The organism is Oceanobacillus jeddahensis, from assembly GCF_000750635.1.
Classification (GTDB): Bacteria; Bacillota; Bacilli; order Bacillales; family Amphibacillaceae; genus Oceanobacillus; species Oceanobacillus jeddahense.
In genome coordinates, this window is record NZ_CCDM010000003.1 from 610494 (window position 1) to 668164 (window position 57671).

Consider the following 57671-nt stretch of genomic DNA (forward strand, 5'->3'; position numbering starts at 1 on the left):
TTTCTTTTTCTACCATAAAACGAAACTTCATTCAGTGGGAGTTTTACGGGCGGTTCTCCGTGATAAAGAATCCATTTAGCATCAAAATCATAGTTTTTTATGTTAATTCAAAAACGGCAGCTTCCGTTAAGAAGATACCGTCTTTGTATTTATTTATTAATCCATATGGGATCCGCCGTTAATATCAATATCCTCACCGGTAATATAAGATGCTTCTTCAGATGCCAGAAAAGCAATGGTTGATGCAATTTCATTAGTTTCTCCCGGGCGTCCAAGAGGAATGCCATCGATTACTTTTGCTGCATCGGTTTCAGGAAGTGATTTCCAAATCTCTGTATTAACCAGGCCAGGTGCAACACAGTTCACTGTAATACCATCTGTTGCAACTTCTCTCGCAAGGTTTTTCGCAAAGCCTAACACTGCTGCTTTAGAAGCTGAGTAGTGTGCGCCTCCAAATACACCTCCTCCTCTTTTGGCAGATACGGAGGAGAGGTTTATAATACGGCCAAATTTTTGTTCTTTCATTGGCTTCAGAACTGCTTGAGAGCATAGGAATAGACCAAACATATTCACACTGAAAATTCGCTGCATATCTTCTAAAGTCATGTCTTCTACTGTAACTTTTTGAGAGATACCTGCATTATTAACTAAAATGTCGATGCGGCCAAATTCTGCTAACACTTTTTCGATCATCGCATCTACAGATTCTTTGTTTGTTACGTTTAGTTCCACTCCTAATGCTTTTGCTCCTGCGTTTTCTACAGCTTTTACTGTATCTTCAATACCTTCTACATTTAAATCTGCAACAACAATCGATGCACCTTGTTCTGCTAATTTTAAAGCGATATCTCTACCTATTCCTTTTAATGATCCGCTTCCTGTTACAATTGCTACTTTATCATTTAGTTCAAACATGTTTTTTCCTCCTGGTTTAACGCTTAATACGTTATAAAATAAATTCTATGTTTACAAGTTATAATAATATTAATGTCAGCTGAGGTATTACAGCAATCAGAGCAAGACCGACCAGAATGACAAAAAAGAATGGCACAACTGCTCTTGCCAAGACTGGCATACTCAAGCCCGACAGTCCTGATCCTACAAATAAGTTTACACCTAATGGCGGCGTAATAAATCCGATTGCCAGTGTAACAATCATAACAATACCAAAGTGAATTGGGTTCATTCCAATTTCAAGTGCAACTGGATATAAAATTGGAGTAAATATAATAACTGCTGCTGAAGTATCAATAAAACAGCCAATAATTAATAGCATAATAATAATCATAATGATGATAACAATACTATTTTGCGAAATAGATAAGAAGCCTTCTGCAAATGCTTGCGGGATCCTTTCCATGGATAGAATTGTTCCAAATGCATTTGCCGTTCCAATAATAATTAATATTGCCACTGAACTTAATGCTGCATTTTTAAAGATAGAATGTAAATCTTTAAACTTAATAGACTTATGCAGGAACATACTTACAAATAAAGCATAGACCACAGCTATAACAGCGGCCTCGGTCGGAGTGAATATCCCTCCATAAATACCGCCTAAAATAATAATTGGTACAAGTAAAGACCATTTCGCCTTGTTAAGGGCCTGGAATAATTTTTTAAAACTGAATGCTTCTCCAGTTCCCACATAGCCTTTCTTTTTCGAATAAATATATGCCCAAAATAAAATTAATCCACCAATCACTAATCCTGGAATAACCCCGCCGAGGAATAAATCTCCAATGGATTCATTCGCTGATATACCATAGAGAACCATTGGTATACTGGGAGGAATGATAATTCCTAAGGAACCAGCAGCTGCAATTAATGCAGTAGCAAATTTTTTATCATATCCCTCTGCAACCATTGCCGGAATCATAATACCACCAATTGCTGCTACTGTAGCAGGGCCAGAACCGGAAATAGCTGCAAAAAACATCGACGTTATAACAGCAGCCATAGCAAATCCGCCGGTAAATCGTCCGACAAAGACATTCGCTAAATCAAATAAACGATTAGATATGCCTCCTTTTCCCATTATTTCCCCAGCAAGTATAAAGAACGGAATTGCCATTAAAGCAAAATTATCAGTAGATGTAATTAAGCCCTGCGATAGAAAAGTAATCGATATGTTTGCTGAATACATCGCTGTAACAAGACCCGCAATCCCCAATGCAATCCCGATTGGTACAGTAAGCGCCATAAATAAAAAGAAAGTACCAAATAAAATGAACGGTGTCATACTGTTTTCTCCTCCTGACCTGCCAAGGATTCTTTTCTATCTAAATTCTTATAATCTTCATCCTTCTTAACCGAACGATAATCTCTCACGTCATAAGCCATGTTTTGCAATAAACGGATGGAGGTCAAAATCATACCTGCAACGGGAGCTAAGTAGACCCAAAACAGTGGAATCTGTAAAGCTGCCGATGTTCTTGTTATTCTAGCAACAATATCAATCCCGTAGTAGGTCATAACTAATGCAAAGGTTAAAAAAGAAATATTAGCAATCATAGCAATAATTAATTTTCCTTTTCGCTGGAACAGCATTGATAAAGCATCTACCCCTAAATGCTTATTCCGCTTCACGCCATAGCTTACCCCGATATAAATCAGCCAAATAAATGCATACCTCGCTATTTCTTCAGACCAGGCCAGCGAGTTTCCGAAAACATATCTCATGACCACCTGCATAAAAATAACAACAACTGTAAAAGCACTTAAAAAGACAAGAATATATTCTTCAAAATGCTCATCTAACCAATTTAATATTTTCATGATTTCCCCCTCATCCTATTCCGTTGCCTCTAAAATCCGGTCTAAGAGTTCACTGCCATAATTATTTCTGAACTGCTCGTAAACAGGTTCACCTGCTTCTTTAAAAGCTTCTATATCTGGATCCTCAATTACTGTCATTCCTTGATCTTTAAGGTCTTCAATCATTTTTGCCTCACTATCCTGTAATAAATCCCGATGGAATTGAGCTGTTTCCAATGCACTCTCTTCAACAATTTTCTGTTCCTCTGGTGTTAACGACTGCCAAAACTCTTCCCCTATTGCAACCGGAAGAGGCGAATATTGATGTCCGGTGAGAATAAGATAATCCTGAACCTCGTTTAATTTATTAGCATACGTATTCGCAACAGGATTTTCCTGCGCATCAATTGTCCCTTGCTGTAACCCCATATAAACTTCTCCAAAGGCCATTGGCGTCGGGTTGCCTCCAAAAGCAGTAAATGTTCTTAAAGATATCGGAAATTCCGGTGTTCTAATTTTTACTCCTCTTAAATCACTTGGTTCTTCAATCGGCTGATTTGCCGTGATATGCCGGAAACCGTTTTCAAAGTAAGCTATAATTCTCAAATTATCTTCTAACAGAGGCTCAGCAGCTAATTCTCCTACTTCCCCATCCATAGCATCCCAAGCTTGTTGATGATCTTCAAATAAATACGGAAGTTCCAGCACACTAATTTGCGGATTATACTGACTGTAAGCACTTGCTGCAACCATCTGCAAATCATTTAGCGCCACGCTTTCAACCATCTCTGATTCAGAGCCTAATTGATTATTCGGATAAACCAACACTTCTATTTGCCCACCAGATTTTTCCTCTACTAACTCTTTAAAGTGTAAAACGGCAATATGTCTTTCATTCGTTTCCGCTGCATCATGTCCAAAACGAATTGTAATTGTATCGTCTGTTAATGCATTACTTGTTGTGAAAAACGCAAAAGTAATCCCTATAGCTAAAGCAGCAATTACAAAAACAGTTATATTTCGAACTATTTTCAAATCTTTACCTCCTAAATTTACATAACAATATAGTAGTCTTTTTCAAGATTTATATGATTAAACATTTAAAAGAGCTAAAATAAATTGTTTGTCAAAACGCGTTATTTAATTTTACCTTTCGCAACTTCTGTGTATTCAAGCTCTGATATACCTTACTTTTTAACTGCTACCATAAAACGAAACTTCATTCAGTGGGAGTTAGCGCCCGTTTTCTCCCGCCTAAATTAATTTATTTTCGCTCTTTATTTTGTGGCGGGAGTTTTACAGGCGGTTCTCCGTGATAAAATTTTTATGTCCATTTTTAAGTAATTCCAACGTATTCCTAAATGATGACCAACTCTATATTTGACTATTCCTGCTAACGCAGTGTTCCTTCCTAAGTCGATTTCAGCACGTGGTAATACAGCCGTTTTTTCTCAATTTCTGACCCTATTATTCAATATTTTATATAAAAAACTGAGAGTACCCGCTTCCATTCCTTTAGAAATAATAGATAATGGAAGCGAGTATTGACTGTAATAAATGCAATCATTTTTTATTCACTACTGTCTTTACAATGCCCACATATACCATATTGGGTAACAACTTTTTCAGAGCGAAAAGTATCTACCTCTTTCTCACATTCTTTACAAATAAGGATTCCGAACTTTTGAGATTCTGTATTTTCTTTATGGTTATACATATTGCACCCTTTCCCTAATCTATAAAAAGTTAGTTAAAGTAGTCCCTCTGCTGTGTTTACAATATTTTCAACAGTAATTCCGTTAATCTCCAGTAATTTTTCATAAGGAGCTGATTCACCAAATCGATCTTGGACACCAATTCTTCTTACTTTCGCATTTCCTTCTTCAGCTACGACGTCACTGACAGCACTACCTAATCCATTAAGAATATTATGGTCCTCTACCGTCACAATCCTGCCAATCTCTGTACATTCTAAAATAGTTTCACGGTCAATCGGCTTAATCGTATGCATATCTAATAGTTTTACAGATACACCCTTGCTTTCAAGAATTTCTGCCGCCTCTAACGCTAAACAAACGGTGTCTCCATTTGCAATAATAGCAACATCATTTCCACCTTTTAATTGTTTCGCTTTACCAATCTCAAACTCTTCATTTTCATCATAGATAACAGGAACCTTGTCTCTAGTGAAACGAAGATAAACCGGACCATAGATTTCAGATGCTTGTTTCACCAGTTTACGAGTAGCATGGTAATCTGCTCCCATGATAACCCTCATATTAGGAATTGTCCGATATACCCCCATATCTTCAATTGCCTGGTGACTTCCACCGTCATTCGCCGGTGTTAAACCGCCATGAGAGCAAGCAATTTTCACATTTAAGTTCGGATAGCAAACCTCTTGACGGATTTGCTCTGCCATACGCAAAGATCCAAATACTGCATACGTGCTTACAAACGGAATTTTACCCGTTGTCGAAAGCCCAGCAGCTAATCCTGCTGCATTTTGTTCTGCGATTCCAACATTGATATGCTGTTTTGGAACAGCGTTCATAAATTTCGTAGTTTTACAAGAGCCACCAATATCAGCATCCACAATCATAATATTTTTATTTTCTTTTCCCAGCTCTGCAATTTCATCTCCAAAAGCTTCTCTTGTTGCCTTTTGTTCATAAGGTGCTTTATTTAAAACGGTCATGCATTTAACCCCCTTGCTAATTCTTCCATTGCTTTGTTGTACTCTTCTTCATTTGGCGCTTTTCCGTGCCAGCCAACAACATCTTCCATGAAGGAAACACCTTTTCCTTTGACAGTATTACAAACAATACATTTAGGTTTGCCATCTTTTGCATTCTTCACTTCATCTAATGTTTCAATAATTTCTTCCATAGAATGACCATTAATGCGCTTTGTAGTAAATCCAAATGCCTCAAATTTCTTTTCTAAGTCTAAATTCGGCATAATCTCATTTGTCGGGCCATCAATTTGTAATCCGTTATCATCTAGAAAAACGATTAAATTATCAAGTTTATATTTCACCGCTGATTGCGTCGCTTCCCAAATCTGCCCTTCTTGAGCTTCCCCGTCACCAATAACTGCAAAAACGCGGTAATCTTTTTCATCTAGCTTCCCTGCCAGCGCCATACCTACAGCACAGGATAAGCCCTGTCCTAAAGAACCTGTGGAAATATCTATTCCGGGACATTTTTTAGAATCCGGATGCCCTTGAAATGGAGATTTATATTCCCGTAGCGTTTTAACTGTTTCCATTGGTACAAACCCGCGATGTGCTAATGCAGAATATTGAATTGGTGCAACATGTCCTTTGGATAAAACAAAACGGTCACGATCAGACCATTCCGGATCTTCCGGATTCAGATTCATCTCTTTAAAATATAAAGCGGTTACGAAATCTGCCGCAGAAAGAGAGCCTCCCGGATGTCCAGACTGCGCATGATATACCATCGTTACAGCTGTCTGCCTTAATTGAATTGCTTTTTCTTTAAGCTCTTCCACTGTGATATTACTCACTGCCATCACCTCAAAAATTTATTTTCAAACTTATTCTTTTGTATATTCATTCCAAGAAAAAATATTTTTCCAAAAGGTTAATCGTTTAACTCTTTACTGAATTATATATTGTAAGCGGAACCATGTCAACTGCAAATTTGCATTTTTATTCGTTGCTTGAATCTCATGATTATATGGGGTAATATGAAATCGTTAAAGAACGGAGGATAAAAGAGATACTATGAAAAAAGAAGGAATCACCATGAAGGATATTGCCAGAGAAGCAAATGTTTCTGTAGCAACGGTTTCCCATGTTATTAATAATACAAAAAATATTTCTCAAGCAACGCGCAAGAAGGTAATGTCCATTACTGAAAAATATAATTATACGCCCAATTATTCTGCTAAAAACTTAAGGCAGCAATCTACTAAAACAGTTGCTCTTGTTATTTCAAGCCATCCGGACGCTTTTGTAACCGAAATGATTTTCGCTATTGAAGAGCGGGCTGCGGAAATGGATTATAATCTATTGTTAGTGAATACAAAAGAGCATAGTGAATATGAAGAAAAAACGATTAACTTGCTTCATTCCAATTTAGTGGATGGTATTATATTATCGCCGACTTCGGGAGACATTCAATACTTGCAAAACTACACAAAGGATAAATTTCCAATTGTCATGGTGAACCGTTATGATGACTCCATTGAAAGTATCTCAAGGGTAACGGGAGACAACTTTCAACTAGGTTATGATGCGACCATGCATCTACTCGACCATGGACATGAAAAAATAGGATTTATTTATACATACCCTGATGTTTCTACAACGGAAGATCGGATCAAAGGACACCATGAGGCTTTAAAACAGGCAAATATCCCTTTTGATCAGGAATTAATCATTCAAGGTTTTGCCCATATTGATGGAGGAGCTGCTGCTACGAAAGAATTATTAATGAAAAATAACAGAATTACTGCACTATTTATTCAAAATGATTTAATGACAATCGGAGCTTTAGACGCAATAAAGGAAATGTATTTAAGGATTCCTGATGATATTGCTATTATTGGCTTTGGAGAATTTTCAGCTTCGCATATTATTGATCCATCCATAACAACTATTGTTTTACCACCAGAAACAATCGGAAAAACAGCGTTCGATATATTATTAAATAAAATGAATAATCCTGATTATATGAATCATGTTGAATTACCACCTTTTATGAACATTAGAAAATCCTGTGGCTGTCAATAAAACGAAACTTCATTTAGTGGGAGTTTTACGGGCGCTTCTCCGTGATAAGCTCTTTTTCATTTCCCATTAGAAAAACTCCCCTTCAACCGTTTTTCTTAACTCCTTTCCTAAAGTGTAAAAAAGCACTATATTATCCATTTACACCATGGATAATATAGTGCTTCTCTTATTGTTCTCTTCTTTTCATCCGCTCTTTTTGAATACGTTCCATGTATATTTTACCTTCACGTTCAATAAACTGCCTATCCAGCTTTCTCTCAGCTAAAAAAGCACGTATTGCCATATATCCACTAAATAAAATTAACAGAATCACTGCAAAGACCCAAATTGGAATTGAGCTCATCTTATATCCCCCTTGTCCACTCCTTACTAGATATATATGAACAAGTGCATAGAAAATGACATAATCTTCGCTTTGATTTTATGGATTCTTTATTTGATACGATAATATTCTGATGCAGCAAAATACCATAAGGATATGCTCTACTCAAAGGAAGGCTTATAAAAGGAACGATTGTCCATCGCAAAGAGCCGTTCTGTAAATTCTCCCGGCTGAATCTTGTCTAACGCTTTATCCAGCATATTCATTTTTGCATCAATTAAGTCAATAATATGCAACAGCTCCGCTTCTTTAACCATTGGAGGCTTCGGGCTGCCCCATTCTGCTTTTCCATGATGACTTAAAATCAAATGCTGTAAGATAAGTACCTCTTCTTCTCCTTCCACTTGTAGCTCCTTCGCCATTTCCGCTATCTCTTCTACCATAATTGTAATATGACCAAGCAATTTCCCTTCTAGTGTATACGTTGTTGACACAACACCAGATAATTCCTTTATTTTTCCAATATCATGTAAAATAATACCTGCATATAATAAGTCTTTATTGATGGTAGGATACAATTCATGAAGCTGACGTGCAATCCCCAGCATGCTGACTATATGATATGCCAGCCCTGATGCGACATCATGATGATTTTTTGCAGCAGCAGGATAGATAAGCAAATCATGTTGATATTTTTTCACAAACCCACGTACAATCCGCTGTAAAGTTGGATTTTTCATTTCAAAAATGGCTTCTGTCAGCTTTGCTCCAAGCTCTTCTTGACCTAGCGGAGCCTTGCCAACAAAATCACTTACTTGTACCTGGTCTGTCGGTTTAGATAAGCGAATAGAATGAATACGCAATTGATTTTTTCCACGAAATTGATTAATTTCTCCTGTCACATAAATAACCTGCTCCGCAATCAAATTCGCTTCATCCTCTTTCGTCGCATCCCACAACTTTGCTTCTAACTCTCCAGACTCATCTCGCAGCATTAATGTTAAAAATGGTTTTCCATTGCTTGTTGTCCCCTTCGTAGCTTCATTTATTAATAAAAACCCTTCAAATTTATCGCCTACTGTTAAATGAGCAATTCCTTTTTTCATTTTATTATTCCCCCTTCCAAATCAAGCTTTATCATAAATTCAAATGAATCATACCGTCATTTGCAGCTTCGGCCAGATCTCTATGACATGTAAATAATATCACTTGTTGTTGTTCCGTCAATCGCTTCAATACCCGTTGCATTCTTTCTGTACGTTTCCAATCAAAATGCACAAACGCGTCGTCCATAAGAAATGGCAAACCAGATGCTTTTGACATTACTTCATTAATAGCTAATCTCAAGGAAATATAAAGCTGGTCTTTAGTTCCTTGAGAAAGCTCCTCTACACGAAACCGCTGTTTTTTCTTACTGTTTTCTACCTTAAAATGCTGTTCCGATGCTGGTGAATATATTGTATCATATTGATCTGCAGTGATCTCTTTAAAATAAATTTGTGCGGTTTCAATAACAAGCGTCAAATATTTATCTTTGTATTGATTTTTAGCAGCAGCGAGCATCCGTAAAGCTGTTTTTTGTACAGCCCACGTTTTTACCATACTCTCTAATTCTTCCTTTTCCATTGCAAGTTGGTGCATTTGCAGCGATATATCTTCTGCTGATTCCAACTGTTCGATACGTAATTTTTGCTCTGCCTGCATACTTTTTAATTGTTCTAATTCTTCTTCATAATCCGCTAGTGCTAATTCCAGCTTTTTTTTATTTTTATAATGGTGATCAACTTCTAATGACTCCTCTATCAATTCTTGATGCCATTTTTCCGGGAGCATTATTTGGATTCTTTCTCTTAACTCGTCTTGACGAGCATACAGTTTATTATACTGTTCTTTTCTAGCTTGTTTTTTAAAATAGATTTCTTCTGAATCTACTCCGGCTGCTTTTAACAGTTTATCCTGTTCTTCTCTGTAACGATCTTTTTTTTGTTTTAAAACAAACTGTTTATTTTTTGCTTCTTTTATAAATTGAGCTAATTGCTGAAGCTCATACTGATACTGCTGTTCTTGCTGCTGTGCCTTCTCTAATATGAGCATCATTTCTTCCAGACGAGTTTCACTATCTAGTCCTCTTTCCTCGAACCAATCTTTCACCTGATCATAAAATTGATCTATCCGTTCTTTTACTCTATCTAACTCTAATTTCAAATTCTGCTTTTCCGTGTTTAGCTGAAGTAGCTTTTGCATTAAATGATAGATATCTTGCCAATAAAACACGTCGGTAGAATGTAAAAATGAAAACTGATTTTGTTGATCAATGATCTTTTCCTCTATACTATTTTGCTGCTCTATTAAATCAGCCCTTACGGTGTCATTCACTTCGATTTGGTGCACGGTTTGCTGAAATGCATCATCCAAGGTATAAACTTTGTCGCGCAATGCTTGCTGCCCTGCTAAAATTTCCTGTGCTTCCAGGTATTCCGTTTCTGTCACATCCACTTCCTGTCCGGAATGATTTGCCTGCCAGCCTTCCTGCTCCTGTTTTAATTTTTGAATACGTTTTTGTTGTACATGCCAAAAATAAAAAACACCGATTCCACTTACGAGACTTAATAAAAATAACCAGGGCATGCTTCCAATGTACCCCATCAAGGCTGCCGCTAAAGCGATTGTTACTCCTGCCATGATACCTATTCTCTCTTGCTTTACTTTCTCCTGAATCATTCGACCGAACATCTGATGCATATATTCCCGCTGTCTATTATCCTGATGATTACTCTGTTGGTAAGCTTGTATCCGCTGCTTTAATTCATCTACATGTACATCAGCGAGCAGTTCTTTATTTAATTTCTTCTGTTCTTCCTGAAGTCGTGATTTTTCCTGCATCAGTTGTTCTTTTTTCTGACTATTATCAGAGATACGCTGTTGTATGTGTTCCTGTTCTTTCCGCAAGGTCATCCATTCTTTTTCAAGATAAAAAGGAAGCTCCAATTGTTCCAGGTCCTCTGCGCCTATGCGGATCTGTTTCTCCTGGATCATTCCTGTTATTTCCCTGACCTTATAGGTATAATCTTGCTCTAACGTTTTTTGACGTTCCATCAGTAATGTTATTTCTGCTTTTTGGTTTAAAAGTTGATTTAATTTCTCTCTTTCATCTTCCTGCAAAGAAACCGTTTCAAGATCTTGTTTTTTTTCAGTATAGGTTTCTAGCGTATCCTTGTGAGATCGAAGCTCTCTATCGATATGATCTATATCTGCACGTATAGACTTTATTTGTTCGTGATGATCTAATGGAAAATCACGGACATCTGCAAGTTCCTCCAGCTCCCTGGAAACCCGAAGCATTTCTTTTCGGATGGGAAGTATTTGTTCCATCAGTTTTTCTTTTTCAAGCTGTTCATTGGTCTCTGCAATTTGTTCTTTTTTTAAATGATGTTTATTCTCCAGCGTATGAATTTTTTCTATCTGTGCTTTATATGTTTTTTCCAGCTGCTTATTTTCTCCTACTTGCTTATCCTTCGCACGTAATTCCATTAATTTTTCATTAATTACGGGCTTGGTGCCAGATGGTTTAAATTGTTTTTGTAACGACGCCTGCAGCTTCTTCTCCACTTTATAAACGGCTGCTGAACCTGTTAAACCAACACTTAATAGCAGCTCACTTATGTCCGTCTCATTCATATGCTGCAACTCAGCTAAATCTTGATTAGAAAAGGAATAAATGGATTGAAAGGTTTCTGCATTCATATTTCCTAAAAAATTTTCGAACCAGGATGCATCTCTTTCCGCTCCTTTACTGTCAACGTACCTGACCTTCGTTGTATCCAATCGTTCTACCAAAATGTTTCCTTCAGAAGGATGATCAATGATCATCCTTCCCCCCAGCTTGCTGCTTGTCTTCGGTCGATAAAAATCACTTTTCTTTTTCGTCATTCCGAAAAGCATATATAAAATAAACTGATGTAAAGTTGTTTTCCCAGATTCATTTTCACCGAGAAGGGTTATCAGATTGGAATCGGAGAAAGAGAATGTCTTATCAACCCACCTACCGAACCCATAAATCGTAATTTCCTTTATTTTCACTTTGTTCTCTCCTTTCGTAATAACGAATTTAGCAATTGATAAGCATCTGCTTTAATATCTTGCTCTTCTTCGTTAGATAAGGAAGACAAAAATCTACGTGCGTCTCTGTGGTGATAAATCTCGTGTATTCCTTCTTGTATAAATGCTGTATCCATTTCTTCTAAAATATCTTTTAAAAAGTCATCAGTGAGTTGGGTTGATTCCTCTTCAAAAGCAACCTGATATTGGTAGATATACTGCCATGGAAATGTCTCCACCAGGGATTCATTGATTACTTCCATTAATTCTTGTAAGATCGCCTCATCTGGTGTAAAAGGTTCATTTTCTTTAACTACTAACTTTAAATACAATAAACTGGGTACACTATATGCTGGTAATTGCTTCATAATAGCTTTTTCTGCCTGAGAGGGTGTAAGACAATCCTGGATATCGACCTCAACTTCTTCATAACGGATTGCCTGGAGCGGTAAAAATGTTTGGGTTGCCTGATGTTTATTTAAAGTGACCAGATAACAGCCCTTTTCTCCTGTCTCCTTTCGATGTCTTCCTTGTATATTGCCAGGGTAAACAATTGGCGGATTGGTATAAAGCTGCTGCCGTTTATGTATATGACCTAATGCCCAATAATCCATGCCTTTATTTAATAAATCCTTAATTTGGAATGGCGCATAGGAATCATGCTCTGTATTTGTTGCCACACTGCCATGCAGCATAGCAATATGAAATGGAAATTCTTTATCTGTCAACTCGTATTCTGGAGATTTATTTTCATATACTCCTCTATTTTCATAACTAAATCCATATATAGCTGCCATTGCATCGCCATCTTTATAAAAAGGAATCCACGTTACTGATTCATCCAAAAAAACGTGGACGTTTTCAGGGTATTCCACCTTAAAGGAATCACCTTTCATAAAATCGTGATTTCCATAAGATAAAAATACATCGATATTTTCATTTGCCAACCGTTCGAAGGCTCTTCGCAGTCTTATTTGCGCTTTTAGACTTTGTGATTCATGGTCGTATAAATCGCCTGCTAATAAAACAAAGTCCACTTGATGTTCAATCGCCTGATCAATCAGATGGTCTAAAGCAGTAAACGTACTCTCCTGAATTTCTTTAAATATATTAGCCGGTACTCGTCTTAATCCTTTAAATAGACTATCTAAATGTAAATCAGCTGCATGAATAAAAGTAACTGCAGATTTCACTATCCCCACTCCCAATTTCATGATATCCTTATTTTAACAGACGCAATAACAGAATGCACGTTCTATTCGTTGCTCTTTTTCGGAAAATAAAAAAGCCTACAATGCGTGTAGACTTTTAACATCTTCTTCTATTTTGTAAACTGATGAAGTACATCCATAAGCTCATCAATGGCTTCATCGCCTTCTCCTGACTTCACAGCATCACTGACGCAATGCTTCACGTGGCGTTCAGCTACTTCAAATCCTACACGTTTTAACGCAGAGTTGATAGCGCTGATTTGGACAAGAATATCCACACAATATCTATCTTCGTCAATCATTTTTTGAATGCCACGTACTTGACCTTCAATACGTTTTAATCGATTCGTAACTGCTTTTTTTTCTGCTTCTGTTCTCGGTTTCAATGTGTGTTCATGTAAGGAATCCATCGTATCCCTCCTTTATCTTCACCTTTAAAATACCACCCCTCCGTATATATGTCAATAAAAAAGCTCGAATTTAAAAGGGGTTCGAATTACCATAATAGGTCTTATGATTTAACTATACCACAATCATAATGGTTTTCATTTATAATAGTGCGTGTTCAAAAAGTTACCAATGATTTCAGATAGATAAGTCAGCAGCAATACTTTTCAATTGGAAACTTTTTGAACATCCTCTAATATGGATTATCCACTATTATTTTATACTTGTTACTCAACTTTCTCACTTTAAAAAATTACTTCATATCAGTAGGTACACGTGTTAATTGTTCCTTCAATAAAAAGAATAGCAGGTGAAATGTAAAGCACCGCTTCGGCGGACCGTTTTGCTTTCCGACGTACAACGGTTTTGATGGGGCGAGTAATCGCAGCCCCAACCCCTGGACGTTGCGACTTTAGTCTTCCTAGGGGCACGCTCTTCAGCTAACTTTTGCCAAGAAGAGCACTTGGCAAAAGTAGATCTTCAGATGGTGCTGATCCCTCAGGAGTCAAAACGGTCCGCCTCCGCTAGTAAGGTGTTCTATTCGTGGAATAGTTGAACAAATAAAAGGTAGATCAGACAGAAGAGATTTTTTGTTGTGCATAGTAAAATGATCAGCAATAATTTCTTTCTGTGCAAGAAAGCTATTCCTCATGTTAACTATCCATGCTGTTTTGATTCGAACTGCTAAACCAACCTTTTACAATAATGGAATGATCGTGTCATCAAGCGATAGATATACTATTTCGTCCACCCCAACAGAATGTTATTTCTTTCATTCGCTGTAGAATCCTATCTAAGCGGAGTGGTTGGCCGGAGCGGAAGCTATACACTATCATTAGTTCAAAAAAAGCTGATTTAATCAAAAAATAATGAAGAACTTGATAGGCAAGATATATATGCTTATTCCTTGGTGCAGAAACTGAGCTTATTATAAATTGTTTCTGCTTAATATAAACTAAAGAATTTTTGAAAGCTATTCTTTTTTCGATAAATTTATGGCTCGTTTTAAATCTTTTAGAGAACCTGACTTACCGTACATCAATACGCCGCCTTTATAAACACGTGCTGCCAAAGCTGCAAATAAAGCAATTGTTATAACAAGAATGCCGATGGACAAGGCAATTTCCCAAAACGGAATATTAAGCATGCCGATACGTAAAAACATAATCATCGGCGCAAAGAACGGAATATACGATGTAACTGTAATTAATGTTGTATCCGGCATACTCAACCCCATCATGGCAAGAACAAACGCAACAACAATAACCATAATCATCGGGGTAATTAACTGGTTTACATCTTCAATTCGACTTACTAAGGAACCAAGCATAGCTGCTAAAGTTGCATACAGGAAATACCCTAATAAGAAGAAAATAATCGCATAGATGTAGATAACCGGATCATTATTCGTCAATCCCATGACTTCAAAGAATTCTCCTGCCATCGAATCTGCATTTGCCTGAATCGCAAAATAACCTCCGCCAAGCAGGATAATAATTTGGGTCAACCCTAAAAAGGCAATGCCGATAATTTTAGCGAACATATGCATAATCGGTGGAGCACTAGAGATAAGAAGCTCCATTACCCGGGAGGATTTTTCTGTTGCTACGTCTGTAGCAATCATTTGCCCATAGATCAAAACAGTCATATACAGAATAAATAGCATCACATATACTAAGCCTCTTGATTGATTCATCTCTTCCGCAGTCCGAGCACTGTCATCCAGCTGCTCCGTTTGCAATGTTACTGGAGCATAAATCGTATCTAATGTTTGCTGGTCTATTCCTGCTTCCTGCGTCCCTACAATTACCTTCAACTGTTGCAGGATTTGTTCAATCTCTATCTGTTCCCCAGTGTCCGAAATTCGATTGGCATAATAATCTCCTTCAGGCAAATTATTTTCATCGGTTGTTATGACAAGCAACCCATCAAATTTTTCGTCTGTTACAGACTGTTTTGCCTCTTCCTCGGTTCCTTCAAAATGTTCAAAGGCAACTCCAGTTCCTTCACTAATTCCATCTTCTTGCAAATATTCCATATAAATTCCAGATTCATCAATGACAGCTATTTGCTCAGATTCATCTTCGCCTGAAAACATATTAATAATCGAAGGCAGGTTAGCCAATCCAATAATAATTGCCAAGGTAATAGCTGTTGTAATAATAAATGATTTCGATTTCACTCTGGAAAAATAAGTGTGACCAACAATTGTCCAGAACCTATTCATAGGAAGCACCTACCTTTGCAATAAAGATGTCATTTAAAGAAGGTTCTTCTATTTCAAATTTCCGAACAAAACCCTTCCCTTGCAAGCTTGAAAAAATATCCTGTGCTATGTTTTCATCCTCAATTTGTAATGCACATCCATCCGGCATTTCTTTATAAGAGGCTACTCCGCGGTAATCTTTTAAAAATTCCGTTGAAAAATCGCCACGGATATTCAAATTTTTCTTTCCAAACGCTTGTTTTATTTCTCGTAATGAACCATGAACAACAGGCGTTCCTTTTTGCAGAATACATATATGCTCGCACATTTCCTCTACGTGCTCCATCTGGTGGGAAGAGAAAACGATTGAAGTGCCTTGATTTTTTAATTCTTTGACAGCACCTTTCAACATCTCTACATTGACCGGATCTAATCCGGAAAATGGTTCATCTAATATTAACAGCTTAGGCTCATGAATCACAGCAGAAATAAATTGTATTTTCTGCTGATTCCCTTTTGATAATTCCTGAACTTTTTTATCCAAATATTCCGGCACTTTAAATCGTTCTAACCACTCATCCAGTTTGATCAGAATATCCTGTTTTTTCATGCCCCGAAGACGTCCTAAATATATAATTTGCTCTTTAACCGTCAGTTTTGGATACAATCCTCTTTCTTCTGGTAAATAACCAATTAAATGGCTTTCATTGTATGAAATAGCCCCTCCCTGCCATGTAATTTCTCCTGATGTTTTATCAAGCAATCCCAGAATCATTCGAAATGTGGTAGTTTTACCAGCTCCGTTACCACCTAAAAAACCAAACATTTCACTTTCCGGGATTTCCAGAGATAGATTGTCTACCGCAGTATGATTTCCAAATCGCTTGGTTACATTTGTTAATTTCAGCACATACCTCTCTCCCTTCCTTTTGTATTACGTTAAAGAATAGAAAATGTTTCATTTATTATATCAGTTTATTCCTTTTAATTCCTTTATTCACTAACTTATAGTTAAGAATTTAAAAATGAATTAATATTCATTTATATTGCAGCATACCCATCCTTGTTTTACAATAAAGTTATAAAGCGATTTCATTTTATAAGGAGGACGTGAATTGGCTACGTATTATTTAACGGTATTTTCAAAAGATGGCGAAAAGTTACTTGATGAACATTTTGATGCTTCTGCTGATTCAGAAGCGAAAAAAATAGGAACGGATAAACTTTCTAAAAAAGGCTACTTAGAACATACGCATCGTTGTGTCAGTCCCAGTGCTAAGCTAGTACTTTTTCATCGCTAAAAAAACCGCCGCTGCACATTTTTAGCATCGGCGGTTTTAGTATTTTCATTTACTCAGCAGCACCATAAAGTTCTTCTAATGGTTTTGTAATAGTTTGAGAGATCTCATTAATTACATTGTTTAATTTTTGCTCTTCTTCCATCAATTTTGAGATTGCGTCATGCTGTTGGACAGTCTCAACGATTTGTCGTGCTTTTTCAATTTCTTCTTCAGAAATATCTAAGCCTTGCATATGCTTTTCTTGTAAGTTTAATTGTGTTTCACGAAAGTTTTCAAACATTTGCTTTGCAATTTCATCAGACATTACTGCATCATAAGCTTGTTTTAAATCTTGAAATTCCTGACTTTCACGAAGTGCTTGTTCTAATTGATTTGCTTGTTCTTGTAAATTTGCCATTAATTTAATTCCTCCTTCATCGTCTCTTGCTACTATAACAAAGCTATCAACGGATGTATAGCCATATCTATTTGATGGTTGTTAAAAAATTCATATTCGCTTGTCTGTTACTTATACAATAATCTGAGGAGCCTAGTTGAGCTTTCTTTAAAATCATCTTTTTTATGCTTTCCCTCATGTAAAAAAATAACTTTAAGTGTTTTTGATAGTATAATAAAGACACGTTTTTATTTTTAAAAGAATTTCTTTAACAACAGAAAAGGAGGTTTACGATTGGACTTACAACGACTGAAGAAGCTTTATCCAAGTATGGTAGAGTTCTCAAAAAAGAAAAAAGATACACTCCCTGATTTTAATTGGTATCAATTTCAAAACAGAATTATCGGTATTGCTAAACAAGAATTAACGGAGAGAGATAAAATGCTTTTAGATACTTTCCTGACTCCTTACTATATTCAATTACCCGCTCAAACAATAAAAGAAAAAAAGTGGGAGGAACGTATTCAGGAAAGGAATGATCAAAATCTCGGGAGAGACGGCCGTTACCGGTTTATTTTTTTTAAAATTGAAAAAGGACCGTTTGATGCAACGATATTTAAGGAAACATTACAAGCATTTTTCAGATCGGATGTATCCATTTTATGGAACACCTCAAATGAAGGTTTTATTATCGAGGAGCCGAACAGCTTTTTGGAAGAAGATTTAACGTACCACCATATTGCAGATACGTTAATGAGTGAGTTGTATGTAAAAATCATGCTCTTCATCGGTCCCTATTTAGAAAATGATAAGGAATTAGATGATTATATACAACAGCTGACCCAAATGGCGGAGCTCAGCTTTCGGAAAACGGATACCTCTGTTATTGACTATACCGAAGTATATCCTTTTTTTCTTATTGAAACACTCTCTCCAAAACAGCGTGAACAATTAAGTGAATGGATTTTAAAGGAGTTTTCAACAGATTCGGAAGCTTTAGAAACCATCCGGATGTTTATCCAATGTAATTTAAATGCTACTGAAACTGCAAAAAAATTATATATTCACAGAAATAGCTTACAATATCGTCTCGATAAATTTTATGAAAGTACAGGCATTGACGTAAAGCAATTTGATAAAGCATTCACTGTTTATTTAGCCATTTTAGCAAACATGCACAATAGATAAAGATAATTTTGTGCAAGCTCCCCATATTGTTTTTATCGTTTTTTCAGTAAAATAAAACCAAGTTAAAAAACGCTTTCATTTATATGATTTTAACCTAAAACATTTTGGAGGAGATGTATGTATGGCTGAATTAAAACTGGAGCATATTCAAAAGAAATATGATAAAGAGGTATTGGCAGTAGAGGATTTCAACTTACATATTCAGGATAAGGAGTTTATTGTATTTGTTGGTCCATCAGGATGTGGGAAATCGACAACACTCCGCATGATTGCCGGTTTGGAAGAAATTTCTGCTGGAGAATTGTATATTGATGAAAAGTTAATGAATGATGTTTCACCAAAAGATCGTGATATTGCAATGGTATTCCAAAATTACGCCTTATATCCGCATATGAATGTATATGATAATATGGCTTTTGGGCTTAAACTGCGAAAATTTAAAAAAGAAGAAATTAAAGAACGTGTCGATCAAGCGGCTAAAATTTTAGGATTGGAAGCATACTTAGATAGAAAACCCAAAGCACTGTCTGGGGGTCAAAGACAGCGTGTCGCCTTAGGGCGCGCAATTGTCCGGGATGCGAAGGTTTTCTTAATGGATGAGCCTTTATCCAACTTGGATGCGAAATTACGTGTACAAATGCGGGCAGAAATTCAAAAGCTTCACCAGCGTCTGCAAACCACAACAATTTATGTGACCCATGATCAAACAGAAGCAATGACTATGGCTACAAGATTAGTTGTGATGAAAGATGGTGTTATCCAGCAGGTCGGAGCACCAAAAGATGTATACGACTTACCAGAAAACATCTTTGTCGGCGGTTTTATTGGTTCGCCGTCAATGAACTTTTTTACAGGTACGCTTGAAGGAGACAGGTTTAAAGTTGGTGGCAATTCCTTTTTAATCCCTGAACCAAAGCTTGCACCTTTGAAAGAACAAAATTATGAAGGAAAAGAAGTCGTTATCGGAGTACGCCCCGAAGATATTCATGATGAGTTAGTTTTCTTAGAATCATCTCCTAATTCAAAAATTGAAGCAAAAATTGAAGTTGCTGAGCTGATGGGAGCAGAATCTATTCTTTATTCCAGTATCGATGGGCAAGAATTTGTTGCCCGTGTAGACTCCCGTACAGATGTACAAGGTGGAGACTATTTAGAGCTTTCCTTCGACATGAATAAAGTTCACTTCTTTGATAAAGAAAATGAACAGCGGATACGTTAATATGCATTTCCTCAAATATTAGTAAAAGGGGAACTCATGATAAGTTCCCCTTTTTAGCCAGTAATATTTTATTTAATAAAATTATTTACCATGCATTTGTTGTTGAGCAGTTTGTACTAGACGCTTTGTGATTTCTCCACCTACAGAACCATTTGCACGAGAAGTTGAATCTGCACCAAGGTTTACACCAAATTCTTGAGCGATCTCATATTTCATTTGATCAAGAGCTTGTTGTACTCCAGGCACTACTAATTGGTTTGAGTTGTTGTTTGCCATAGTTATCACCTCCTGTACAAATATCATCTGCATTTTTGCCGAAGTTATGATAGTTAATTATTGGTAATAGCGATGGGAATAAATATCTTCTTTAGAGGATCGTGAGAAATTAGCCGAAGTTCCTTTGAGCAAACCGTTTTCTTATGCTTCCTTATCATCTAAAAAGATGTAAAGAAACCTTGAATTATTCAAAGTTTCTTTACATCTTTTATAGAATAAAACCTCATCTGTTTGATAAAACGAAACTTCATTCAGTGGGAGTTTTTCGACGCACAACTCTTTACGATGGGACGAGTAATCGCAGTCCCAGTCCCAGGACGTCGCGAACTTAATCTGCTTCCTTCATTCTCCCACGGAGTTAGCCTAAGTGATTCAGGGAGTTAGCGCCCGTTATCTCCCGCCTAAATCAATTTATTTTCCCTCTTTATTTGGAGGCGGGAGTTTTACGGGCGGTTCTCCGTGATAAAAGTACTGTAAAGATAGCCCTATATCTTTTGAAAGGCTTACTTATTAAGATTTCTTATCCTCAAATTCTGCTCTTATTTTTTCTAATAATGCAGGATCGGATAATACATCATAACCTGTACAAGCTAATGCTAATGCACCATCAAGCAAAGCTCTTTTCCCAGTTGCACTAACCGTCTGACTTGCAAATGCTTTGGTATGCAGTACCAGCGATGGATCACCAATTCCAATTGAAGGATGAATTGCCGGTACAACTCTGCTAACGTCACCCATATCCATAGAACCTTTCAGGAGCTGTGCGGGATATACCGTTTCATTGGTTATCATTTTTAAATTTTTTGTAAATATATCTGAAAGCGGCTGATTCGTGATCATATTATTATAACCAATTTCATATGCTGATATTTCAAGTGCTGCACCTGTCATTAATGCAGCGCCTTCTGCAATCTGAATAACTTTATCTTTGGTTTCATCTAATATATTGCGTGATTCCGCTCGTATATAAAATTGTGCCACCGCCAAATCTGGTACAATATTCGCTGCTTCTCCACCATTCGAGATGATTCCATGTATACGAACTTCACTTGGTAAATGTTCTCTTAAAGCATTTATCCCATTGAATAATTGAATAATACTATCAAGCGCATTAATTCCTTCTTCAGGAGATGCTGCTGCATGAGCCGCTTTCCCTATGTATTTAAACTGGAGTGCATCATTTGCCAGTGAAGCTCCACTCTCTCTGGATACACCTTCAGGATGAAGAAGCATGGCAACATCTATTTCATCAAAGATACCTTCCTTACTCATCGGTACTTTTGCTCCATTTGTTTCTTCTGCAGGCGTGCCAAATACAATTATTTTCCCACCTGTTTGATCAACAATCTTACTTAATGCAATTCCAGCACCAGTACTCATTGTTCCAATTAAATTATGGCCACAGCCATGACCAATTTCAGGCAAAGCGTCGTATTCTGCCAAATATGCGATTACAGGGCCCGGCTTTCCACTGTCATATTCTGCTTGAAATGCAGTCGGGCGATCAACAATATTAGTCTCCACTTGGAAATGATGCGCTTTTAGCAAATTTGTCAAGAGCTTCATGGATTCAAATTCTTCATCTCCTAATTCCGGGTTGTCGTACATTTTTTTACTTATGTCCCATAGCTCTTGTTGAATCTCGGCCAACGTCTCTTCTAACTTTTCCATCATTTTAACCGCTCCTCAACTTTTTATTTGCCGTTGAAAAAATAGAGAACGCATTACGGTGCGCTCTCTACTGTCTTTTAATATTCCAACAAATCGCTTTTCCCTGGTTGAAAAAGTTCATTTGCGACTTCTCTCTGATACCTCTGCTGTTTGCTTGCTTCTGTAAATAAACGTTGAACATTTTTTCTGCACAGCTGTTCAATATCATCAATCACCGCTTGCGGAGTCGGATCTACAAGTCCGAATACAACGACATCGTAAGCACGTACAGATCCTAAATTCACCACATAATCATTGACTAAATGAATCCCTTTTTCTTTAATTATTTTGTCTCCCTCACTTGAAATCGGAATGTTTGCTGCTTCTGCAATTAAGCTTGCATTGACCTTATCAGCGTTAGATTCGTTAATGACATCCTCTAATGCGCAAGGAATCAGAATATCTGTATCTACATCCAGCCATTCATTATTTGGTCTAACACGATAATTGGAACCAAAATAATCCTGATCCATTTCACCGTATTCATTTTTATGCTCAATCAAAGAGGGTATATCTAAACCTTCTTCACATGTTACCAATAAATTGGCATCGGAAATACCCACTACTTTATAGCCAAGGTGATGTAATTTTAATGCACAGCTGGCACCAACACAACCAAACCCTTGAATAACTACTTTTGCTCCATCTTTTCCACTTGTATATTTCCATGCTTCATCAGTTGCAAATGCAGCACCGTAACCTGTAACAATATCATTTAAAAGAAGCCCGTCCATTTTTTGTGTTAATAAATAATCATAATCTTTTATTCCCTTTAAGACAACAGGATCTTCCTTCATGGCTTTTGTCAAAGGGATCTCAATCCCAAATTCGTGAAATACTTCCAAAATAACCTCGTATTTTGTTCCTAGATCATTGCCCAATGACACGCCGTTATCAATATACGGCATCATAGCGATTAAGAATCTTTTTAAGACACCAGGTGCTTCAGGAGACTTATAATCATAAGCAATTCCTGCCTTACAGCCACCTGTTGTTTCCGACTCACTGGCTACATATTTATATGCCATCGCTTCAGCCAGTCGAATCACTTCTTCTTTGGTTACGGAGGGGTGCATTCTTGTTCCGCCGCCAGAATATCCTTTTTTCAGATTCTGAACAACAAGCCAGCCTTGCGCATCCGTTTCTGTATCATTCCATTCTACGACTATATATGGTTTTAACATCTCTCTTCTCCTTTATAGAGGATGTTCAAAAAGTCCAATAAAAATGACACGGCGAATTTCTGCGTTGACGTGTTATTTCCGATACTCACGTATTATAAAGCATAGAGGAACTTCTACTAAGAACGCCCACGTCCTGTGGGCAACGTAGAAGTCACCACATCCTGTGGAAGTCCGTTCGGAAATAACACGTCGCCTTGAACTTCTTGGTCCTGTTTATCGGCCTTTTTGAACACGCACTTATATATTCTTTCAAATTATTTCTTACCTTCAAACCAGTCAAGCTGCTCTGCATTCATACTGATATTGATTTGTTTCGTTTCTTGATACTCATCCAAACCATACTTTCCGAGGCTTCTTCCAATACCGCTTGTTTTGTATCCTCCCCAAGGCGATTGGACGCTGGATAAATGATAGTTATTTACCCATGTGATGCCCGCACGCACCTTTTTAATGACACGAATAGCTTTGGCCTGATCTTGGGAAAATACAGCACCTGCAAGCCCATAATCGGTATCATTTGCAAGGTGAATAGCATCTTCCTCTTCTTTAAATGTTTGAATGACAACCACAGGACCGAAAATTTCTTCACGGACAATGCGCATATCACTGGTTACATCTGTAAACACTGTCGGCTCGATAAAGAAACCTTTCTTCAAATCCACTTCTTCCATTCGACTTCCACCTAAAATTAGACGTGCTCCCTCTTCTTTCCCGACTTGGATATAGTCTAAAATGCTATTCATATGCTTTTCACTGACAATAGCTCCCATTTCTGAATTCACATTATTCCCGGGACCTACCTGAATCGTTTTCGCTTTTTCTAAATATTTTTCAATAAATGACGCATAGATATCTTCCTGCACAAGCAGACGGCTGCCTGAAGTGCAAACTTGTCCTGCCCCCATAAAAATACCAAATAAAGCATAATCAACCGCTAAATCAATATCTGCATCATTAAAAATAATATTTGGCGATTTTCCGCCAAGCTCAAGAGAAACTTTTTTCAAATTTCCTGCTGCAGCCTGCATAATTCGCTGTCCGACTTGCGTGCTTCCGGTGAAGGATACAACATCTACACCCTCACTCTCAGCAATCGTTTGTCCAACAACAGATCCTGTTCCCAGCAACAGTTGTGCAACGCCTTTAGGCAAATCGGTTTGTTCAATAATTTCATAAAGTTTAACTGCTGTCATCGGCGTAATTTCCGCTGGTTTTAAAATAATGGAATTACCAGCTGCCAGCGCAGGTGCTATTTTCCATACACTCATCAAAATTGGGAAGTTCCACGGTACAATTAAACCGGCTACTCCCATCGGCTCTTTCACAATCATCGTTTGCAAATCTTTTTCAGCCTCAAAGGTTTCATCTGTTTGATTTTGTAACAGGCTGGCGTAGTAACGGAACGTATTTAGAGCATCCGTCACATCTGCTTCTGCTTCTCTTATTGTTTTACCATTATTCATCACTTCAAGCTCTGTCAGCTCATTCAAATGTGCTTCTATCCCATTGGCAATTTGCAATAATACTTCTGCTCTTTCTCCAGGTGTCCGTTCTGACCAAACTCCACTTTCAAATGTGCTTTTAGCAATATGAATTGTTTTTTCTGTTTCTTCTTTTGTCGCCTTTGGAGCTTTGGCAATGACTTCTTGATTCGCAGGGTTGATCACATCCTGCGTTTCTGGATTAGCAGAATGTATCCATTCTCCATTTATAAACAGCTTTAAGTATTTTGTCATATCCCATTCTCCTTTGATAAAACGAAACTTCATTCAGTGGGAGTTAGCGCCCGTTATCTCCCGCCTAAATAAATTTATTTTCGCTCTTTATTTTGAGGCGGGAGTTTTACGGGCAGTTCTCCGTGATAAAATCTTTTCTGACATCAGGATCTTATTATTGGTGTGGACGGAATGACTGAATATACTCTGGTGAATCTTCATATTTCAAGTCACCAATCTTATCCGTATCAACAACAACCATATAGGATTGATTACTAGACAGGGCCTTTGCCAGTACTTTATCAAACTCGTTGATCGAAGCTGCTTTTTCTGCTTCAAATCCCATTGATTTTGCCATCATAACAAAATCAGGATTTTTCAAATGAACAGCTGTTTGCCGGCCGTACGCTGCATCCTGATAATATTGTAAAATTCCATAGCCGCCGTCATCAAAAAGTAAAACAATGATTGGCGCATCTTCCTGAACAGCGGATATCATCTCTCCCGCATTAACCATAAATCCTCCATCACCCGCTATTAGAACCACCGGTTTTTCTGGCTGTGCTACTTTAGCACCTACTGCCATAGGTAATCCCTGTCCAATTCCTCCACCGGTCATATGTAAATAATTCCCAGGCTCATGGATATCTACGAGTTTGTTTCCCCATATATATCCGTGCATCGTTACATCTGTTACTAAAATCGTATTTTCAGGCAGCTGTTCATTCATAACACGGGCAAATTCCCCATAAGGTTGAATTGTCTCAATTAAATCATTGCGAACCGCTTGGCGACATTCCTTTACTTCTTCAACATATGAGCTGTCTAATTGAATTTCTTTTTCTTCAAGCGCTCTATTAATTGTTTGCAAAACATCCTTGGCATCACCAATTAAACCGTACTTTGTATCATAATTGCGGTTAAACGCGTGTGGATTCAAATCAATATGAATATGATTTTCTGGTAAAGGAAGCGTTCCTTCTGCTGTTTCCGTTTCACGAAATCTTACGCCAATACTAACAAGCAGATCCGATTTTTCCAAAAGCTCGGTAAATTGTGGTGTTGCAGCGAAGTTTCCAATACAAAGCGGGTGATCTTCTGAAATAGCACCTTTACCAGATTCGCTGGTCACCACCGCAGGCTGAATTTTTTCCACTAAAGTTAAAAGCTCTTCGGATGCACCAGAATGAATAATCCCATCTCCAGTCCATACAATCGGTCTTTTAGCGGAGGCAATCGCTTTAATAATTTTATCAGGCACTGCTATTTTCATGTCTTGCGGCTCTATTGTTGTTTCAATAAACTGATTTTCCGGAATAATTTTTGCCTGAAAATTCGTTGGAATTGATACGGTGACCGGTCCCTTAGGAACTTCCAGAGCTTCCCTGATGGCAGTCTTCATAAAAGGTGTAATCTGATGAGGCAATCGCAATAAATAAGATGATTTATTAGCACCATCCATCATTTTTTGCTGATCTTTACATTCATGAATGTATCGTAAGTCTTTTCCAATGTAGTTATAATCTGCTTCTCCGGTAATATGAAGGAGTGGTGTTCCTGAATTCCAGGTTTCTGTTAAAGAGCCAGCTCCATTTCCAGCTCCTGCTCCCGTACTTGTAAGTACAACACCCAGTTTACCTGTTGTTCGAGAATACGCATCAGCCATATTAACAGCTCCGCTTTCTCCACGCGCAGTCGCCATTCGAATCGAACCTTCTTCTAACAAAGCCTCATAAATAGGCATATTATGGATACTAACAATTCCGAAAATTGTATCCACTCCTGCTTCAACAAGTTCTTTTACGATTGCGTCTGCAACGGTCCATTTTTTCTGAATCATTATGATAAACCTCCCCTTACTGTCGGTATCTGTCCGTTTATCACCTGTTTCATCATCTTCTCTTTTACATTGAATAAATTCCATATTACACTCTTCTGATTAATACCCATGTTAATCTTTCTTCCCCTTCAAATGTTTGAAGAGGACAACTGCTTATTAAACTATAATTAATCCTTTTCCCAGACAATAAAGTTCATCTTCCACCGTGAAATCAATGAAGATGTATTCTTTTTATGTATCTTACAATCAGATTCAAAGAAATCACTATCTAAATATTCTAATGTAAAACCTCTCTTCAAAAATAATGGAGAGAGGAAAATAAGAGATTAATTAGAGATGTGACAAACAAAACTCGACAAATGAATATTTTATTTTAGCTTATAGTACCCTGCAAAAGATTGCAAGGGAAGTGGAGTGTTCCCGATCAAAAATTCCCAGCGATGATGACGCTTACACCATATACAGAGAGTACACCTCTAGAAATCAAAAATTTTTCAAAAAAGTTTTCTTATTTTATTTATTTATCTTCCTTAACCATAAAAAAACTGTCAGATAATCCTAAGATCCGACAGTTTTTTTATTTCTATTTACTTTGGATGTGTCATTTCTTCTGGTTTTACATATTCTTCAAATTGTTCTGCAGTCAACAACCCAAGTTTAACTGCTGTTTCTTTTAATGTAGCATTATCTGCAAATGCCGTTTTAGCGATTTTTGCTGCATTTTCATATCCAATATGTGGATTTAATGCAGTTACTAACATCAAGGAATCTTTTAAGTTCTTTTCAATGTTTTCCAAATTTGCTTCAATTCCAATCGCACAACGCTCGTCAAAGGAAATAATGCTATCTGCTAATAATTGACTCGATTGTAAGAAGTTATACGCAATAACCGGTTTAAATACATTTAATTCAAAGTTCCCTTGGCTGGCTGCAAATCCTATAGCTGCATCATTTCCCATTACTTGGGTTGCAACCATGGTTACAGCTTCACTTTGTGTTGGGTTCACCTTTCCTGGCATAATAGAGCTTCCTGGTTCATTTGCAGGGATTGAAATTTCTCCAATACCACAGCGTGGACCACTAGCTAACCAGCGAACATCATTAGCAATTTTCATCATATCTGCTGCAAGTCCTTTTAAAGCACCATGTGCATAGACCGTTTCGTCATGACTTGTTAATGCATGGAATTTATTTTTAGCAGAAGTAAATGCTCTTCCAGTATATGCTGAAATGGCTTGGCAAACTTTCTCCGAGAAATCTGGATGTGCATTTAAACCAGTTCCTACAGCTGTTCCGCCAATAGCCAGCTCACGAAGATGTTCATTGCTTTCTTTAATCATGGTATATGATTTTTCTAACATACGATGCCAGCCGCTAATTTCCTGGCCTAATGTCAATGGAGTTGCATCCTGCAAATGTGTTCTGCCGATTTTAACAATGTCAGCAAATTTATTTTGCTTTTCTTCAAATGTACTTAAAAGCTGCTTCACAGCAGGAAGAACGGTATCTTCAAGCTTTAATACAGCTGCTACATGCATTGCCGTAGGATATGTATCATTGGAGCTTTGCGACTTGTTCACATCATCATTTGGATGAAGCTTTAATTCGCTCCCCTGCTCTTTCAGCCACTCGTTTCCAACATATGCCAATACTTCATTAACATTCATATTGGATTGTGTACCGCTTCCTGTTTGCCAAACAACTAATGGAAAATGATCATTTAATTTATCTGCTAATACTTGATCTGCAGCATATTTAATAGCTTTTGCTTTTTCTTCCTCCATCAATCCCAATTCAAAGTTAGCGATTGCTGTACTTCTTTTTAGAATTGCAAACGCTTTAATAATTTCAACAGGCATTGTTTCTTGACCAATCGGAAAGTTTTGTTTACTACGCTGTGTCTGCGCACCCCAATATTTGTCTGCTGGAACCTTGATTTCCCCAATTGTATCTTTTTCTATACGATAATCCATCCTAATTCCTCCTTGAACTTTTCCTAGAATCCATATCTAGTGTATCAAATTTTTTGATTTTTTTCGATTTCTTTTTCATGATAAGATAAGGATAAATACATTTATGGAAAACAGCTTATATTTTTCACATAGAAATGAGGAATAAATGATGCCAAATATTTGGACACATATTTTTTTCGCAGAAGACGTTTGTAATTCCTTATCTTATCATGCACATCATTCCCCTTATCGGCATGTCCTGTTTTTAGGAGCTCAAGGTCCCGATCCTTTCTTTTATTATCGGTTTTGGCCATGGTATTCTAATCAAACAACTGGACAGGAAATCGGTAATGCCTTACATACAAAAGAATGCGGTCCTTTTCTAAACCATCTGATAGAAAAAGCTCAGACACAATCAGATGAAGTAAAAATATATGTGCTAGGTTTTATCACGCATCATTTGCTGGATCGCCGTACTCATCCATATATTCATTACCGTGCTGGCTATCAGGGCAGCAAACATCAAAAGCTGGAGACACTTATTGATACAAAATGGGCTTTAAACACTCGCAAAATGGAAGTGTGGAAGCATCCAGTATATGAAGAAATAAATGTTGGCAAAATGTTACCTGCACCCATTCTATACTTGTTAGCTGAAAGCATCCGTAAGTTTTATCCTGCATTATCTTTTCAAGTAAAAGATATTCAAATTGCTTATCAGGATATAGTCACTGCCCAAAAGCTTTTTGCTGATCCCAGCGGTTTGAAGAATAAGATCTTAAAGCCATTTATCAGCTCCTATTCTCATCAACCAGCCAACGAGTATATAGATTATCTGAATGAAGAAAAAACACCTTGGATTCATTCAGCTACAGGCGAAGAACATGAGGAAAGCTTTGAAGAGTTATACACAGACGCATTAGAGGATGCAGTTAGTTTACTTCCTCTCGTTTTGGATTATTGGAATGAAGGTGGAGAATCAGCAAAAGAACAGCTGCGTCGCCGTATTGGAAATATTTCATACGACACAGGAACTCCTTTAGTAAATCACGATATAAACCGTTTCAGTGTACCGATTGTATAATCAAGAAAGCACATACTGTTTTTGTTCTGAGGAACCAGACAGTATGTGCTTTTCTTTTTATTGTGGGCGTATGTTTACTGCCTCGTTTTTATCCGAAGATTTCTTCGCTTCTTCAATTCCCTTATCGATATCTACAAACTTCAAGAGTAGAATTCCAGCAATAAAGAAGAAGATCAACGATAAAATTCCTAAACGGCTATTCCCTGTCAACTGTCCAATAGCCGCAAACATAAATGGCCCGACAACAGCGGCAAACTTTGATGAAATACCGTAAAATCCAAAGAATTCCGCATGTTTACCTGTTGGAATCATTCGGCCAAAGATAGAACGGCTTAATGATTGCGCTCCTCCTTGAACCATTCCTACAATAATAGCTAAAATATAAAAATGCAATGCGGTGTTCATAAAGTAACCAATAATCACAATTCCTAAGTAAATATATAATGTTATAAATAATGCCTTCTTCGCTGTAATCTTTGTTGCCAGCCAGCCAAAAAAGAACGTAAATGGGATACCGACAAATTGTGTAACGAGTAAGGCAATAATTAAATCATTTTGACCGATACCAATCTCGCTGCCATAAACAGTTGCCATTCGGATAATCGTTGAAATACCATCATTATAAAGCCAAAAAGCCAGCAGAAAAATAGCTAACTGTTTAAATTGTTTTATTTCCCGGAAAGTATTCCCGACTCTGGAAAATCCAATGGCTACATATGATTTTTCCCGCTTTACTTTCTCTTTTTTCTCTTCTTTGATATTTTTCAGGAGTGGAATGGTAAAAATCAGCCACCAGACACCTACCGAAGCAAGAGATATTCTGGTTGCCCACTCCGTATCCGCAATCCCGAACCAGGACGGCTTTAAGATCATCATTACGTTCACTGCTAATAATAAACCGCCACCAATATATCCATATGCAAATCCACCGGAAGATACTTTATCTATCTCTTCCTTATCAGCGATCTCTGGTAAAAACCCGTCATAAAATATATTTCCGCCAGAGAACCCGATCGAACCGACAATAAATAATAATGAGGCAAGTAAATAATCTCCTTCACTAATAAATATCATTAAAATACTTGCAATTATCCCCATAAATGCAAAAAAACGGAGAAACTTTTTCTTTGCTGCTGAAAAATCACTAATTGCACCTAAAATTGGTGCAAGGATTGCTACGATTAATACAGAAATAGATTGAGAATACCCCCAGTAGCTCGTTGCCAGGTGACCTTCCAGACCAGATGCAGCAACAGACGAATAATAAACTGGCAGTACAGCAGCCATAATCGTTGTCGCAAAAGCAGAATTCCCAAAATCATACATCATCCAACTGCGCTGTATTTTCTTTCTCGATTTTCCGTCCACCTTATCCCCCTCCCTTTACTTGCATTATAATGGATTTATTTGGTTAATCCTATCTATTTTTTTAATTTAACCTTATTTCTTAAAAAACCTATTTTCCGTCTTTTTTACATAAGAATATATTTACATGAATGTTTTTACAACTGTTTTTTTTTACTTTGTACTTACAAAAAGGTAATCACTGTTAAATAATCAAGAAAATTCTTTTGTTAACATTTCAACCTTCGAACCGCAAAAAATAACTTCATTTCCATAGAAACAGGAGTTGATCATTCCTTTGATAACTCCCTTGCCAAAGGATAGAAGGTGAGGTGTAAAATACCGCTGCGGCGGACCGTTTTGCTTTCCTAGGGGCACGCTCTTCAGCTAACTTTTGCCAAGAAGAACGCTTGGCAAAAGTGGATCTTCAGATGGTGCTGATCCCTCAGGAGTCAAAACGGTCCGCCTCCGCTAGTTAGATGTTCTATACGTGAAATAGCTGAACAAATAAAAGTAGATCAGGCAGAACATATTTTTTATGCTGCATGGTAAAAGTTCCACCAAGATTACTTTCTGTGCATGAAAGCTATTCCTGTTGTTAATTATCCATGCTGTTTTGATTCGAACTGCTAAACCATCCATTTGAAATAACGGAATGATCGTGTCATCAAGCGTTAGAGAAACTATTTCGTCCACCCCAACAGGATGTTATTTCTTATATTCGCTGTAGAATCCTAATTAAGCGGAGGCCAACCACGGAGACAAGTGGTTGGCAGGCTAAACCCGTGACTCCTGGGACTGCGATTACTCGCCCCATCGAAAACATTTGTACGTCGGAAAGCGGAGTGGTTGGACGGAGCGGAAGCTATACACTATCATTCGTTCAAAAAAAGCTGATTTAACTAAAAAGCAAGCACAATAATGAAGAACTCGATAATCCTGAAATAGCAAGATATATATACTTATTCTTAGGTGCGAAAATTGAGTTAATATTATAAAGCTGAAAACAACGATTGCTCAAACTGATAGAAAGACCATTATAGTTTAAATATTTTTAAAAAGAAATTTCATCCTATGGGAGTTTTGCTTCAATGTTGTCAGATTAGTGCGACCGATACCTCCCGCCTAAATAAATTTATTTTTACGCTTTACTTTGAGGCCGAGGCTTTACGGACGATTCTCCGTGATGAAATTACTAATATATGGTAGAATAATTTTTGTGAAATATTTCATCTAAACCGACAGGGAAAGCTTAATAAAAATAGTGACCTTATAAAAGACATCATAAAATTTGGAGGTTAATTATGGAGACATGGAAAAGATTAAAATCAGAGTATTTGCACAAAAGTCCATTCGGAAATATTAGAAAAGATACTTGTCTGCTTCCCAATGGTATTGTAATTGATGATTATTATGTCAACGAATACTCTGATTGGGTTAATGCGGTTGTAATAACAAAGGAACTCCAAATTGTGCTTGTTGAACAATATCGTTATGCAGGAGAAGATTTTTTCCTGGAAGTCCCTGCTGGAAAAAAAGAAGGAAATGAAACTCACGAAGAAGGGTTAATTCGAGAAGTAAAGGAAGAAACAGGCTATACTTCTTTAAGAAGACCTATTTTCTTAGGTGAATTTATGGTAAATCCAGCAACACAAAACAATACAGTTAAAACCTTTCTAATACTAGAAGCTTTTAAAGCATATGAGCAAGACTTAGATGATACAGAAGAGATAAAAGTTAAATTGTTTGAATTCGATAACTTTGGAAATCAAATCCTTTCAAATAAAATCAAAACACAGTTATTTACTGCAAGCGCTTATTTTATGGCAAAAATTTTTATTACAGAAAATAATTTATAAGAATTCCAAGAAAACCGATGTTCCTGCCAAATAAATCTCCGCTGCCTAAAACTGCTTTTCTCGTGCAACAGCTTTAGCCACAGGGAAAAACCACTTCCTGCTCAGGTCTGTTCGTTTTTTCCAGCAGGAATCGTCTTCTCTCCCCCCATCTAAGAAGAAATGTGTTTCATTCTTTTTTATTCTATTAAAAAAGGTACAGGTGCACGCAGTCTCCAGCACCTATACCTTTTATCACGGACAAATGCCCGTAAAAACTCCCACTGTGTGAGGTTTTGTTTTATATTCAATCTTCCCATACATATTGTTTATAAGCTTCACTATATTGTTTAAAATCTGTATAATTATTTGTTTCAATGGCATGATTAATTTTTTCTTCCAAGTGAGATTTATTCCAGTTAAACACGAGCTCGTCCAGTAATAATTGTGCAGTCAGTTTCTCTTCAAATGCCAACTCTTTTCGTGCTGTTAATGGCTCTCCTACGTATTGAAAAAAGCGGTAAACGACTTTTTCTTGTTTCATGGAAGATTCCCCCTTAAAGCCTTTTAACCATTATGCACAAACTTTCTATAAATTTCAACTATAAGATATTTTAAAATTTTATTTTCGATTCATAGTTGCCATACAGGTGATCAAAAAATAAATCCATTTTTGAATAACCTTTCTTTTTTCTGAATCATTTTTTATATAAATAGAAACAATAAATACTGCCAAAATAATGATTGTTTCCCCAAGGAAAATATGCTTACAGCTCACAATAACTCTTCCTGGGGTCTCTTATGTTTCTCTAGACCCACCGGCACTTGATTTGGTAGACTATATAAGCTGACCTGAAATGGTATCAAAATATATACAGAAGATGTTTACAGTTCATTTATAAAAATGGCAAAGTGAACTTTGAAATACTTATGACAGAGTGAATTTTTAAATATGGTGGGATAAAAAATGAATAATCATAATGAAAACTTAAAAAGTGGAGAAAAAGGCGCCTGGCTCAGTATCATTGCCTATATCTTTTTGGCTATTCTAAAGCTTTATATTGCTTCTATCGGAAATTCGGAAGGATTGCGTGCGGATGGTCTGAATAACTTTACAGATATTATTGCTTCGATTGCTGTATTAGTTGGTTTAAAAATAGCCGTCAAACCTGCAGATTCTGTACATCGTTATGGTCATTACCGTGCGGAAAGTATTGCTTCTTTATTTGCTGCTTTTATTATGATGTTTATTGGACTTCAAGTAATATTTACTGCAGGCCAGTCGCTTTATGCTTCTGAGTATGAGCAGCCGGATATGCTGACAGCCTGGGTGGCCATATTTGCCGCTTTTGTTATGCTGGGTGTTTTCAGCTATAACTTGAAACTGTCCAAAAAAATCGGAAGCAGTGCTCTCTATGCTGCAGCAATGGATAATCGTTCTGACGCTTTTGTAAGTATTGGTGTTTTTATCGGTATTATCGGAGCACAATTTGGACTTTTCTGGCTGGATCCGGTTGTAGCTATTTTGGTTGGATTAATCATTTGTAAAACAGCCTGGGATATTTTTAAAGATTCTACCGTGACATTGACAGATGGGTTCGATTATAAAAAATTAGATGAGATGAAGGAAGCAATCCGAACATTTAAGAATGTACGGGATGTTGTGGATATTAAAGGACGGATTCACGGAAACCAGGAGCTTCTGGATATTACTATCTTAGTAGATGCCAGGCTGAATGTAGCAGATAGTCACGCAATCACAGAACATATTGAGGATTATCTTTATAAAGAGTATGGAATCAATCACGCATTAATTCACATTGAACCTTATGAAGCAGATAAAGAATAAAACAACTTATAACCATAAAACATCTAACAACTCCCCTTTTCGCCGGATATTCGCATATTAGCTTATCTTTGATTTTAAGGCAGCACCTTGCCTTATCTAAATCTCTTATTGACAACTCGAGTAAATTAATTGTATAGTCATTATTAACAATTCTATCGTTTGACAGTAAAAGTCCGCAGTAAATCATTATATAACAGTGATCAAGAGACAAGGTGGCTGGTGAAAACCTTGGTGTATAATCGATTGAATTACAGGCTTTGTAATCATACTTGTCACTGTAATCAAGTGAATGCGTGTATTTGGGCATTAACTAGGGTGGTAACGCGGAGATAACACTTCGTCCCTATCAGAGGGGCGAAGTTTTTTTATTGGTTTAAAACGATAACAATGCATTTTATATGCTTTTATAAAAAATGAGTCATATCTTATGCGTATACAAGCCAAGGAGGAAATAAAAATGAATTCAATTAAGGCACAACATAATCCTTCATTAGCAGTCTCCGTCATTTTTCTTATCCTGATTATAGCAATTATCAGTTTTTTCATGATTGGTCTGGAAGCTGCACCTCACATACCTATTCTTATAGCTATATTTATTTTAATCGGCTATGGTTTATGGAATAAAATCAGTTACCAATCCTTGCAAAAAGCAATGGGATTAGGTGCCGGATCCGCAATGGGAGCGGTATTCCTATTCTTTGTAATTGGTATTTTAATTAGCAGCTGGATGATCAGCGGAACAATCCCTGCTTTAATGACAACTGGGTTATCCCTGATTTCGACTACGTGGTTTTATGCGATTGTCTTTGCGATTACCGGAATTATCGGCATCTCTTTAGGCAGCTCCCTGACCACTACAGCAACTGTCGGAGTTGCCCTGATTGGAATGGCCGGAGCAATGGATGCTTCTTTAGCAATTACAGCTGGAGCAATCGTTTCTGGAGCTTTTTTTGGTGATAAAATGTCACCTTTATCGGATACAACGAATCTGGCTTCAACGATTGTTGGTGTAGATTTATTTGAGCATATTAAACATATTAGCTTAACGACGATTCCAGCGTTTATTCTATCGTTCATTGCTTTTGCAATACTTTCACCAAGTGACTCCTATGCGAGCAATAACATTGCCCAGTATCAAGATGCGCTGCAAGCCACTGGGCTGATCCATTGGAGTTCCTGGATTCCATTAATTATCTTGATTGTTTGCACAATTTTTAAACTTTCCGCTTTCTTATCACTATCTATCAGTAGTGTGATTGCAAGTATCATTGCGATTGCTTTTAACAGGTTTTCTTTAAGCGAAATTCCTGCAATATGGTTAGGTGGACATCCTGGAGGATCAGATTTTGAACCTGTAAATGAATTAATAACGCGAGGCGGTATGGAAGATATGTTTTTCACCATTACTCTCGTACTCCTTGCTTTAAGTTTTGGCGGATTATTATTTGTTACAGGGATTTTACCGACCTTACTCAAGACGCTGCAAACAAAACTTCGAAGAACAAGATCCATTATCGCTTCGACAGCTGGTACAGCAATTGGTGTCAATGTCTTCATAGGAGAGCAATATTTATCTATCCTCTTAACCGGCGAAACGTTTCAGCAAATTTATGAAAGAGCCGGCTTAACGAAAAAAGCATTAGCCCGAACATTAGAAGATGCAGGAACAGTAATTAATCCGCTTGTTCCTTGGAGTGTATGCGGCGTATTTATCGCCGATGTTTTAGGTATTCCTGTACTGACATACTTGCCATTTGCATTTTTCTGTTTGTTAAGCCCGCTTATTACTATTTTATTTGGAGCAAGAACAGCTAAAAAATAAGATGAAAAGAAATAAACCCTCATGAATGATACAGATCATTCATGAGGGTTTATGTTTACTTGTCTTGCTCCGTTAAAATAATCGGATCTTCCTTCGTAACAACAATTTGGTGCTCAAACTGTGCAGAACGTCCTTTATCAATTGTTCTGGCAGTCCATCCGTTATCATCCATCTTACTACGCCAGTCACCTTCATTAATCATTGGCTCAATCGTAATAACCATACCTTCTTTTAAACGAATGCCTTTATTGGGCAAACCGTAATGCGGCACGTGCGGGTCTTCATGAATTGTAGGTCCAATTCCGTGACCAGTGAAGTCACGAACGACAGAAAAACCTTCCGTCTCTGCATAAGATTGAATCGCGTGCCCAATATCTCCTAAACGGTTACCATGTTTTGCCTGGGCAACTCCTTTATATAGTGCTTCCTTCGTTACTTCAATTAGCTTCTGTCCTTTTTCATCTACATTCCCCACAGCATAGGTCCATGCAGAGTCAGCTAAACCTCCGTTTAAATTAACGACCATATCAATCGTTACAATATCCCCATCTTCCAGTGGTTTCTCCGTTGGAAATCCATGACAAATTTCATCATTCAACGAAGCGCAAATTGCATAAGGATAACCATTATAACCTTTTTGCTCTGGAGTCGCTCCATGTTCTTCCAGAAATTTTTCCACGAATTTATCTAACTCCAGTGTGGTGACACCTGGCTTAATACGTTTTGCAAGTTCTTTATGTGTAGCTACAAGCAAATCAGCTGCTTCTTGCATTTGCTGTACTTCTCGTTTACTTTTTCTAGTTATCATTTACTTTACTTCCTTTCTAAATTCTATATACGCAATACTATAAGGGAAATCAATTAAATTATTTTAAATAATGTTTCATATCTACAGTCCATTGTAAATTCTAACACAACCATTCTGAAACGAACAGTATATTACCTTCATCTGCACAGTAACTATAGATGTAATTGCTAACTTGGAATTTGATCGTTCCAAGAAATCACCTCTCTTTAATATATTATGAAACTCAACTTTCGCACCTAAGAATAAGCATATATATCTTGCTATTTCAGGATTATCGAGTTCTTCATTATTGTACTTTTTTTGAACGAATGATAGTGTATAGCTCCCGCTCCGGCCAACCACTCCACTCTGATAAAATTATACAGCGAATGACAGAAATAACATTTTGATGAGTTGGACGAAATAATCGCTTTGCAGTCTCTATAAACAATCATTCCTGTATTTTAAATGGTTGGTTTAGCAGTTCAATTCAAAACTGCATGAATCGTTAACATCAAGAACAGCTTTCATACACAAAAAGTAATCTTGGCTGAACATTTTTACGATGCACTACGAAAAATCTCTTCTGTCTGATCTACTTTTATTTGTTCAACTATTCCACGTATAGAACACCATACTAGCGGAGGCGGACCGTTTTGACTCCTGAGGGATCAGCACCATCTGAAGATCCACTTTTGCCAAGCGATCTTCTTGGCAAAAGTTAGCTGAAGAGCGTGCCCCTAGGTAGACTAAGAACGCAACGTCCTGGGGTTGGGACTGCGATTACTCGCCCCATCAAAACCGTTGTACGTCGGAAAGCAAAACGGTCCGCCGCAGCGGTATTTTACACTTCACCTGCTATTCTTTTTATTAAAAGAACAATCCACTCTTTTTTCTATAAAAATGAAGTCACTTTTTAAGGTGCGTAAATTGAGTTATGAAAGTAAATGAAAATACTTTTATTTCATAATAATGGTAAAAGCATTTTGCGAAAAACTGGCAGCGTGTTACGATAAGCTTATCCTTACCCCGTAATATAAACAGAATAGAAAAAGGAGGTTTTCTTGTGATAGAGATTTCCCATATTAATAAAAGTTTTGATGGCAACAAAAAAATTATTGAAGATTTAACATTAACCATTCCAGATGGAAAAATTGTCGGTTTTCTCGGACCTAATGGTGCGGGTAAGTCTACTACTATTAATATGATGACTGGTGTTTTACCAATAGATGAAGGAACAATTACTTTAAATGGAATTGATATTGAAAAAGAATCTTTAAAAGCAAAACAGATTTTTGGGTTTGTTCCAGACCGCTCAGATATTTTTCTGAGACTAAAAGGGTTAGAATATCTTAATTTTATTGCTGACATTTACCAAGTTCCTGAGGTAGTACGACAAGAAAAAATAACTTATTACACAGAACAATTTTCAATTGATCATGCCTTGGGAAATTATATTCAAAGCTACTCTCATGGCATGCGGCAAAAGATTATGGTTACCTCTGTGCTGCTGCATGATCCAGATATTTGGATCTTAGATGAACCGTTAACCGGCCTGGATCCAAAATCATCCCATGCTTTAAAGCAAATGATGCGAGAGCATGCCGACAAAGGAAATACGGTTTTTTTCTCCAGCCATGGTCTGGAGGTTGTAGAACAGCTCTGTGATGAAGTGGCTATTATTAACCGTGGTAAGCTTTTATTTTATGGAACCATTGATGAGCTGCAAGCTAAATATCAAACAGATCAGTCCCTTGAGAATGTATTTTTGGAGTTGACCAATGATGCGTAATACATGGACAGTGACAAAAATCATGTTAAAAATGCAATATTCCTCAGCCGGCAAACAAAATAACGCTTGGATTTATGTAGTCGGTTCCCTGATTTTAATTCCTTTTTTCATTATGATCATGCAGGGATTAAATTCCATATTCTCTAACGCCTATCATATTCTGGCTGAAGTGAACCAGGAAAGTATGCTTTTAGGTTTGGTATTGCTCTTTATTACAGCGATACTGCTTTTTTTCTCATTTATCATGGTTTTATCTACTTTTTATTTTTCAGATGACATTACAGCCTATATTCCATTACCTGTTCACCCTTATCAACTATTGACTGGAAAAGCAGCAAATCCTTTAATCTATAATTATTTAATATCCGCATTACTTTTTTTACCTTTTCTATTCATGTATGGAAGCCTTAGTAACGCATCGGTTATATTTTATGCCTATGGTTTTATTTTGTTTCTCATTTTTCCAATCATTCCATTTAGTCTTGTAGCAATTATCCTCATGTTTATCATGCGTTATGTTAATATTGCAAAGAACAAGGATCGTTCTAAAATCTTTATGGGTGTCGGCTCTTTATTATTTATTATTTTCATTAACGTCCTTGTCCGTCTAAATATGGATGATGCTGCATTAGTTGATACACTTACGGTCGCTATACAGGAGCAAGAAGGATTACTTCAGATGATTACGATAATCTTTCCACCCGCCTACTTCGGTGCAAGCAGCCTATACTTTGCTGACAGCTGGTCCGGTATTCTATTCCTGCTTGCGCTTCTAGCTGTATTTGCCCTTAGCATTTTATTATTTATTTGGGCAGGACAGCAATTTTATCTAAAGGGCGTCCGTGGAATGAGCTCAGGAAGTAAAGGAAAATTATCAGCTAAAACATCGCAAAAACTGACACAACAGCGCTCGATTTTAAAAACATATATACTCAAAGAAATAAAAATAATTTTTCGTACTCCTGCTTTTCTCATGCAATGTGTTATTCAGTCATTATTTTTTCCGGTTTTTATAACGGTAATTTTATTTTTAGATATGGGAGATGAGCTAGCAGGATTTGTTCCTACTGCACCAGAAAAAAATCTATTTCTTATACTATTCATGATCTCGATATTTATTTTAAGCGCAAATGCAACAGCGTTTACGGCCTTTTCCAGAGAGGGAGCAAGCAATAAATTAAATTTATTCTTACCAATCCCCTTTCATAATTTACTTCAAGCAAAATTACTTGTAGCCTATTTTATATCACTCCTGCCATTTATACTTATTATGGGAGTTGGTATTTATGTAAATATTCCTTTGGAAATATTTATTGGTTGGATAGGCATTACATTGCTCTATAACTGGTTAGCTGTGATGATTAACTTCATCATAGATATTCAAATACCAAAGCTTCACTGGACGGACGAACAGGAATTATTTAAAGGGAGATTTATACCATTTTTTATTTCTCTTGCGCAAATCGCTTTTTTTGGAATTTTAACGATTATACTTTGGAATACAAATATAACGGGTGTTTATCCAGTTATGTTTATTATGCTAATGGTTACACTTGCAGTTACCATTTCTGCACAAGCCTATTCACGTAAAAAAGTAACATTAAAAACGTTGCAAAATCTGGACAGCTGATTTAAATACTTTCCAAAGTGCAACCTTTGCCGGTATAATGATGTACTGACTTTATTAATTTGGAGGCAGGAGTTTACCCTGTGATAAAACAGAAAGAAGACTTACTTGCCAATTTGCCCGCAAGTAAGTCTTCTTATTTTTAATGATTAACAGTAGTAGCCACCCGTGTAGCCTTGGTTTCCAGAGTACGCTGTTCCAATAATAATTAACAAAATAAATAACACAACTAATAACGCAAAGCCCGCTGAGCCAAAGCTTTGGCGATGATCATCACAACATTCTTTACCCATGTGTATATAACCTCCTCTATTTGAACTACTTTAACTTATGCAGCTTCATCCAAATTGGGAAGGCGAATGACTATTTTTTTAGAAAAACTCAGCAAAGCTTGTTTTTTGTCCATGAATATAATGCTTTTTATATCCATTTTTTAAAAGGACTGCGGTCACCAATGTTGTCAGTTTAATATGACCGCTGCGGTCACTCGTCCCATAAAAAAACATTGGTAAATTTCATTCTTTTATCCGTATACTAAATATATTCCCGAACGTCATAAATTTTCCCGTTTTCAATATTGTCATCCATTAAAATATCAATCAAAACGCCGCCTATGACATCTGCATCCCTTAATTGATTATTTTCTTTTAATGCGCGGAAACTTTCTACATCTTTAAATGCTCCTTGTGAGCTGGAACGAATTATTTCTTGCATTCCTGTATCCATAACACCAGGGCTAAATGCAATAATAGCATGTTCTGTTTCTGCCTGTTCTATGGCAACCGTCTGCGTATACATATTCATACTAGCTTTTGTCGAACAATAAACGCTCCATCCATACTTTGGTTTGTCAGCTGCTCCCGAGGTTACGATTGCAGTAAGAAGTTGAATATTATTTTCGGTCGCTTTTTTCAAAAAATAATTCGTCAAGGCCATTGGTGCGACCGTATTTACATGAATTTGCTTCATTAAGTCATCTATCTCTATATTTTCAGCACGATCAATCGGATCAACTAAGCCTGCATTATTGATTAAATACAATTTAGACAGTGTATCGTTAAACAAAATTTCCTCAAGACTTTGGCATACTTTTTCTATAGCATCCTTTTCAGATAAATCACATGATATAAATTGATAATCAGCATTATTTTCTTTTGCATAACTATATAACTGAGTGTTATCGGTTCGGGAAATCCCCACCACATTAATGCCTGACTCTAAAAATAACTTTGCAACCGCTGCTCCCAAACCTTTTGAAGCTCCCGTAATAATTGCTGTCTCCATAAAGCTCTACTCCTTTCTAAATTTTTATTTATTACTTTATTCCCTTTTTTTCTATACTTTGCACATTAAAATTTATGCTCTATATCATAATATTTCTTACACTTTCCTATCGTGTAAAAAATGATTACGTTGCTAATTTTCAAAAGTAACATTTATACATTATGTAAACAAAAAGACCAGTCTCAATAAGATCATCATTATTGAAAACTGATCTTTTTACGGATTTACCGGTAATGCCCTTCACTCACTTCAAAATATTATATGTGAAAGGAAAAAATGAAGAAATCCTTTATTGCTCAAAGCTTTCCTTTATAATTCAGTCCAGTAATAAGCTAATGTTTCCATTCCTTTTTCAAAACTGTCTACTGGAAAGCTTTCATTTGGTGAATGTAAACGGTCTTCCGGTGTACCAAAACCTAAGAGCACAATTGGATATTGATACGTTGCTTCCAACCATTCAACTACAGGAATGGAGCCTCCCATTCTTAAGAAAACTGTTTCTTTTCCAAACGCTTTTGTATAGCTTTTAGCGGCTTTTTTAATTAATGGATGGTCCGGCTCTACTTTATAAGCTTTTGCAGAAAGTTTTTCTTTTTCAACATGCACATGTACCCCTGATGGAGCAAATTTCTCAACATGGTTCACTAATTTTTCCTGAACATCCTGCGGGTCCTGTCCAGGAACAAGCCGGCAAGTAATTTTTGCAGTTGCGGTGGAAGGAATAATTGTTTTTGTACCTTCCCCCTGATATCCGCCAAACAGTCCATTTACTTCCAGAGTCGGTCTGCCCATGGTATGCTCTTTCGCAGTATACCCTTTTTCAGATACCGTTTCCGGAATATTGGTTGCTTTTACAAAATCTTCTCCCGGTGCTTTTTCCATAAGCTCTTTCTCGGCGGAGGTTATATCCTCTGCGCCATCATAAAAACCATCTACTGTAATAACTTCATTTTCATCCTTCATGGAGGCAAGCAAGTGGCTCATCGCCATTAAAGGATTGCGGACTGCACCGCCATACATGCCGGAATGAAGATCATGGTCTGGTCCCGTCAGCGTAATTTCAATTCCCGTAAATCCTTTTAAACCATATAAAATGGTTGGTTGATTTTTCTCAGCCATCCCCGAATCAGAAATAACTGCAAAATCTGCTTGAAATTGTTTTTTCTTCTCTTGTAACAGCTCATAAAGGTTCTCACTGCCAATTTCTTCTTCTCCTTCAATACAAACCTTTACATTCATCGGCAATTTTCCTTCTGTTTGCAGGAAAGCTTCAAAAACGGCAAGATGCATAAATACTTGTCCTTTATCATCACTTGATCCGCGGGCGTAGATTCTTCCATTACGCACTTCTGCCTGAAACGGCTCACTATCCCACTGATCAATCGGGTCTACCGGCTGTACGTCATAATGGCCATAAAACAAAACAGTCGGAGCTTCCGGACCGGCTTCCGTGTATTCCGCATAAACAAGCGGATGACCTTTTGTCTCCACTTTTTCTACATTTTCAAATTTTAATTCATTTAAATAGTCAGTTAAAAAATCGGCAGCACGATGAATGTCATCCTTATGCGCCGGATCCGTACTGACACTTGGAATTGCTAAAAAATTATATAATTTTTGCAATAACGCTTCTTGATTTTCTTTTAAATAAGCAATTGCTTTTTCACTCATTATTCTATTCCTCCTTCAACTTGGGCTATACAGGATCTCCAGTTCATTAAATGAGTTCCATTAGTCTTTCCGAATATGCAATAATTGGAAGCTGTATACCATTGATCTGGAGGCGCGGAAAACCGCAACCTCCAATGACTTAGTTATACAACTGCTCTTATTGACTGATTAAAATACTTCATGCCAGCCATCTTTATGTTTCAACATTTCTTCAGCTATTTCCTTGGCTCCTTCTAAGCTGTGATTCGCTGCCCATCCACATTGAACTTCATTACATGCCGGAACCTCTGTTGCTTCTAATACATCTTTTAATGTCTTTTCCGTCATTTCCAGTACTTCATCATAATTGTCATGATTAATTAAAGAAAGATAAAATCCAGTTTGGCATCCCATTGGCCCAATATCTAATACGGCATCTGAATGATTACGAATATTTTCTGCCATTAAATGTTCCAAAGAATGCAGTCCGTCCATTTCCATATGCGCTTTATTGGGTTGTTTAAAACGAATATCATATTTATGCACTTTATCTCCGTTCGCGCCTTCTGTTACACCTACGAGACGTACATAAGGAGCTTTTACTTTTGTATGATCTAAATTAAAACTTTCCACATTCAATTTTTGAGACATCTTGTAAAACTTCCTTTCTTTTTAAACTTTGTGAGGTATAGTTTCTTTTTTAATCATACATGAAAAAACCTTGTAAGAAAAGAAGTGAACCTTCACAAGACATAGAGTGAAATGACTATGCCATCCCACATTTTTCACGAAAAAATAAAAATCCAATTCTTTGATGAAAAGAAATTGGATTTTTATCAAATTAAATTGTAGAAAGAGGAGATTCGTCATATTACCGTGTCTTATCTGCCATCCGGGAAAACACGGTCAATCATGCTGCCAATTTGGTCAAAGAAACCTTCAACCGGGCGGCCGTTATCCATATCATTTACATATCTGTCCGCCAAGTCTAAAAAGTCTGGATTAGATGTGACATAAACATTATCGATGGATGAATCAACAGAACGAACAATATCTGCAATTTCATTTTTTACATCATCTGTAATTTCCATTCCATCTTCATTTCTTGCATTATCATTATTATCTATATCTAAGTTAGCTCCAACATATGCATTATTGTCTGTTGTTAAGACATAAGCATGATCAATGTTACCCATTTCATCCGTAATTCTTTCTGCTGCTTCTTTAGATACACTGTAATCTGCATTATTACGGTCGGCATCTCTTTCTAACATTTGGCCACGATTCTCATCTCTTGCGTTGTCATTAATATTTTGCCCTTGATAACGTGTCGGTTCCACATTTCCATCCGGGTTATTGGAACCCGTATCATCATTATTCGTATTTTGACAAGCAACTAAGACCATCATAAGAACGGTTAAAACCGTAAATAAACGTATTTTCATTTTCATTCCTCCTTACCTATTTGCCTTTATTATGGATAGGCAGGTAAGGATTTATGCATAAAGAAAACGTTAATTTATGGAAGTCAGACCATGAAAGTAGTAGAGATATTTATGGAACAATGGAGAAGATATACATGAGGATCTTCTCATTGCGCTACAAAATGTCATTTGCCTTTTATTCCATACAGAATTCCTTCTTATATAAAGGAGTGAAAACGTTGACACCTGACTATGACAAAGCTTTATACTACACGATATGGGGACAGTGGGACAATTTATTCATATTAATGTCGCGGACAAATGATGATTTACTCGCTAAAAAAATTGAGCACTTTCTTTATGCTTATCACCATTCCTCCAATCAAAAGTTTGTCGATCAATCGCATAACACACTGCTTTATTATTTAGAGCATGCTCTTCAGTTTAGCAGTCCATGGATGTATGAACTTGAATAATTTTACCGCGCTGTAGAAAGCAGCTGTCTGTCAAGGCTGGACTGACTTACATCTGCTTTTTGCAGCCTTATTTTGTACCTGAGCTTCTACTTCAAGTTACTACTCGTCGGAACAAGACCTAGTTACATGGAACTTTCTAAATTGACTCATCTTGTTGATCCTCTTCATCCTCGGCAACATCATCCATTAATACATTATCTTCCAGCTTCATTGGTATTTTTTCTTGTTCTATAGAACGGCCGGTATCTGAATCAGACTCTTCTTCATCATAAAAAAAATCAATAATAGCACGATCATCTGAGTCTGTCATATTAAATTGCACTTGTTCTATATCAACATTACGATTTGCCAATTCTCTAGCCATCACTTCATTCATTGATTTGTTTTTATTTTGCGCAAGTTCGCGAATCTCACCTGGAATAACTATAGTTGCAACCTCCCAATCAGGAAGAGATGCTATGTAAGGATCAATTTCTGCAATAAGCTCTCTGGGGGCACCATTTTGGTTTTCACAACTTATTCCTACAATCATTGTTTTACGATCTGCCAAACCTTGATCTTCACTTTCATTAACAATATTTGTTACAACAGAACTGATCGATTGATCATGAATATTGTTTACTTCTTCTATTAGTTGATCCGCAGATTCATTGATCGCATTGATATCTGTAACGACTAAGTCATCATTCAATTCTAATTCGATACTAGGGTTAATATCAATGGCAACATAAGCGTGTGTCGTTGCGTTATCCGTCCCTTGGAGCAGAGGGAAACAGAAAATTATGAGAGTCAAAATAAAAAGAATTGCTGATAACCTTATAGCTATAGGAGTCTTGTCCCAATATTTCCTCCGTCTGGTATTTCCAGATAGAGGCTGATAAATCACTTCTTCTCCAAGTTCTGCATGCTCTGTTATAATAATTCCCTTTTCAAAACTGCCATCTTTTGTAAGCAAGATGGCATACTTGCGATGGAATTCCATCACAATTCCTTTTTTCATTCTTTCACATCCTTGAGGTAATCCTTAAGGTAGTCCTTAAGATAAGCATATTCACTGCTCAGCACAATAAAAATAGCTATAATAAATTTGCGATTTCGTTCCAATGTTTTTTTACTTACTTCTACTTTCATTAATAATTTTTTGATTGGCAGCTTCTTTTTACGATGGACATACTCACTTAACTGACTATCCTGATATAAAATATAAGCTACCTGCACGGCGGATTCTCTGGCATCTTTATGTTTAGGAGAAACCTTTGTCAGCTCTTCCAATGTAAGCCGATATGCCTTTAATTTTTCTTTGAATAAATTAATTTCTTCTCTTCTCTTGGTATTCTCTGCTTCTATTTGATGTTTTTCTTTTGCTGCAGCAATAACAAGCGGGTTTTCCATCTGCTCTTCTTCATGTATTTCATCTAAAGATAAGAGATTTGGGCGCTTTTGATGATAACGGATATAATCAATTACTTTTCTTTTCACTACAAGTTTTGCAAAAGATAGGAATGAACTGCCTTTATCCGGTTCATAAGAAAAAATAGCATCATTAAAAGCCATTAATCCAACACTAAATTCGTCGTCCTTTTTAGGGTCAATATATCGTTTACAAACCTCTGAAACACACTTAGCAATAAACGGCTTATAGGTCTGAAGGAGTTCGTTTTGTAACACGATGTTACCTTCCTGAATTGCTTCAATTTTTTCTTCAATAGGGGTATCTGCTAATTGCTTGGTCATCATCATTTGCTAACTCCCCCTAACATTATATAATTCGAAGTCATTTTTATTTTTTCGGGTTTAAAATCTATATTTATAAAATAATTTGTTTTATTTTCTATTTTCATATCAAATAATCTCCATTTTTTCGTTCTTATTCGTTATATTAGTTAACGTAAATTAATTCATTTCATAGCAATAAAAATCTATTTTATTGGTTATTTATATACAGATCATTTTAGCCTGTACACATAATACTACCCTATATCCAGAGTGGTTACTATCACAAATGAATAACATTTCATTTAAATTAATATGACGAAAATCGATATTTTTGTAAAACAAACCCGAAATATGCTGAAGTTTGTAAAGAAAACGTTGAATGAAGTGATAAAGAACGTTAGAAAAACTATGTATTCACTCGTCTTTAACTTGCACATGGATGTGCTGACTTCAACGTTCCCACAAGGACGTGGGGAACTTAGTTGAAGTTCCTTTAAATACATCGTTTTTCTTATACTTTCCTATCGTGTAAAAAATACATTCCACCTTTATCATTGATGGACAAGGGTGAAATGCATTTCTTTATGAAATCAGCTTATGAATGATTTAAATGGTGAAACACTTCATCATTATTTTTAAACGGAGTGACCTGCTCCAGTCCTTGTACGGAATCATCTAAATACAAATCTTCCTCAAACCAATCTACCGATGTAACTTGATCAGTCCGGTATAAATATAAGCTATTTTCCACGTAGCTTTCATTACTATTTACTACAAGGTATTGTATTTTCCCATCCTCCGTTAAAATGATATTATCGACGATGCCAATTTTCCCGTCTTTTGCATGTACTTTAAAAGACATGAATTCTTCCATGCTTCTTAAATTATCAGATGTAATATCCGGTGCAGCTAAATCCGGTTCCGGGGGCACGTTGGTATTTTGCAGTTTCCCGTCCCCTGTCGTTACGGGGCCGTGATCAGAATCTAAAACAGCATTTTCCTTATAACTGTTCCAGCCAAAATAATCTAATACAGCTCCCTGGTAAGAAGAAATCAGTTCATTGTCTTCCGGCGCCTTAGGACTTTGGCGTATCGTTTCTTTATCCCTGTCAACTTTAATATATTCTTCTTCTAAGTTAATTTCTTCCTGCACATAAAAAGGCAAAAGGGCTTTCTTCCCTGGAAGCCACTTTCTTGTATCCACAATAATAAATTGTAGTTCCCAATTATCGTTGAAATATAAATCTTTTAATTTCCCTATTTCTCCGTCTGTTGCATGAATATTTAAATTTGTTAATGTTGAGCCTAAAAACATAAAAGCACCTCCGTAAAAGGATTTATTATTAAATACCCTTTTCATCAGATATTAAACTGCTCTGTTCTATTTGTTATCCATTTTTAACATTTGCCCCTTCTAAAGGGAGAGCTTTCCTGTCCGGAAAAGTGTTTAGAAAAATGCGCATTCTTTACCATGTTTATTTTTAATGTGTAAAATAATTTATGGGAACAAAAAGGCCAATCCGGCCATGGTCATCGTGATTCAATGTTGCAAAGATTACTCCAATCACATTGCCTTCCTGATTGATAACAGGGCTGCCGCTATTCCCGCGATATACGGGGGCTCTGATCATCATCACTTCCTCTTCCCAACCAGAAAGCTGCAGTGGACCTAATATTGTACCCTCATTGGCAATCCCGTTAAAGAATAATGGATTGCCTATAAAACGGATATAGTCTCCATATTCTGCCTCAGCTGTGTCATCCAAAGTAAGATGCGGCAGTCCCTCTCCTTCTACTTCTACAACTGCTAAATCTATCTCTGGCATTTCTTCAACGACTTCCCCTTGAAATAACCCTTCTTCCGGAAAAGCAACAGTTACTGTCTGATCATCTTCAATGACATGATGATTTGTTAAAATGGTACCGTCGTCAGAAATAGCAAATCCTGTTCCTCTACCATCATTTGTTTCAATTACTACGACAGCTTCTTTGTAGGCTGCCACTTGTTCATCTTGAGACAGACGGCTGGATGCTTGCAGAAAATCAACAGCAGGAACCGAAATCACTCTCGGAAATAAGGAAAGGACATAAAACGTCATAGCAACAGCTATCAGAATCGGAATAATCTTTGAAATCCGCCGCTTCTTTTTCGGTTTTTGTTCTTCCGCGCAGGCCCTCTCTAACGCATCAGCCCTTGCCTTCATAACCAGTTCATGCATTTCCTCATCATCTATATTTTCTATTAAATCCTCGTCTACATGATTTTTTGTTTCCTGTTGGTCATCTTGCTCTTTCAATCTCCAGCCCCCTTTCATTTCTCAGAAAGATTTAAACGTTCGCTTGTCTTTTTATAAATGGATCATTTTCTCATACTTTTGTATTTTTATAAGATAATTTTATTTTTCACTAAACCATTGCCTTCCTTTTATTTTAACAAATATCCATTGAAACAGCCTTTCTTTTCTATTTTAGAACAGACTTATATTTGCTTATTCCTCTCCGTATAATTTCCGAAAGCGCAAAACCCATATCCTCCTAAATTCAAAAGGATATGGGCTTTTACTTCTTGATTCTGCTTAGACACTGACTTTCAACGAACCCTGCTGCATTTGATACATTTGATAATATGAGCCGCGCTCTGTAATCAATGTATCATGATTTCCCTGCTCAATAATCTTTCCATTATCCAGAACAATAATTTGATCTGCCTGCTGAATGGTCGATAACCGATGGGCTATGACAAGTGTGGTTCTGCCTTGTTTTAGCACCTCTAACGCATGTTGGATCAGCAGCTCTGTTTCCGTATCAATATTTGCTGTCGCTTCATCTAAGATAAGAATAGATGGATCGAAAGCAAGTGCTCTTGCAAATGAAATTAATTGTCTTTCCCCTAAGGAATAGGTTGATCCGTTTTCTGTTACTTTTTCATCATAACCGTTTGGCAGTTTTTCAATAAAACGATCTGCACCAACCGCTTTTAATGCAGCAATCGCTGTGTCCCGCGTTATTTTTTCATCATGCATTGTCACATTGCTAAGAATCGTTCCGGAGAATAGAAACGGGTCTTGAAGTACAATTCCCATATGACTGCGCACCTGCTGCCTCGATAAGGATAACGTATCCATGCCATCGATGGTAATGCTCCCCTTCTGCGGGTCATAAAAGCGGAACAGTAAATTCATAATCGAACTTTTCCCGGAACCGGTGTGTCCTACAAACGCAGTGGTTTGCCCCGCCTTCACCTGAAAAGAAATATCTTTTAAGACATACTCATCATTTTGATAAGCAAAAGAGACATGGTCGAAGGAAATGGTTCCTTTGTATTTATCAATTTCTCGATTATCCGTCTCTTCAGCCGGCTGATCTAACAACTCAAATACTCTGCTGCCTGCGACTCTTGCCTGTTCAATTAACGGAAGTTGATTCACTATATCTGTTACCGGCTCAAACAGCCGGTTAATATAATCGACAAAGGCATAAAGGACACCGATCGAAATCACACTCGTCATATCAAAAGAGGAGGTTCCAAAATACCAGATAAAAGCAACAAATGTCACATTTCGAAACACCGTAACTAAGTTATAGGATGTTAACGCACTTAAACGGATTAATTTCTTCTGAAACGTATAATTCCGGTTATTTAATACTTCAAAATCCTTTGTTATTGCTTTTTCTTTATTGAAAGCTTGAATTATTGGCATACCTTGAATAGCCTCATTGATATTCCCGTTAATTTGACTGATTGTTTTTCGAATTACCCGGTTGTATTTACCGCCAAAATATTTATAAAGCCTCATCCAGCCATATAATAATGGAATAACTAGTAAACAGAGTGCTGCAAGCTGCGGATCTAAAATAAACAAAGCAACAAAGATTCCAGCCATATAAATGAGACTGGTCACGACAATCGATAAGACACGCTCGTATAAATCACGAATCGCTTCTGTATCATTGGTGATTCTCGCGACGATAGTGCCTGCCGGCTGATCAATATAATAATTAATCGGCAGCCGTTCTGTGTGCGCAAATAAATCGGTCCGCATCTGCTTTACAACCTGGTTGGCAGACTTTTGCAATAAAAATGTCTGATAAAACTGAAAAACACCTGCTATAACTAATAAAACCATATATAATATCAATAAACCAATAATTGGTGTTTTCTCCGGTTCAAAAAATGGATATGCTTGTTGAACAGTTAATCGCTCTCCCTGAGCCTGAACAACTTCATCATTTAGTTCGATCGTAAGTTCACCATTATTTATCTCCCGTTGACCGGTCAATGGTAATTCTTCTTCAAATATATAATAGGAAATACCGATTTGTAATAAAGTATACGTATTTCCGGTAAGATTATCATTGTTTTCAATACGATCCGCCCGCTTTAAAAGTTGTTCGTGGTAAGGGGCAGTTGTATCATCTGCTGTTTCTACAGCCTCCCAATAACCTTCAACCCCGAGAATATGATCGTCTATCACCCGTTTAGCAATTAAAGGACCGGCCAACTCTAAAGCAACAGCTATGATTAAACAGATGAGACCAATAATAATTCCTTTTTTATATTTTAAAGCATATTGAAATAATCGCTTTTCTGTACTCTTCATCTTTACACCTCCCTATTCTTCCATTTGCTGCTGAACGTATTGTTTGTAGTACCATCCTTTTTCTGCCATCAATTGGTCATGAGTACCTTCTTCCGCAATCTCGCCATTTTCCAAGACAATGATATGATCTGCATGTGTTACAGCAGACAAGCGGTGTGCAGCTATAAATGTTGTTTTATTTTTACGTTCTTCTTTTAGGTGAGCGATAATAGCTGCTTCTGTTTTACCATCCACTGCAGACAAGGAATCATCCAGAACTAAGACTTCCGGGTCCTTAATAAAAGCACGGGCTAAGGCTACACGTTGCTTTTGTCCTCCGGATAACGTAATACCGCTTTCTCCAACCTGTGTGTCTAATCCTTCAGGCAGCTGCAAAATATCATTGGAGAAATATGCAAGCTCCAGTGCCCTGAAAATTTCTTTATCTGTTGCATCTTCTTTACCAAACTGAATATTTTCCCGAATTGTTTTCGAAAACATCATTTGATCCTGGGGAACATATCCTATCCACTCACGAACCTGCTTTAATGGCAGCCTTTCTATTTCCTCTCCAGAGATTAATATTTCCCCTTGTACATCCGGATACTGCCTCAGTAGTAATTTAAATAATGTTGTTTTCCCGGCACCTGTCTTTCCAACCACACCAATCGTTTCTCCAACACGCACTTGAAAGGTAATTCCTTTTAAAGCTTTTTCTGCAGAATTCGGATATTGAAACGATACATCCTTTAACTTCATACCTTTAACTTGTTCAACCTGCTTTGGCTCCATAACATCCCTGACGTCCGGTGTATAAGATAATGTCTTGTTTACCCGATCTAAGGATGCATTCCCGCGCTGCAGGATATTTATTAACTCACCTACTGCAAACATTGGCCAAATTAACATTCCTAAATAGACGTTAAAAGTAACTAAGTCTCCTAAAGTCAATCTATTTTCAAATACAAGCATCGCCCCGTAACCAATTCCAATTGTATAAGACAGTCCAACTAGAATTTTCATGGTCGGTTCAAATAAGGCATCAATTTGGGCAACTTCTATATTTTTGTCATACACCTCTTTTGTCATATTCTCAAATCGTTCTTTTTCATTCTCTTCCTGCACAAAAGCACGGACTGCGCGAACACCACGAATAGATTCTAAAACACTGTTATTCATCTCTCCAAAAGCATCTTGCGCTTTCGTAAAGCGCCGATGAATGGCACTGCCGTAAAAATTCATAAGGATAGCCATAATTGGTAATGGGAGTAATGCAGCTATGGTTAGTGGCCAGCTGATCGTTAACCCCATTACTGCAATAATCATCAGCATAAAAATACTGGAGTCAACCAAAGTCAGTACACCGAAACCTGCTGTCAGGCTAATTGCTTTTAAATCATTGGTGGACCTTGCCATCAAATCTCCTGTACGATATTTCCCAAAAAACGTCGGCGACATCGATAGAAAATGCTGCATCAGCTTACTCCGCATCCATCGTTCTAAAATAACTGCTCCACCAAAAAGCGTATAATCCCATAAATATGAAATAATATAATGTACAATAATTATGCCAATATAGCCTGAGATAACAGCTGTCAAAATTTGTACAGTTAACGTCTCAAATTGGATATGGTCAATGACATAGCCAACTAATTTGGGCGGTATTAATCCAATCGCACTTGCAATTATTAACGCTATGATCGCAAAGGTATACCGCTTCCAGTAATGCGCAAAAAACCAGCTTAATTTTTTAAAAACCGAAAACATCCTTTCACCTATTTTCTATGTAGTATCCTACATCTTAAACTTTTTCCATTAAATTCGTTTACATTCCATTTTCTGTTTTTAAAGCACTAAAAAAAGCATACGCCATTTATCGGCATATGCTTATAACACTCCTACTTAACCTCTTATTAGCCAGCCACATGGAAAAAACTGCGGCCATTTATTACACTTCTCCCCTAAAAAAAACCTAAGAGAGAGCACACCTGTTTATTGGAGGCCACAAAATCATATTCTGTTTTGTTTGATTGAATTGATTCATTTGATTGGTTAGATACTGTAAATTCATCATTTTGTGTTTCCCTCCTTTTTTCATTTATTTGAAAATTGAATGCCTTATCATTATATATTCTTCCAAATATCAAGTCAATTGTTTTTTTAATTTTAGCTCAATTTTTGCGTGATAAAAATTACAAAGTAACTACTTTGGCAAAGAATAGAAGGTGAAGTGTAAAGCACCGCTGCGGCGGACCGTTTTGCTTTCCGACGTACAACGGTTTTTGATGGGGCGAGTAACCGCAGTCCCAGGACGTACTAGTGCAGACGTTGCAACAACTCTTTTCGATGGGGTGAGTAATCGCAACCCCAGGACGTTGCGTTCTTAGTCTGCCTAGGGGCACGCTCTTCAGCTAACTTTTGCCAAGAAGAGCGCTTGGCAAAAGTAGATCTTCAGATGGTGCTGATCCCTCAGGAGTCAAAACGGTCCACCTCCGCTAATTAGGTGTTCTATATATGAAATAGCTGAACAAATAAAAGGTGGTTCAGACAGAAGAGATTTTCGTGGTACGTGGTAAAGATATTCAGCAATCATTCTTTTCTGTGCATGAAAGTTATTCTTGATGTTAACTATTCATGTTGTTTTGATTCGAACTGCTTAACCATCCATTTGAAATAACGGAATGATCGTGTCATCAAACGATAGAGAAACTATTTCGTCCAACCCAACAGTATGTTATCTCTTTCCTTCGCTGTAGAATCCTAACTAAGCGGAGGCCAACCACGTAGACTCCTATGGGAACAGGGCGAGCTGAAGATCCACTTGAAAAGCGGTTTTCTTTTCAAGTTAGCTGAAGCCGTCCCCATGGAAAGCGGAGTGGTTGCTCGGAGCAGGAGCTGTACACTATCATTCGTTCAAAAAAAGCTAATTTAATCAAAAGCAGGCACAATTATGAAGAACACGATAATCCTGAAATAGCAAGATATATATGCTTATTCTTCGGTGAGAAAGTTGTGAATTTAATAAAATTGTTTCAGCTTAAGGGATTAAATAACACCACTGCCTGCTTAGACAATATTGTTACGAGCTGCCCCGTGTTGACCGGCAAGAAGACTAGTAGTGTAAATCTTTTCACCTTGTACAACCCAGAAAATTATTTATTGTAATTTAAACATTTTCGACTTCCTATTTATTTTCATATTTAATAATTCATGATATTATTTTTATTTAAGGGAGATGAAGCATATGAATTTAGATCAACTTTTAGATTTCAACGGAAAATTTGTAGATAATAAAGGCTATGAAGCCTATACAACGGACAAGTTTCCAAATAAACGTATGGTTATTTTCACTTGTATGGACACACGTTTAGTGGAATTACTTCCTAGAGCACTGAATATCCGTAATGGCGACGTGAAAATGGTTAAAAATGCCGGAGCTATTATCCGCAAACCTTTTGACAGTATTATGAAAAGCTTATTAGTGGCTATTTATAGTTTAAAAGCAGAAGAAGTTGTTGTTATTGGACATCATGGCTGCGGAATGTCTAATGTTGATACAGAAGCATTAAAGCAATCCATGCTGGACCGCGGTATACCGGAAGAAACTTTACATACCCTGGAGCATTCTGGTATTAACCTTCATAAAGAATTTCATGGATTCGAAAAAATTGAAGACTCTGTCTCACAAAGTGTAGGGATTATTCGCAATCACCCGCTGCTTCCTAAAGAAGTGAAAGTCCATGGTCTTGTCATTGATCCGGAAACAGGAAAATTAGATGTCGTTACCAGAGAAGACTAAATAAAAGAAAGGACTTGTGCATCTTGATTGAAATGCGCAAGTCCTTTCTTCCTTTTAAACATATCGCTCGGATTATTTTTTTTGAACGGATTCAATAATTTCAATGACTTTATTTCTGGACGCTTCACTTTTATATTTCTTCATTTCGTCCAGCATGACGGGAGCTGCTTTCTTTAATTCCGTTGCTTGCTGAACAAGTTTTTCAGCTGTTAATGTTTCTTCTTCAAGGACCTTCGCATAATTCTTTTCTTTAAACGAATTTGCATTAATAATCTGGTCTCCGCGACTCGCTCCACGAGATAGCGGAATTAACAGCATCGGCTTTTGTAATGCTAAAAATTCAAAAATAGCGTTGGAGCCGGCTCGTGATACAACAAAATCTGTTGCTGCGAAAATATCTTTTAATTCTCCATGCACATATTCAAATTGTGCGTATCCCGGCACACGAAGAGAAGTATCTACTTTCCCGCTTCCACAAATATGAATGATTTCAAAGTTGTCTAATAATACATCTAATGCTTCACGGATCGTGTCATTAATTTTTTCAGATCCGCCACTGCCGCCCATAATTAAGAGAACAGGCTTTTCTCCCGGGAGCTGTGCAAATTCTAATCCTGCCTTTTTACTTCCTGTAAATAATTCATCCCGAATAACTGCTCCAACATAAGCCGCCTTCTTCTCCGGCAAATATTTCATTGTTTCAGGAAATGTCGCCAGTACTTTTTTCGTAAATGGGATAGAAAGTTTATTTGCCAACCCTGGTGTAAAATCAGACTCATGAATAACAGATGGAATCCCTCTTAATTTCGCAGCTGCAACAACCGGCACAGATACAAAACCGCCTTTCGAAAAAACAACCGATGGCTTTTTTCCTTTTCCGAAAATACGAAAAGCCTGCATCGTCCCTTTTAATACTTTAAATGGATCTTTAAAATTTTCTTTGGACATGTAGCGTCGCAGCTTTCCGGTTGATATTGGATAATAGGTCACGTCATCTAATTTTTCAATCAAGTTTCGTTCAATTCCTTCATACGATCCGATGTAATCTACTTTATAACCCTGTTCCTGATAATATGGTATAAGTGCTAAATTAACAATGACATGACCGGCAGTTCCTCCGCCAGTGAATAAAATGCGTTTTTTATTTCTTTTTTCCATGGACTAATTCATCCTTTCCCAAATCATTATATCAGCGTATAATTACCAATGCACCTATTAATTTAACGAAAAAACGAATTACGAAATGTCAGGAAGATCAAATATGTATGAAACAAGCAATCGAAGACAAAAAATGAAGCTTTTTATTATTATCATGCTGCCAATTCTTGTGACACAGGTCAGTATGAATCTGATGAATTTTTTTGATACAGTTATGTCCGGACAAGCTAGCGCAATTGATTTAGCTGGAGTTGCAATTGGTTCCAGTCTTTGGATACCAATTTTGACGGCTGTAAACGGGATTGTGCTTGCCATCACTCCTATCATTGCCCAGCTTATCGGAGCTAAGGAGAAAACAGATATTCCACAAGTAATTCAGCAGGGAATCTACTTATCCATTGGTTTGTCCTGTGTGATTCTCATTACTGGATTTTTTGTTTTAGAACCAATTTTACAGTTGATGAGCCTGGAACCGGCTGTACATCATGTAGCAAAATATTATTTAATATTTCTTGCGACGGGCATTATACCGTTATTTATTTTCCATACCGTTCGAAGCTTTATGGATGGACTGGGACAGACAAGAGCTTCCATGATTATTATTTTAATTTCTTTACCAATAAATGCACTTCTAAACTATATTTTTATTTTTGGCAAGCTGGGAGTACCCGCATTTGGCGGGATTGGTGCAGGAATCGCGACCAGTATTACCTATTGGATAGTCAGTATCATTTCTTTGTATATGATACATAACGTTGCTCCATTTAAGGCTTATCAAGTCTTTCGGGTTCGTTCTAAACCGCAGATTGCTTACTGGATCAGCCAATTAAAAATTGGTTTGCCAATTGGACTTGCAATGTTTTTTGAAACAAGTATTTTT

General features: G+C 37.0%; 49 protein-coding genes (1 of these 49 only partly in view). 13 read left to right on the forward strand and 36 right to left on the reverse strand.

Features of this window, described 5'->3' with window-relative positions:
• Positions 1-156 precede the first annotated feature (156 nt).
• From BN986_RS16235 to BN986_RS16260, 6 genes are all read right to left on the reverse strand, one after another.
• Positions 157-915, reverse strand: coding sequence for an SDR family NAD(P)-dependent oxidoreductase (locus tag BN986_RS16235; protein ID WP_040981968.1), 759 nt, complete (start codon positions 913-915; stop codon positions 157-159).
• Positions 916-973: 58 nt separating this feature from the next.
• Entirely contained in the window at positions 974-2242 is a 1269-nt protein-coding gene (locus BN986_RS16240; RefSeq protein ID WP_040981970.1) for a TRAP transporter large permease, read from the reverse strand.
• Positions 2239-2778, reverse strand: coding sequence for a TRAP transporter small permease (locus BN986_RS16245; RefSeq protein WP_074435693.1), 540 nt, complete (start codon positions 2776-2778; stop codon positions 2239-2241). The genes BN986_RS16240 and BN986_RS16245 overlap by 4 nt, the downstream gene beginning before the upstream one ends.
• Positions 2779-2793: 15 nt before the next feature.
• Positions 2794-3792, reverse strand: a complete 999-nt coding sequence (locus tag BN986_RS16250; protein WP_040981974.1) for a TRAP transporter substrate-binding protein — start codon at positions 3790-3792, stop codon at positions 2794-2796.
• Positions 3793-4507: 715 nt separating this feature from the next.
• Positions 4508-5455 carry a transketolase family protein gene (locus BN986_RS16255; RefSeq protein WP_040981976.1) on the reverse strand — a complete coding sequence of 316 codons (948 nt, stop codon included), beginning with the start codon at positions 5453-5455 and terminating at the stop codon, positions 4508-4510.
• A complete protein-coding gene (locus BN986_RS16260; protein ID WP_081922229.1) occupies positions 5452-6294 on the reverse strand; it encodes a transketolase in 843 nt (280 codons plus the stop codon). The genes BN986_RS16255 and BN986_RS16260 overlap by 4 nt, the downstream gene beginning before the upstream one ends.
• Before the next feature lie 214 nt (positions 6295-6508).
• Between BN986_RS16260 and BN986_RS16265 the strand changes: the two genes are divergently transcribed.
• Complete coding sequence (locus tag BN986_RS16265; protein WP_040981980.1) at positions 6509-7519, forward strand: LacI family DNA-binding transcriptional regulator; 1011 nt, start codon at positions 6509-6511, stop codon at positions 7517-7519.
• 166 nt (positions 7520-7685) lie between these two features.
• On the opposite strand, the gene BN986_RS16270 is transcribed toward BN986_RS16265, so the two are convergent.
• From BN986_RS16270 to BN986_RS16300, 7 genes are all read right to left on the reverse strand, one after another.
• Complete coding sequence (locus BN986_RS16270) at positions 7686-7862, reverse strand: sporulation YhaL family protein (protein WP_040981982.1); 177 nt, start codon at positions 7860-7862, stop codon at positions 7686-7688.
• A 140-nt stretch (positions 7863-8002) separates the two neighbouring features.
• Positions 8003-8947 (reverse strand): 3'-5' exoribonuclease YhaM, encoded by a 945-nt coding sequence (gene yhaM, locus BN986_RS16275; RefSeq protein ID WP_040981984.1) that lies wholly within the window; start codon positions 8945-8947, stop codon positions 8003-8005.
• Positions 8948-8978: 31 nt separating this feature from the next.
• On the reverse strand, positions 8979-11921 hold the full coding sequence (locus BN986_RS16280; protein WP_040981985.1) for an ATP-binding protein: 2943 nt from the start codon (positions 11919-11921) through the stop codon (positions 8979-8981).
• Positions 11918-13132 (reverse strand): metallophosphoesterase family protein, encoded by a 1215-nt coding sequence (locus BN986_RS16285; RefSeq protein ID WP_052400836.1) that lies wholly within the window; start codon positions 13130-13132, stop codon positions 11918-11920. The genes BN986_RS16280 and BN986_RS16285 overlap by 4 nt, the downstream gene beginning before the upstream one ends.
• 128 nt (positions 13133-13260) lie before the next feature.
• The gene (locus BN986_RS16290) at positions 13261-13560 is read right to left on the reverse strand and encodes a metal-sensing transcriptional repressor (RefSeq protein WP_040981987.1); all 300 of its coding nucleotides are present in this window, start codon (positions 13558-13560) and stop codon (positions 13261-13263) included.
• Between the two features lie 1010 nt (positions 13561-14570).
• On the reverse strand, positions 14571-15824 hold the full coding sequence (locus tag BN986_RS16295; RefSeq protein WP_040981988.1) for an ABC transporter permease: 1254 nt from the start codon (positions 15822-15824) through the stop codon (positions 14571-14573).
• Positions 15817-16713 carry an ABC transporter ATP-binding protein gene (locus tag BN986_RS16300; RefSeq protein WP_040981989.1) on the reverse strand — a complete coding sequence of 299 codons (897 nt, stop codon included), beginning with the start codon at positions 16711-16713 and terminating at the stop codon, positions 15817-15819. The genes BN986_RS16295 and BN986_RS16300 overlap by 8 nt, the downstream gene beginning before the upstream one ends.
• Before the next feature lie 205 nt (positions 16714-16918).
• On the opposite strand from BN986_RS16300, the gene BN986_RS16305 reads away from it, so the two are divergent.
• The gene (locus BN986_RS16305) at positions 16919-17104 is read left to right on the forward strand and encodes a YhzD family protein (RefSeq protein ID WP_040981990.1); all 186 of its coding nucleotides are present in this window, start codon (positions 16919-16921) and stop codon (positions 17102-17104) included.
• 49 nt (positions 17105-17153) lie between these two features.
• On the opposite strand, the gene BN986_RS16310 is transcribed toward BN986_RS16305, so the two are convergent.
• The gene (locus tag BN986_RS16310) at positions 17154-17501 is read right to left on the reverse strand and encodes a YlbF/YmcA family competence regulator (RefSeq protein WP_040981992.1); all 348 of its coding nucleotides are present in this window, start codon (positions 17499-17501) and stop codon (positions 17154-17156) included.
• Positions 17502-17774: 273 nt separating this feature from the next.
• Between BN986_RS16310 and BN986_RS16315 the strand changes: the two genes are divergently transcribed.
• Together BN986_RS16315 and BN986_RS16320 are read left to right on the forward strand one after the other, a co-directional pair.
• On the forward strand, positions 17775-18668 hold the full coding sequence (locus tag BN986_RS16315) for a PucR family transcriptional regulator (protein WP_052400837.1): 894 nt from the start codon (positions 17775-17777) through the stop codon (positions 18666-18668).
• Between the two features lie 121 nt (positions 18669-18789).
• The gene (locus BN986_RS16320; protein WP_040981994.1) at positions 18790-19887 is read left to right on the forward strand and encodes an ABC transporter ATP-binding protein; all 1098 of its coding nucleotides are present in this window, start codon (positions 18790-18792) and stop codon (positions 19885-19887) included.
• 81 nt (positions 19888-19968) lie between these two features.
• On the opposite strand, the gene BN986_RS16325 is transcribed toward BN986_RS16320, so the two are convergent.
• From BN986_RS16325 to fumC, 6 genes are all read right to left on the reverse strand, one after another.
• The gene (locus BN986_RS16325) at positions 19969-20163 is read right to left on the reverse strand and encodes an alpha/beta-type small acid-soluble spore protein (RefSeq protein WP_040981996.1); all 195 of its coding nucleotides are present in this window, start codon (positions 20161-20163) and stop codon (positions 19969-19971) included.
• A gap of 510 nt (positions 20164-20673) precedes the next feature.
• Positions 20674-21837, reverse strand: coding sequence for a M20 family metallopeptidase (locus tag BN986_RS16330; RefSeq protein WP_040981998.1), 1164 nt, complete (start codon positions 21835-21837; stop codon positions 20674-20676).
• Positions 21838-21911: 74 nt separating this feature from the next.
• Entirely contained in the window at positions 21912-23057 is a 1146-nt protein-coding gene (locus BN986_RS16335) for a Glu/Leu/Phe/Val dehydrogenase dimerization domain-containing protein (RefSeq protein ID WP_040982000.1), read from the reverse strand.
• A gap of 254 nt (positions 23058-23311) precedes the next feature.
• A complete protein-coding gene (locus BN986_RS16340) occupies positions 23312-24826 on the reverse strand; it encodes an aldehyde dehydrogenase family protein (protein ID WP_244445017.1) in 1515 nt (504 codons plus the stop codon).
• A 121-nt stretch (positions 24827-24947) separates the two neighbouring features.
• Positions 24948-26696, reverse strand: a complete 1749-nt coding sequence (locus BN986_RS16345; protein ID WP_244445018.1) for a thiamine pyrophosphate-binding protein — start codon at positions 26694-26696, stop codon at positions 24948-24950.
• 503 nt (positions 26697-27199) lie between these two features.
• The gene (gene fumC, locus BN986_RS16350) at positions 27200-28585 is read right to left on the reverse strand and encodes a class II fumarate hydratase (RefSeq protein ID WP_040982007.1); all 1386 of its coding nucleotides are present in this window, start codon (positions 28583-28585) and stop codon (positions 27200-27202) included.
• Positions 28586-28733: 148 nt separating this feature from the next.
• Between fumC and BN986_RS16355 the strand changes: the two genes are divergently transcribed.
• On the forward strand, positions 28734-29648 hold the full coding sequence (locus tag BN986_RS16355; protein ID WP_040982009.1) for a zinc dependent phospholipase C family protein: 915 nt from the start codon (positions 28734-28736) through the stop codon (positions 29646-29648).
• Between the two features lie 57 nt (positions 29649-29705).
• Here the strand turns inward: BN986_RS16355 and BN986_RS16360 are convergent, their stop codons facing one another.
• A complete protein-coding gene (locus BN986_RS16360) occupies positions 29706-31016 on the reverse strand; it encodes an MFS transporter (protein WP_074435694.1) in 1311 nt (436 codons plus the stop codon).
• 1280 nt (positions 31017-32296) lie between these two features.
• Between BN986_RS16360 and BN986_RS16365 the strand changes: the two genes are divergently transcribed.
• Positions 32297-32851 carry an NUDIX hydrolase gene (locus BN986_RS16365; RefSeq protein WP_040982011.1) on the forward strand — a complete coding sequence of 185 codons (555 nt, stop codon included), beginning with the start codon at positions 32297-32299 and terminating at the stop codon, positions 32849-32851.
• Positions 32852-33134: 283 nt separating this feature from the next.
• Here BN986_RS16365 and BN986_RS16370 read toward each other — a convergent pair whose 3' ends face one another.
• Both BN986_RS16370 and BN986_RS27120 read right to left on the reverse strand, forming a co-directional pair.
• Positions 33135-33371: an IDEAL domain-containing protein gene (locus tag BN986_RS16370; RefSeq protein WP_040982013.1), complete on the reverse strand. Its 237-nt coding sequence runs from the start codon at positions 33369-33371 to the stop codon at positions 33135-33137.
• A 78-nt stretch (positions 33372-33449) separates the two neighbouring features.
• The gene (locus BN986_RS27120; protein ID WP_157037087.1) at positions 33450-33605 is read right to left on the reverse strand and encodes a hypothetical protein; all 156 of its coding nucleotides are present in this window, start codon (positions 33603-33605) and stop codon (positions 33450-33452) included.
• Between the two features lie 189 nt (positions 33606-33794).
• On the opposite strand from BN986_RS27120, the gene BN986_RS16375 reads away from it, so the two are divergent.
• Entirely contained in the window at positions 33795-34676 is an 882-nt protein-coding gene (locus BN986_RS16375; RefSeq protein ID WP_040982015.1) for a cation diffusion facilitator family transporter, read from the forward strand.
• 457 nt (positions 34677-35133) lie between these two features.
• Complete coding sequence (gene nhaC, locus BN986_RS16380; protein ID WP_040982017.1) at positions 35134-36498, forward strand: Na+/H+ antiporter NhaC; 1365 nt, start codon at positions 35134-35136, stop codon at positions 36496-36498.
• A 55-nt stretch (positions 36499-36553) separates the two neighbouring features.
• Here nhaC and map read toward each other — a convergent pair whose 3' ends face one another.
• Positions 36554-37306: a type I methionyl aminopeptidase gene (gene map, locus BN986_RS16385; RefSeq protein ID WP_040982019.1), complete on the reverse strand. Its 753-nt coding sequence runs from the start codon at positions 37304-37306 to the stop codon at positions 36554-36556.
• A gap of 1045 nt (positions 37307-38351) precedes the next feature.
• On the opposite strand from map, the gene BN986_RS16390 reads away from it, so the two are divergent.
• Entirely contained in the window at positions 38352-39077 is a 726-nt protein-coding gene (locus BN986_RS16390) for an ABC transporter ATP-binding protein (RefSeq protein WP_040982021.1), read from the forward strand.
• Positions 39067-40707 carry a putative ABC transporter permease subunit gene (locus BN986_RS16395; protein ID WP_052400838.1) on the forward strand — a complete coding sequence of 547 codons (1641 nt, stop codon included), beginning with the start codon at positions 39067-39069 and terminating at the stop codon, positions 40705-40707. Before BN986_RS16390 ends, BN986_RS16395 begins: the two co-directional genes overlap by 11 nt.
• A gap of 146 nt (positions 40708-40853) precedes the next feature.
• Here BN986_RS16395 and BN986_RS26315 read toward each other — a convergent pair whose 3' ends face one another.
• The 5 genes from BN986_RS26315 to BN986_RS16415 form a co-directional block, all read right to left on the reverse strand.
• Complete coding sequence (locus BN986_RS26315) at positions 40854-40997, reverse strand: YjcZ family sporulation protein (RefSeq protein WP_074435695.1); 144 nt, start codon at positions 40995-40997, stop codon at positions 40854-40856.
• Positions 40998-41238: 241 nt separating this feature from the next.
• The gene (locus BN986_RS16400; protein WP_040982023.1) at positions 41239-41988 is read right to left on the reverse strand and encodes a (S)-benzoin forming benzil reductase; all 750 of its coding nucleotides are present in this window, start codon (positions 41986-41988) and stop codon (positions 41239-41241) included.
• 309 nt (positions 41989-42297) lie between these two features.
• Positions 42298-43659, reverse strand: a complete 1362-nt coding sequence (locus BN986_RS16405; protein WP_040982025.1) for a dipeptidase — start codon at positions 43657-43659, stop codon at positions 42298-42300.
• A gap of 168 nt (positions 43660-43827) precedes the next feature.
• Positions 43828-44289, reverse strand: a complete 462-nt coding sequence (locus tag BN986_RS16410; protein WP_040982027.1) for an S-ribosylhomocysteine lyase — start codon at positions 44287-44289, stop codon at positions 43828-43830.
• 230 nt (positions 44290-44519) lie between these two features.
• Positions 44520-45083, reverse strand: a complete 564-nt coding sequence (locus BN986_RS16415) for a YhcN/YlaJ family sporulation lipoprotein (protein WP_040982029.1) — start codon at positions 45081-45083, stop codon at positions 44520-44522.
• 218 nt (positions 45084-45301) lie between these two features.
• On the opposite strand from BN986_RS16415, the gene BN986_RS16420 reads away from it, so the two are divergent.
• Entirely contained in the window at positions 45302-45538 is a 237-nt protein-coding gene (locus BN986_RS16420) for a YhdB family protein (RefSeq protein WP_040982242.1), read from the forward strand.
• 136 nt (positions 45539-45674) lie between these two features.
• Here the strand turns inward: BN986_RS16420 and BN986_RS16425 are convergent, their stop codons facing one another.
• The 6 genes from BN986_RS16425 to BN986_RS16450 all read right to left on the reverse strand — a co-directional run bounded on the left by BN986_RS16425 (position 45675) and on the right by BN986_RS16450 (position 53601).
• Positions 45675-46538 carry an anti-sigma-I factor RsgI family protein gene (locus BN986_RS16425; RefSeq protein WP_040982031.1) on the reverse strand — a complete coding sequence of 288 codons (864 nt, stop codon included), beginning with the start codon at positions 46536-46538 and terminating at the stop codon, positions 45675-45677.
• Positions 46535-47278, reverse strand: coding sequence for an RNA polymerase sigma factor SigI (sigI, locus tag BN986_RS16430; RefSeq protein WP_081922231.1), 744 nt, complete (start codon positions 47276-47278; stop codon positions 46535-46537). The genes BN986_RS16425 and sigI overlap by 4 nt, the downstream gene beginning before the upstream one ends.
• Positions 47279-47849: 571 nt before the next feature.
• The gene (locus BN986_RS16435; RefSeq protein ID WP_040982033.1) at positions 47850-48569 is read right to left on the reverse strand and encodes a PRC-barrel domain-containing protein; all 720 of its coding nucleotides are present in this window, start codon (positions 48567-48569) and stop codon (positions 47850-47852) included.
• 166 nt (positions 48570-48735) lie between these two features.
• Entirely contained in the window at positions 48736-49551 is an 816-nt protein-coding gene (locus BN986_RS16440; protein ID WP_040982035.1) for a S1C family serine protease, read from the reverse strand.
• Positions 49552-49830: 279 nt separating this feature from the next.
• The gene (locus BN986_RS16445; protein WP_040982037.1) at positions 49831-51855 is read right to left on the reverse strand and encodes an ABC transporter ATP-binding protein; all 2025 of its coding nucleotides are present in this window, start codon (positions 51853-51855) and stop codon (positions 49831-49833) included.
• 12 nt (positions 51856-51867) lie between these two features.
• The gene (locus BN986_RS16450) at positions 51868-53601 is read right to left on the reverse strand and encodes an ABC transporter ATP-binding protein (RefSeq protein WP_040982039.1); all 1734 of its coding nucleotides are present in this window, start codon (positions 53599-53601) and stop codon (positions 51868-51870) included.
• A 1477-nt stretch (positions 53602-55078) separates the two neighbouring features.
• Here BN986_RS16450 and BN986_RS16455 point away from each other — a divergent pair.
• Positions 55079-55633, forward strand: a complete 555-nt coding sequence (locus BN986_RS16455; RefSeq protein WP_040982041.1) for a beta-class carbonic anhydrase — start codon at positions 55079-55081, stop codon at positions 55631-55633.
• 72 nt (positions 55634-55705) lie between these two features.
• Here BN986_RS16455 and BN986_RS16460 read toward each other — a convergent pair whose 3' ends face one another.
• Positions 55706-56791: an undecaprenyldiphospho-muramoylpentapeptide beta-N-acetylglucosaminyltransferase gene (locus BN986_RS16460; protein WP_040982042.1), complete on the reverse strand. Its 1086-nt coding sequence runs from the start codon at positions 56789-56791 to the stop codon at positions 55706-55708.
• 103 nt (positions 56792-56894) lie between these two features.
• On the opposite strand from BN986_RS16460, the gene BN986_RS16465 reads away from it, so the two are divergent.
• Positions 56895-57671, forward strand: partial view of an MATE family efflux transporter gene (locus tag BN986_RS16465; protein WP_040982043.1) — the 5' portion only. The gene runs 591 nt beyond the window's last position; 777 of the gene's 1368 nt are visible here — the first part of the coding sequence; the start codon lies at positions 56895-56897; the stop codon falls past the right edge of the window.

What these genes read in the sequence shown, in the direction of transcription:
- BN986_RS16235 (WP_040981968.1), bottom strand. Translation starts at nt 915, where the DNA reads ATGTTTGAACTAAATGATAAAGTAGCAATTGTAACAGGAAGCGGATCA.
- BN986_RS16240 (WP_040981970.1), bottom strand. Translation starts at nt 2,242, where the DNA reads ATGACACCGTTCATTTTATTTGGTACTTTCTTTTTATTTATGGCGCTT.
- BN986_RS16245 (WP_074435693.1), bottom strand. Translation starts at nt 2,778, where the DNA reads ATGAAAATATTAAATTGGTTAGATGAGCATTTTGAAGAATATATTCTT.
- BN986_RS16255 (WP_040981976.1), bottom strand. Translation starts at nt 5,455, where the DNA reads ATGACCGTTTTAAATAAAGCACCTTATGAACAAAAGGCAACAAGAGAA.
- BN986_RS16260 (WP_081922229.1), bottom strand. Translation starts at nt 6,294, where the DNA reads ATGGCAGTGAGTAATATCACAGTGGAAGAGCTTAAAGAAAAAGCAATT.
- BN986_RS16265 (WP_040981980.1), top strand. Translation starts at nt 6,509, where the DNA reads ATGAAAAAAGAAGGAATCACCATGAAGGATATTGCCAGAGAAGCAAAT.
- BN986_RS16270 (WP_040981982.1), bottom strand. Translation starts at nt 7,862, where the DNA reads ATGAGCTCAATTCCAATTTGGGTCTTTGCAGTGATTCTGTTAATTTTA.
- yhaM (WP_040981984.1), bottom strand. Translation starts at nt 8,947, where the DNA reads ATGAAAAAAGGAATTGCTCATTTAACAGTAGGCGATAAATTTGAAGGG.
- BN986_RS16290 (WP_040981987.1), bottom strand. Translation starts at nt 13,560, where the DNA reads ATGGATTCCTTACATGAACACACATTGAAACCGAGAACAGAAGCAGAA.
- BN986_RS16295 (WP_040981988.1), bottom strand. Translation starts at nt 15,824, where the DNA reads ATGAATAGGTTCTGGACAATTGTTGGTCACACTTATTTTTCCAGAGTG.
- BN986_RS16310 (WP_040981992.1), bottom strand. Translation starts at nt 17,501, where the DNA reads ATGGCAAATTTACAAGAACAAGCAAATCAATTAGAACAAGCACTTCGT.
- BN986_RS16320 (WP_040981994.1), top strand. Translation starts at nt 18,790, where the DNA reads ATGGCTGAATTAAAACTGGAGCATATTCAAAAGAAATATGATAAAGAG.
- BN986_RS16325 (WP_040981996.1), bottom strand. Translation starts at nt 20,163, where the DNA reads ATGGCAAACAACAACTCAAACCAATTAGTAGTGCCTGGAGTACAACAA.
- BN986_RS16330 (WP_040981998.1), bottom strand. Translation starts at nt 21,837, where the DNA reads ATGATGGAAAAGTTAGAAGAGACGTTGGCCGAGATTCAACAAGAGCTA.
- BN986_RS16335 (WP_040982000.1), bottom strand. Translation starts at nt 23,057, where the DNA reads ATGTTAAAACCATATATAGTCGTAGAATGGAATGATACAGAAACGGAT.
- BN986_RS16340 (WP_244445017.1), bottom strand. Translation starts at nt 24,826, where the DNA reads ATGAAGTTTCGTTTTATCAAAGGAGAATGGGATATGACAAAATACTTA.
- BN986_RS16345 (WP_244445018.1), bottom strand. Translation starts at nt 26,696, where the DNA reads ATGGAATTTATTCAATGTAAAAGAGAAGATGATGAAACAGGTGATAAA.
- fumC (WP_040982007.1), bottom strand. Translation starts at nt 28,585, where the DNA reads ATGGATTATCGTATAGAAAAAGATACAATTGGGGAAATCAAGGTTCCA.
- BN986_RS16355 (WP_040982009.1), top strand. Translation starts at nt 28,734, where the DNA reads ATGCCAAATATTTGGACACATATTTTTTTCGCAGAAGACGTTTGTAAT.
- BN986_RS16365 (WP_040982011.1), top strand. Translation starts at nt 32,297, where the DNA reads ATGGAGACATGGAAAAGATTAAAATCAGAGTATTTGCACAAAAGTCCA.
- BN986_RS16370 (WP_040982013.1), bottom strand. Translation starts at nt 33,371, where the DNA reads ATGAAACAAGAAAAAGTCGTTTACCGCTTTTTTCAATACGTAGGAGAG.
- BN986_RS16375 (WP_040982015.1), top strand. Translation starts at nt 33,795, where the DNA reads ATGAATAATCATAATGAAAACTTAAAAAGTGGAGAAAAAGGCGCCTGG.
- nhaC (WP_040982017.1), top strand. Translation starts at nt 35,134, where the DNA reads ATGAATTCAATTAAGGCACAACATAATCCTTCATTAGCAGTCTCCGTC.
- map (WP_040982019.1), bottom strand. Translation starts at nt 37,306, where the DNA reads ATGATAACTAGAAAAAGTAAACGAGAAGTACAGCAAATGCAAGAAGCA.
- BN986_RS16395 (WP_052400838.1), top strand. Translation starts at nt 39,067, where the DNA reads ATGATGCGTAATACATGGACAGTGACAAAAATCATGTTAAAAATGCAA.
- BN986_RS26315 (WP_074435695.1), bottom strand. Translation starts at nt 40,997, where the DNA reads ATGGGTAAAGAATGTTGTGATGATCATCGCCAAAGCTTTGGCTCAGCG.
- BN986_RS16400 (WP_040982023.1), bottom strand. Translation starts at nt 41,988, where the DNA reads ATGGAGACAGCAATTATTACGGGAGCTTCAAAAGGTTTGGGAGCAGCG.
- BN986_RS16405 (WP_040982025.1), bottom strand. Translation starts at nt 43,659, where the DNA reads ATGAGTGAAAAAGCAATTGCTTATTTAAAAGAAAATCAAGAAGCGTTA.
- BN986_RS16410 (WP_040982027.1), bottom strand. Translation starts at nt 44,289, where the DNA reads ATGTCTCAAAAATTGAATGTGGAAAGTTTTAATTTAGATCATACAAAA.
- BN986_RS16415 (WP_040982029.1), bottom strand. Translation starts at nt 45,083, where the DNA reads ATGAAAATACGTTTATTTACGGTTTTAACCGTTCTTATGATGGTCTTA.
- BN986_RS16425 (WP_040982031.1), bottom strand. Translation starts at nt 46,538, where the DNA reads ATGAAAAAAGGAATTGTGATGGAATTCCATCGCAAGTATGCCATCTTG.
- sigI (WP_081922231.1), bottom strand. Translation starts at nt 47,278, where the DNA reads ATGATGATGACCAAGCAATTAGCAGATACCCCTATTGAAGAAAAAATT.
- BN986_RS16435 (WP_040982033.1), bottom strand. Translation starts at nt 48,569, where the DNA reads ATGTTTTTAGGCTCAACATTAACAAATTTAAATATTCATGCAACAGAC.
- BN986_RS16445 (WP_040982037.1), bottom strand. Translation starts at nt 51,855, where the DNA reads ATGAAGAGTACAGAAAAGCGATTATTTCAATATGCTTTAAAATATAAA.
- BN986_RS16450 (WP_040982039.1), bottom strand. Translation starts at nt 53,601, where the DNA reads ATGTTTTCGGTTTTTAAAAAATTAAGCTGGTTTTTTGCGCATTACTGG.
- BN986_RS16455 (WP_040982041.1), top strand. Translation starts at nt 55,079, where the DNA reads ATGAATTTAGATCAACTTTTAGATTTCAACGGAAAATTTGTAGATAAT.
- BN986_RS16460 (WP_040982042.1), bottom strand. Translation starts at nt 56,791, where the DNA reads ATGGAAAAAAGAAATAAAAAACGCATTTTATTCACTGGCGGAGGAACT.